The organism is Lysinibacillus sphaericus (genome assembly GCF_006864135.1).
Classification (GTDB): Bacteria; Bacillota; Bacilli; order Bacillales_A; family Planococcaceae; genus Lysinibacillus.
Map to the genome: position 1 here is coordinate 1 of NZ_SADV01000006.1, position 57,671 is coordinate 57,671.

Below are 57,671 nucleotides of genomic sequence, written 5' to 3' on the forward strand. Positions count from 1 at the left end.
TGGCGCGCCCGACAGGAGTCGAACCCATAACCTTCTGATCCGTAGTCAGACGCTCTATCCAATTGAGCTACGGGCGCATAATATATAAATTCATAAACTGACTTGGTGCGGCCGAGAGGACTTGAACCTCCACGGGGTTGCCCCCACTAGGCCCTCAACCTAGCGCGTCTGCCGTTCCGCCACGACCGCATTCAATTAGGAACTTTTTTATTATACTATGACAATTCAAAAAGTCAACCTTTTTTCTTAAAAATGATGAGCCATGAAGGACTCGAACCTTCGACCCTCTGATTAAAAGTCAGATGCTCTACCAACTGAGCTAATGGCTCATATTAATATTAAGAAATGAATGGCTGGGGTACTAGGATTCGAACCTAGGCATGACGGAATCAAAATCCGTTGCCTTACCGCTTGGCTATACCCCAATAAGTGGCGGTCCCGACCGGGATCGAACCGGCGATCTCCTGCGTGACAGGCAGGCATGTTAACCGCTACACCACGGGACCAATATTACTATATTTTTATGAATTAAAATAACAAAATGACCCCTACGGGATTCGAACCCGTGTTACCGCCGTGAAAGGGCGGTGTCTTAACCACTTGACCAAGGGGCCATGGCTCCGAAGGCAGGACTCGAACCTGCGACAACCTGATTAACAGTCAGGTGCTACTACCAACTGAGCTACTTCGGAATAATTCATATTTTATCGTCGTTATCTTGTCGACTTTTACTATTATAGAGACATCTATAATGAACGTCAACCCTTTTTTTATTATTTTTTTCATTCCACTAGTTTTAAACGTCCTAAACACTTGCTACAACAGTATTTCCCCACATTCATTCTAATTTTTCTTACATATAATTGTTGGCATTTTACACATGTATATGTATAAAGGCGACGTTGTTTTTTTTGAGATATTTTAGAGATTTGCAATACTGAGCAAAAACGGGGAGCGTTCACTTTTATTAATAGCTCTCGAAAATCTTTGTCTCGATGCTGATACCCTTTGCCTTCCAAGTGTAAATGATAATGACATAATTCGTGTCGAACTATACCTTCTATTTCACTAATACCATACATTTCATAAGCTTTTGGATTAACTTCAATATTATGCGATTGCAAAAGATAACGTCCACCTGTTGAACGTAGCCTTGAATTAAAATATGCTCGATGCATGAATGGCTTCTGGAAACTTTCTAATGATATTCGACTAACAAGACTTTGTAGTTCCTCATTGTTCATAGCTATATCACCTCTAACAATAAGATACCACACTGCGTAGTATAGACAGTGTGGTATTTATTTATCCCGCATTAACGGATAGTAATTTATCTGTACCGAAAGCGAAGCGTCTGCTACAATTACGCCAATGCGAAATTAATTACGCTTCAATAGTTTGATCTTTAGGTGGTAGCATCGTTAGTGAAATGCGCCCTTTTTTGACATCTATTTGTTCTACCCAAACCGTCACAATGTCACCGAGAGCAACAACCTCTAATGGATGTTTAATACGTCTTTTTTGTAACTTTGAAATATGCACAAGCCCATCCTGCTTCACGCCAATATCTACAAACGCTCCAAAATCAACTACGTTTCTCACTGTACCTTGCAATTCCATCCCAACTTGTAAATCTTCCATTTTTAATACATCTGTTTTCAGCAGAGGCTGAGGGAATGCATCGCGTGGATCGCGACTTGGTTTCATTAATGTATCCACGATATCCTGAATTGTGACAACTCCAATATCTAAAACTCCACTTAATTTTTCTACATCTAGTTTTGCAATAGCCTCCTCTGCCTTCTGCATCCCAAGCTCTTTTTTATCAATTTGTGCTACCTTTAAAATCTGCTCGGCTACACTATAGCTTTCAGGGTGAATGCCCGTAGCGTCAAATGCATTTTTTGCTTCTGGAACACGTAAGAAACCAATTGCTTGTTCATATGTTTTAGCACCAAGTCGTGGAATTTTCTTTAGTTGAGCACGTGTAGTAAATTGTCCAGTTTCCTCTCGTACCTTCACAATATTCTCCGCAACCGTTTTAGATAATCCAGAAACGTATTGCAGTAGGGAAGCTGAAGCTGTATTAACATCAACACCGACTTGGTTTACAGCTGTCTCTACTATAAATGTTAAGGACTCCGTCAATTTCTTTTGAGAGACATCATGCTGATACTGACCTACTCCAACTGCTTTAGGCTCAATTTTAACTAACTCCGACAACGGGTCTTGCAAACGACGCGCAATAGAAACCGCACTACGCTGTTCTACCTGTAAATCAGGAAACTCTGCACGGGCAATTTCAGACGCTGAATAAACAGATGCCCCTGCTTCATTGACAATAACGTAGGCCGTATCAGTTTCAAGCTCATTCAATACATCTGCTATAAACTGTTCTGTTTCGCGTGAGGCAGTACCATTACCAATAGCAATTATCGTTATTGGGTATTTTGCTAAAATCTCTTTCACAACCGCTTTCGATTTTGCTACATCTGGCTTTGGCGGATGTGGATAAATGGCTGTAACCTCTAACATTTTCCCAGTTTCATCTACAACAGCTAACTTACAACCTGTACGGTACGCCGGATCAACACCCAATACATACTTCCCTTTCATTGGAGGCTGTAATAAAAGATTACGCAAATTTTCAGAAAAAATGTGGATAGCCTGAGTCTCTGCCTTTTCAGTAAGTTCATTTCGTAACTCTCGTTCTATAGAAGGCTGAATTAAACGCTTGTACGAATCCTCAATCGCTAACTTCACCTCGGCAATTGCGGGTGAAGAACCTGTTGCAGGAATCCATTCCTTCCACATAATCATCAATACTCGATCTATTGGTACATGAATCGCTACTTTTATTATTTCTTCTTTCTCACCACGATTTACAGCTAAAATACGGTGTGGAACAATACGATTTACTGGCTCTTCATATTCGTAATACATTTCGAAAACGTTTTTATCGTCTGCCTCTGCATTCTTGACACTTGTTACGAGTACTCCATCTTTCCAGGAATACGTACGAATTTTTTCACGGATTGCCGCTTCATCAGCAAAGCGCTCAGCTAAAATATCTCGAGCCCCAGCTAGCGCATCCTCTACATTAGCAACTTTCTCCTCATCTACGAAAGCCATTGCTAATTGTTCTAAAGCATCACTACGATACGCTAATAGAAGATCTGCAAGAGGTTCTAACCCTTTTTCTTTCGCTATCGTTGCCTTTGTTCGGCGTTTTTGTTTATAAGGTCGATATAAATCCTCTACACGCTGTAAAACAGTTGCTGCTTGAATAGCTTGTTCTAATTCAAGTGTTAGTTTATCTTGCTCCTGAATTAATCGTATAACCTCTTCTTTGCGTTGTTCAAGCTGCTGTATGTAGTGATAACGATCCTCTACAGCTTTAATCTGTACCTCATCGAGGGACCCAGTAGCTTCTTTTCGATAACGTGCAATAAATGGCACGGTATTTCCTTCTTCTAATAATTTAATAACAGCATCAGCTTGACCTGGCTTAATAGCTACATACTTTGCAATGAGTTGTAATATTTGCTTTTGTTCCACATCATCACTACCTTTTTCTTTTCATTTTACCATTACACTTTACTAAAATTGCAAAAAAATAGTCTACTCTAAAAGAAGAGTAAACTATTCAATCAATTATACTTTGGCAAAATTGTGTCTGGAACAGCCACCTCGGCCCCAAAATTTCAGAGCGAAACACCATCACTTACTAAGATAAATTCCTGTAACTTTTTTATTGCCTTCCTTTGTATTCTTGATACATGCATTTGAGAAATCCCTAATCGTTCCCCAACTTCATTTTGAGTGAGTTGTTCTAAATATGTAAGCTGAATTATCTCTCTTTCTCTCTCATCTAAAATACTCATAGCGTCAGAAACAATCATTCTTTTATTAGTCAATTCAAAGCCATCATCTTCTTTACCCATCATATCTAATAACGTTACTGTGTTACCGTCAGAATCTGACTCTACTGAGTGATCCATAGAAAGAGCATGATAACTACGGCTCATCTCCATAGCCTCTAAAACCTCTTCTTCTTCCACTTCTAATTGATCCGCGATCTCCTTAATAGATGGAGAACGCTGCAACTCAATTATCAACGCTTCCACTGTTGCTTTAATGCGCGGTCCTAGTTCTTTTATTCGCCTTGGTACATGCACATCCCAAGTTTTATCACGTAAAAAGCGCTTAATTTCCCCAACAATCGTTGGTACAGCAAATGCTTCAAAGCTCTGACCAACATTAGGATTAAAACGTCTAATTGCACCTAGCAACCCCAGCATACCTACTTGAGCAATATCATCATAATGAGATTTACCATTCGAATATTTGCGAGCAATGGACTCAACTAAATATTGATAATGCATCACTAAATTTGTTAGTGCTTCATCATCCTCTGTTAATTGATACAACGCAATCCACCTTAATATATCTTCCTTGGACGAAGTTTTATGTGGTGATTCTTTCGACATTTTTTCCCACCTGCTCTCTAGAAACATACTTTGTCATGAAAACAGTTACGCCTCCATCGTTATTTATCATCACCTCATCCATCAAAGTTTCCATTAAATAAAGCCCTAAACCACCTTCTCGTAGACCCGCAATCCCCTCTTCAGGATGATACGGACCAACTTTCGACTTTATTTCCTCAAAATTGAAACTACTGCCGTAATCTGCAATCATCATTTCTATTTTATTTTCATACAAAGCGCAACCAATGACGATTTCTCCTTCTTCTTCGTCCTTATATGCATGATGTACAACATTCGTTACCGCTTCACTTGCTGCAATTTTTAAATCCTCAATATCATCATAATTAAACCCAACACGACTAGCTAAGCCAGAAACCGTCAGTCGAATCACACTGACAAATTGCGGTTTTGCAGGAACCCTTATCTCAATATAATCAAATTCCTTCATCTTCGTAATTCCACCTTTTTATCAGTTTCAATATCCATTAAATCGCTTAAACCAGTAATTTCAAACAACCTTTGTAATCTATTCGACAAACCTACAAGTTTAACTTTTCCATTTTCACGTAACGTTCTTTTATAAAAGGCAACAAAAATACCTAACCCTGTACTATCCATATAATTGACTTTTGATAAATTAAGTACTATTTCTAATCCTTCAGTAATTTTCACTGCCTCTAATTCCTCCCTAAGACGTGAAGCAGTATAAGTATCTATTTCGCCCTCAATAAATCCGTATAATTTATTATCTAGTTCTTTAAAGTGTATCGACATATCCATACAGCACACCTCCACCATATTTGTTAACTCTATCCCCGTAATTACAAAGGTTAAAACCCTATTTTTTTATAATCACAACTGTAAAATCATCAGATAGTTTAAAATCCTGCATTTCTTCAATTTGTTTATAAAGGAGATTACATAATTGTTGAGCTGATAAGTATTTATTTTCCAATAATAGCGATGTAATGACCTTTCGTGAATTCATTTCATCATGCGTTCTGAATTCCGTAACACCATCCGTCATCATTATTACGATATCATTTTCTTCTAAAACAATTTCTTTGTACGAATATTTCGTTTCTGGTAACACTCCAAGTAATAATCCTGTCGATTCCAAAGGAAAAAATTGATTATGTTTAGCGCAATAATGGAGAGCCGGTTCGTGACCTGCAGAAGCATAAGAAAAAATGCTCTTTCGCATATCCAAGCAACCGTAAAACATAGAAACGAACATACTGTCGTCTATACTCTTTTCAATTACTCGATTGATGACCTCTAATACATATGAAGGATCTTTATAGGCATGTTCTAACGTTTCAAGACCGTATTTCACCATTGACATACATAATGCAGCGGGAACACCTTTACCTACCACATCTGTCACAGCTACACTCAAATAATCCTCTCGATTGTATAAAAAATGTACATAATCTCCATTCATTTTCCGTTTGGGAATAGATATCATTCCTATATCAATACTTGCAAGTTGTGGTACGTCTGTTTTAAGTAATGTTTTCTGAATGTTTGTAGCGATTTTCATTTCCATTTCATACTCTGCTTGTTTTTGTAATAAACTTTGGTGCTCCCTATGAGCCATTCCATAATGCACCATAACCTCAATAAGAAAATCATATGCAAGCTGTTCTTCACTCATTCTACGTGGAAATAGTTTCTCAACTGCATTTTTATGAACACTGACAACATCCTCTGGAGGTATATTCTTTTGGATTACCTGGCGAGTGAAATTTTGAGCAATATACAAATTCTTTTCAGTTTGATCGGTCATATAATCTGCCAAAATCTTTTTATATTGAGATTCTAAATGTTCCAAAAATTCCACATCCTAACGCAGCCATTTTTCAGCTCTTATCGTTGTTCCTTCTCCCATAACCGATTGAATAACCATATTGTCCATCAATCGATTAACGCCTGGTAAACCTGCACCGAGCCCTCCAGAAGTGGAGTAACCATCCTCCATCACTTTCCGAACATCGTCTATTCCTGGACCCTGATCAGTTGCAATAACAATTATTTTCTTCTCAGTGTCTGTTTCAACTTTTTCAATTTCAATGACACCTATCCTTGCATATAAATATATATTTCGGGCTAGTTCACTTATAGCTGTGGTGATTCGTGCCTGATCAACAGTGTCAAATCCAAGCGCCTTCGCTTCGTCACGCCCCAGTTGTCTTGCTGCTACTATATCCCACTCAGTAATAATTTCAACCGAAGACTTAATTGTCACTGTTGCCCCCCCAATTCCTTTCGGAGTTATACTCTTACACTTTAATTATTTAGATCAGCTTATCAATTTTTACCATGGCGTAATTGCACTGTTGCTACAAAAACATTTATCGTTGTTGTTGCGTCGCTACGTTAACACTACGCTTTCGCACAAACAAACACCCGTTGCTGAACGAAGATAAAATTCTACTTATATTTTCTTAAATCTCTCGATATTTTTTCAAAAATCTATTCAAAATATAGATCTTGAGTATATCTTAAATCTATTAATACCATTTTTGAATAACGATTTCAATTTATGGTAATAAAGTATTTGAGAGTACAGTACCAATTTCGCCTTGGCGTAATTGTTGCTGTCGCTTCGCTTTCGCACAGAAAACATTTGTTGCTGTCGCTTCGCTTTCGCACAGAAAACATTTGTTGCTGTCGCTTCGCTTTCGCACAGAAAACATTACTGAATAAAAATAAATAAGCATCGAGATGAAAATCCATCTCGATGCCACTATACACATATGTATATCAAAATTTAACAAGCCCTAAACTAATCATCAATGCACCATCAACTTTTTCCATCAACGCATGGTCAAGTTGTGTAATACGATCTGTCAATCTTGACTTATCAATCGTCCGCACTTGCTCAAGCAGAATAACCGAATCACGTTCAAAACCATACTTTTCAGCATTAATTTCAACGTGTGTCGGTAATTTTGCTTTTTGAATCTGTGCAGTGATAGCTGCGATGATGACAGTCGGACTAAATCGATTGCCAATATCATTTTGAATAATCAGCACCGGCCTTGTGCCCCCTTGCTCGGACCCAACTACCGGCGATAAATCTGCAAAAAAAACGTCACCACGTTTTACATTCAAAGTGTCATCCCCCGCTAACGAGACGCTCCACCGTATGTTGTGCTTCATATTCTGCATGCAAGCATTCACTTGCAATACTCAGATTTATATGAGACATTTCAACATATCCTTTCATCATAGCTTCCCGTATTTGATTTGGTTGCTCCTGCATTAAAACTTTACGCGACAAAATACGCGCAAAAGATTCACTCTCAATTACTTCCTTTGTTTGTAGAAACAGTCTATCCTGAACAGCAATTGTAGCTTCTCTTAACTTTTTCTCGTACACAGCAAGCACCTCCAACGGAACCATCCACTTTTCATTACTACCCATTCTACCATTGAAAGATATTGTTGAAAAGACACGAAATGACAAAATATCTGACAATTTAAAGTCCAAGTTGTAAAAATATGTAGGTTGTCGAAGGTATATGCCGATTAATTCACCTTGCAATTCATCACAAAATATGAATGACTCAGCTTCTTAGTAAATCTTCTATATTGTTATTTACCAAGTTGTTTAGTGTTTAAATATAATATTCATTTATCCAAATTTAAACCTTAAGTACTTTTTTAGATTGAATCTACAGATTAAATGTATACTCTAGGAACTCTCGCTGTAATAATGCATGGTACTTCATAATTAATGGTTTCAAGCTTTGCTGCCCATTCATTCATTGAAATAGCATCATGTCCTTGACGACCAATGAGTGTTACTTTCTCACCTATAGCATATGCTTTAGGCAAGGCAACCATACATTGATCCATACAAATTCGTCCAACAATCGGCATTCTTTGTCCATCAATTAGTATTTCTTGTCCACCTAATTTACGAATTACTCCATCAGCATAGCCTACTGGTATTGTTCCTATCCACATATCCGAAGGAGCCTCAAAAGTAGCTCCATAGCCTACCGAATCACCTGCTTGTAACTGTTTCACATGAACAAGCTCACTCTCAAGCGAAAACGCTGGCTGTAACGGAAATGGTAAAATACCTTCTACATAAGAAGATGGTGATAATCCATACATCGATATTCCATATCTAACAGCATCAAATTGTAAATGCGCATCTTTTACTAAAGATGTAGCCGTGTTTGATGCATGCACAAGTCTAGGTTTTTCAGGCAATGCAGTTACACATTTCTCAAAAAATTGTACTTGGCTATCAAAGTATGAAGTATCCTCCTCATCCGCAGTCGCAAAATGTGTAAATATCCCATCAAGCTCCACATTCACTGTATTCTGTATTGTTTGATATATATCCAATAAATCTTGCTCTGAACGAACGCCAATTCTGCCCATCCCGCTATCTACTTTAATATGTAGTCGTAAAGGTTTTGCTTCATTAGCTATGAAAGGAGCTGCTTGCTGTACCCATTCACTTGCAAATGCCGTAAGAATAATGCGCTGCTGGGCCGCATATGGTGCAAATGAAACTGGAGAGGCACCTAATATTAGTATGTCTGGCTCTTCAAAATGTGCTCGAATATGTAATGCTTCGTCGGGCGTTGCCACTGCAAGCATTGTTGCACCTGCCTCAAGTGCTGCTTTTGCAACGGCTACATCTCCGTGACCGTATGCATTTGCCTTTACGACAGCTATAATTTGAACATTTGGTCGAAGTAGCTTTTTCAAATTTTTTACGTTTTGTTGAATTGCTTGTAAGTCTACTACTGCTTTAGTTGGTCTAAAATATTGCTGTGTCTCCATTAGAATACCCTCTTTATTTTTTATTAAAACAATATGTATTGAATAAATTTCCTTTTATACACTATTTTTACATATATTATTCTATTTTAAACTAATTTTCTTTAACTTTTATCATATATGACTTAACAACTTCTAAACAGTGTTAATTTTCTTCAAAACTGTACTATTTTACTTAACCAGCTACAGCTTTCCATCTAGAAAGCTGTAGCTAGAAAAATTATTTCATACTACCTATTGTCATAGAAGTGGCTACTTGCACCATTTCTTCACGAGTCAATTTACTAGAGGCTACAAAGAATTCAACACCATCCTTTTCCCAGCTAATAGAGGTATCGGTAATTGCACCAATCGTAAAGCCTAAATCTACCGGATCACCAGGAGACGATACTGGCAACATAGCAGCCTCTTTCGTAACTGGCTGTTGCATGACCGTAAATGGCTTATCACCGTCGAATGTTAAGATGACACGATCCATTCCACCCTCTCGCATAACTTTCTCATCCACCATCTTCGTATTTTCTAAATTTACAACAGGGTAGTGTGTTTGGAACTCTTTATTTTCGGCTTCTGCACTTACTGCCTTTTTCTCTTCATTTCCATTCGGGTTATTGTTGCTCTCCTTACCGTCTTTGTTGTCTTTTTTATCTTTTTCTGGTGGTGTAGCTTGTTCACCTTTTGTTTCATCCGATTCTGTAAATTGCTCAACTGCATACTCTTTAGCCGAGTGTTGAACACCTAATTTAATATTTTTAAATGTGATACGGATTTGTTCTTCTTTTACATCATTCATAATTACTACGGAAGTTGGAAGCATTGTTTTCTTATCAACTGTTATAACTTGATGAGGCATACTATTTTTATAGCTATTTCTAGTAGCCGCTTCAAATATATATGCTTTGTCCTCTTCTTTCATGACTAAATTTTTATCTTGAGCTAAATCTTCTGCTAGTGCACCTATTAAATAAGCTTGACTATTTTTCTTTGGCCAATCACTTTGGAATTTATACATTTTGTTTAATGTAGGCGTAACAACAAAAACTCCATCTGCATTTCGCACTATCATTTGCGAAACATCTTTCCCACTTTCTACTACTTCTACCCGATAGAAATCAGGTTTCGTATGCCAAACTTTTACATCATATTTTTTTGGATCTCCACCAGATTTAATCTCCATCGTAGCATTCAACTCATAACCATTTGATTCTGCCCATTTCCCATTAACTTTCTTCAACACTTTTTCCTGTGAGTCTGTACCACATGCCGATAAAAGTAATATCGTACAAAATAAGACGAGCCATTTAACTATTCGGTTGCCCACGCTTTCACCCTTTCCTTCTTTCAAATCCACTACGACAATATATGAACCGTATTTGTCAGTTATGTCATTTGAACAAGGGCAATATATTTATCTTCACTCAGAAATTTATTTTTCTTTTTAATAGCCTATTACCATAACGTAGGGTTGATTTCCGCTCCGAATGAGAGCGTTCAGTCTTCACGCAAATTAACTTATCTAAATGGCAGACGTTTTAATAATGTCATCCACAACTTTTAGTGATGAGCTTTGTTAATATTTTATATGGCGCCAGCTTTGTTTATCATTATTTATTGTAATAATATTACTTGTGCCGCAGCGTATTGCTTAGAATGTGTTATACTTACAAACCCATTCACAAGCTGTCCTTTGAAATATAAAACCGGGTTTCCAGCTTCCCCTCTTAAAACTTCCATATCATGAAGCTTACATTCTTCACCAATACCAGTTCCTAATGCCTTTGAAAATGCTTCTTTTGCAGCGAATCTTCCAGCTAAAAATTCAATCTTACGAGTTTCTGAATGTGTATCAAACAAAACGCTTTCCTTTTCAGTTAAAATGCGATCTTTAAATTTATTTGTTCTTTTCATTGCTTTTGCAATACGGTCAATTTCTACAATGTCGAGACCAATTCCTTTAATCATTTGAACTTCTCCTTTTCCTATTTCTAAAAAGCCATGTATAATAATTGTAAATTGAGGTGGAGTTATGTTTAGTAGAACAGAAAATTTTAAGCAATATACAAAGTATTATCCGATTGTTTCAACATTAATAGCGGTTAATTTATTTGTTTATGTACTAACTATTTTACCTGGAGTAGGCGAAAATGTATTGAAATACGGAGTTCCAGCGAACTTCCTTATACGCTCTGGTGAATGGTGGCGTGTTTTTACTGCAATGTTTTTACATGCTGGCTTTTTGCACGTTTTCTTTAATATGTTTTCACTGTATTTATTCGGACCAGAGCTTGAAAGAATTGCTGGCAAGGTTCGTTTTATTACAATTTATTTAATGTCTGGTATTGTCGGCAACATGGCAACGTATTTACTTTATGATAGTAGCTATGGAAGTCTTGGTGCAAGCGGAGCTGTTTTCGGAATATTCGGTGCTTTCGGAGCGCTTGTCTACTATACACGTCGTACAATGCCGATGCTGCGTAAACTTATTTTGCCCATCATTGTGATCAGTGTTATCATGACTTTCCTACAGTCAAATGTGAATGTCTATGCTCACTTAGGTGGCTTAGTAGCAGGATTCCTTCTTGGACTCGTTTATTTACATCCAAAAAGAATTATAAGCTGGCGTAAACAAAAGATGGCGGGTAAGTAATACGTACAAGGGGAGCTCTTCTCCGTGATAAGCTATCATCACGGATTGCTCCTCTTATTTTATACTAGAATGATAGGCAATTCGTCAATTTTATTTCAAAGTGCGACCGTATCCTCTTTCGCTGCCTTTATTTTTTTCCATTCAACTGCTGATAAGCCATAGACAACTTGGTCTACATGATGATCATATAGCCACTCAGCATCTCTTAAACGTCCCTCTTCATGAAAACCTAACACTTTTGGAATCGTACGACTCCGAATATTCCCTACTGCTACTCGCACTTCAATGCGATTTAATGTTAAATAGCTAAAGGCATAATCAATAAATGCTTTCATAGAATTTGTCACTAAGCCCTTACCAACAAATTCGTTCCCTAACCAATATCCAATACTTGTCCATTTATGCTGCCAATTCACTTGATGATAACCAATCACTCCCGCAAGCTTCCCCTCATAATATATCCCCGCTTGTAAGCCATTATTATCAGCATATTGTTGCATCGCACCTCTTACAAATCGCTCTGTATCCTCTACTGTTTTCACATCATCTACAAAAGGTAACCATTCACGCAACGTATCTCTCGAACGATCCGTCAACGCGAATAATTCATCTACGTCACTTAAATCCAACAATTTTAAATACGTGTTCTTATTAATATCATACTTAAACAAAATTACCACCCCTTTTGTTCTCTATTATAAACAGAATTTTTACATAATTATAGTTAAAAAAAGGGATCATTACCAAAAAGTGTGGTTGATTTCCATTCCGACTGGGCGCTTTGTAGCTGACGCTTCGCTTTCGCACAGAAAACATCCGCTGCGCTGCAGGGTCTCGGGCCAACACGATGTTGGTCACGAAGGCGCTATCACAGGACGTGATGGTTTTAGCCTTCGTTCCTCTATCGCTGATCCCCGAGGAGTCGCCCAGTCTTCACTCCAATCAACTATTTACATAGTAGAAGTTTTAACAAAAGTCATCCATAACTTTTGATGATGAACCAAAAAAAGCTAATCCTCCTATTAATTGTAAGGATTAGCCAAATCATTACTTTCAATGTTCATACCAAGATAATATTGTTTCAGCATCTTGCTGCTCTAAGTTTCCTACATTCCCTGCCATACCAGTCATGCCCGACATGACCGTTGCTTTTACAGACATAACACCCTTTCTTTTTTGGAAATAGCTTTGAGTAGTCTCAATAGATTGTATGCGTTTTTTCTCCATAAAGAATGTAGTACGACTGAACACACGATATTGCATAGTTAGTTGCTTTCCATCGATCATATAACCAGCTGATTTATGTTGCCAAACACCAATTAATATTGTTAATGGCATTAATAATAACGAAAGCAACCCATACGGATATAAAAAATAACTACACGCACCAATTATAGGTATGAGCCAAACAAAATCAATTCGGTAAAAAAATGGACGAGCTCGTTCTGGTGAATAAATAAATTCTGGACGCCAATTTATCTGTGGGAAAAGTTGCTCTAGCGTTCCCAAACAATCTTGCTTCTGAATAAGTGGGAACAGCGTAATTTTTTTATCATTTCCCTCTCCACCATTTCCCCCAGCACTCTCAACAACAACTGTTGCATAGCCAAATAATTGACGTACTGGATTCTCTACAATACGAATCGCCTGAATTCTATTTAACGGTAAAGTAATTCGTTTTTTCTCAATTAGCCCTTTTGTAATAATAAGCTTTTCATCTTCAATTCGAACTGTATATTCGTAATAATTGATCAGTGTAATCACAAATGACACAAACCATGCCAGAATTAGGCTGACTATCACTGTTAGTGCAACTAAAAATGCACCGATTTTCGCAAAATCAGCTAACTCGCTAAAGATTTCCTCATACGGAATTATATCCGAAAACTGAGAGATGATTGCTGCTACTCCGGATAGAACGACTCCAATTCCACCTGAAGTTATGGCCAATATAAGCAAATCACGTATCGACATATGATAAATAGTTGGAACTGACACTTCCTCTATTAGCGACTGTTCATCATTCATCTGTTCATTTACTTTATTCTTAGCACGACGCATTTCTAGCTCTATAATATCTGCCGCTGCCTTACGTATAGCCGTTAACTCTACCTCAGGTTTTCTGTCCTTACTCCCCGCAGTTTCAACCTGAACTTTTACTAAGCCAAATATTCTATGAAAAATACCCTCATTATAATTTAAGCTCTGAATACGTTCAAATGGGATATAACGTTTCTTTTTAACGAACAAACCGTACTTTACACGCAATTCTCCATCTTCAAACCAATATACAAAGGTACGCCACTTAACAATGCCACTAACAAGCGCAAGTATAGCCCCTACTCCCCATATACCGAATAAGAAAATCGTCCGCCAAAAATGATCACTATGAAAATTCAAAGAGAAGTGAAATCCATTAGTTGCAATAATAATAATTAACGGGAAAATCATACTCTTTAATGCTTTTGCACTTGTAATAATTGCCGATATCGGATGTAAACGATTAATTTCCTTAGACATCATCTTCCGCCACCCTTGCTAATTCCGAAATACGTGCACGAAGCCTATCAGCTTCGTCCATTACAAGCGCAGGAATTGTATGTACAGTTGCGGCTGTAGATATTGAAATATTACCTAAACCATATTTTTTTAATATCGGTCCTTGTGTTGTATCAACATGCTGTACGCGCACCATTGGAATAAGTGTTCGTTTAACAACAAATAAACCATGTTGCACTTCAATCTCATTGTCACGCACCTCATAGCGCCAGCGTTCCCATCTTATCTTTGGAAATAAATAAGTGGATAGGACAGCACTAAGAATGACTACAGCAACTGCAATGAAATAAATATATGATGGCCATTCATAATAATAAGTGCCGTAGCATGCAAACGCCGCTACAATCAAAAGTAATATCGTTTGCAATACACCATATAAACGCCACACTGTTAACCCTTTCCTAGAAATCATAAGCATTGGTTCTGTTCTCAAAGTCGTTCCCTCTCTTTCTTTAATTACGTATACGTAATCAGTTATCATTTTGTTTCAAAATTATAGCAATTTTCACCTTAGCGTAATTACCGCTGCGGCGCAGATAAATTTCCACAAGTCGTTAGACTGAGTTCCTCTATTTCAGCGGGTGCTTGGACACCCGCTGAAATAAGTAAAAAAAAACCTTACAGTCATCTGACTGTAAGGTTTAAACATTTTGATGAAGATAAAATTAGTCTTCGTGACGACGTGGTGCACGTGAACGACCTTGTCCACCTTCACGGCGACCTCCATCACGGCGTCCGCCATCTCGACGTTCTCCGCCACGTCCTCCACGACGATCTCCGCCACGTCCGCCATCACGACGTCCGTTAGAGCTACGGTTGCCGCCGCGTCCACGATCTCCGCCGCGATTGCTAGAACGCTCACGACGCATTGGTAATGGACGTTCTTCAGTAATTGTTACTGGCGAGTCATCCGGCTCTTTTGTTAATGAACGAAGTGCAGCAGCTACAACATCGATTGCATCATGGTTTTCAAGTAATTCTGTCGCAAGTGTACGATAATCACCTAAGTCGTTGTTCGCAATTAGACCTTCTAATGTCTCCACAGATAGGCGTTGTTGACCAACTAGAGCTTCGTCAGTTGTTGGTGGACGAAGTGGTGTCATACGTTTTTTCGTTGTTTCTTCTACAATACGTAAGTAACCCATTTCGCGTGGCGTTACAAACGTTACCGCAAGACCTGATTTACCTGCACGGCCTGTACGACCAATACGGTGAACATAAGACTCAGGATCTTGAGGAATATCGAAGTTATAAACATGTGTTACACCAGAAATATCAAGCCCACGAGCAGCTACATCTGTTGCCACAAGAATATCAATTTTATTTTCTTTAAATTGACGTAATACTGAAATACGTTTTGCTTGGCTTAAATCACCATGAATCCCTTCAGCAAGATAACCACGAATTGATAATGCTTGTGCAAGCTCATCCACGCGACGTTTTGTACGTCCAAAGATGATAGCAAGTTCTGGTTGGTGAACATTTAATAAACGAGATAAAATGTCGAATTTTTCACGCTCAGCAGACTTCACAAAATATTGATCGATGTTATCAACTGTTAGTTCTTTCGCTTTAATTTTTACGATTTCTGGGTCACGCATAAATGTCTCAGCAATTTTACGGATTGCTGGTGGCATTGTTGCTGAGAACAATAATGTTTGACGTTCAGAAGGCACATTTTCTAAGATTGAATTAATATCATCGATAAAGCCCATGTTTAACATTTCATCAGCTTCATCAAGTACCAATGTTTGAACATCTTCTAATTTTAAAGTACGACGATTAATATGGTCAATTATACGACCAGGTGTACCTACGATAATTTGAGGTTTATTTTTTAGTGCACGGATTTGACGGCCGATTTCTTGACCACCGTAAACTGATAACAATTTTACACGTTTATCATAACCAATTTTATATAGCTCTTCTGAAACTTGAATCGCTAATTCACGAGTTGGAGCAATTACTAATGCTTGGATATTAGGGTTTTTTGGGTCAATTTTTTCGATAAGTGGAATCCCGAAAGCGGCAGTTTTACCTGTACCTGTTTGCGCTTGACCTAATACATCACGGCCTTCAATTGCAAAACGAATAGTACCTTCTTGGATTGGTGTTGCTTCTTCAAATCCCATACGCTTTACTGAGCGTAATGTAGATTCGCTAATATTTAATTCTGAAAAATTTGTCAAACTTCTCAATCTCCTTTTTTTGCTTTTAAGTTGACAAATGGTTACATTTTCAGATGAAGTTGTCGGCAAATTCGAGCCTGTGTTTTGGAACGTTTCCGTTACTTAAAATTTTTCTCTATATGATGGTCACATAGAGCTCTCTTATATGAAAAGGAAAGCCCGGTCTTTACCGAGCGGTTTGATTCTGTCGTAATTATTCACTTTAGAATAAAACCGTTGTGTTCAAAAAAAAGTACTCTTCAATCAATTATGAAGAGTCTTCGCACAAAATGTATCCATTGCTTACACTAGTCTAACATGGGATTAAAACGTATGCAACGATAACGCATGAGTCGTAATAATCTGACTACTTTACGTACTCTTTAAAAACGACAAAACGCAAGAAAACCATTCAGAGCAATCTTCACCATAACATATATGATGCTTCCCATTATCAGAAATATACAAAGTTTTATCGTTTGAGGTTACTTGATCATATAAAAATTGAGCCGTGTGATATGGTACTATTCCGTCTAATTTCCCTTGTACAATATACACTGGAATTTTAATATCTTTATAATACGGCTCCACCATTCGAACAAGCTTCATGAATTCTATCGTTGACGATAGTGGCACATGATTAAACTTATGCCGATATCGTAAATACAATTCATTACTAGACAGATTACGATGATACGCCTCAGTGGCAAGCATTTTAAAATCTTTGACTAGTTGCTTCGGACTGACATACTTGGCAGCTGCGCTTAGTAATACAAGCTTTTTCACTTTATAACGTTTAGCTAAATAGAGCGCTATAATGCCACCCATCGAAAACCCAACTACTATTACTTCATCTACTTTTTTAGCAAGAGCACGAAAAGCGAGCTCGGCATCCATTAGCCAATGCTTGGCAGTGAAACCACGCATTTGTAATTCCTCTCCATGCCCTGACAAAGTAGGTTCTTCAATCAGCCAATTTGTATGCGTACGTAAATAGGTAGTAAAAGGTTCTACTTCATAAGGTCCGCCTGAAAATCCATGTATACATAACACACCTACTGACATTATTTTCACCTCTAAATGTGTAACTCATTTAAATCAAAAATTTAAAGGAATCGGTGAGAGAGTATCCCACCGATTCCTTATTTCATTTTATGACGTGAATGCACGTAAGATTGTTTCTAATTTCATACCCCGAGAGCCTTTTAGTAAAACGATAGACTCCTCGTTAGCTTGCTGTAGTTTTTCGATAATTGGCGTATAATCATCCTCAACATATAGCAAATGTTCCTCATCAAAACGCTCTTTTAAGACTTCATTCAAATAAGCCATTCGTGGGCCAAATAAACATACATAAGCGATTTCTTCTGCATGAATATCCTTCGATAAATCTTCATGGAAATGCTTTTCATTTGGGCCAAGTTCAAGCATATCACCTAACACAAGCCATTTTTCTGGGCGAATCGTTGTCGATGCTACAAATTGAATAGCCGCCTTCATAGAGGTTGGTGCGGCATTGTATGCATCATTAATAAACAATGCCCCATTTGATCCATTCACTTGTTGCATGCGCATATCCGTTAGAGCTACTTGTTTTAAGGATGCACGAATTTGGTCATCGTTTAAACCTAACTTTTGAGAAATTAACATAGCGACTAATGTATTTTTCACCTGGTGCTTCCCGAGAACGGAAATAAAGAAATCTCCTTCTATTACACCATGTGTAGAGAAGCCACTACCATCAGAAGTTGCTTCAATATTGTCTGCATACAGTAGATTGCCGTGCTCTAAGCCAAATGCCACTGCATTTAACTGCTGCTCTTTCGCAACTAGTTCTTGAAGTAGCGGTTCATCTCCATCATAAAATAGCACTCCATCCGATTGCATTCCTTGAATTATTTCAAACTTGGCTTTAGCGATTCCGGCACGTGAGCCTAAATCTTGCATATGAGCCTCGCCAATGTTTGTAATAACCGTCATATGTGGACGAGCAAGCTTCGTTAAAAATTCTATTTCACCAAAACCACTCATACCCATTTCAAGCACAGCAACATCAGTATCTTCATCTAGCTGTAAAACTGTAATAGGTAAACCTAGTTCATTATTAAAATTCCCAATGGTCTTTTGTACTTTAAAAAATGGTGTTAGCGTTCCCGCTAAAATATCTTTCGTGGATGTTTTACCGTTTGAACCAGTAATGCCAATAAACTTCGCTTTATGCTCACTACGATAGGCACGAGCCATTTGCTGAAGCGCTATTTCTGGATCATCTACAAAGAGTAATGGTACACCTTGTGGTGGATTTGGTTCATCTTTCTGCCAAAGAGAAGCACCCGCTCCTTTTTCAAAAGCCTGCAGGACAAATTTATGCCCATTGGCCGTCTCACCACGAAATGGTACAAACAGATCCCCTTGTTGAATTGTACGTGTATCAATGGAAATTCCTGATACTACCGTATCACCAAAAGCTGGCACATCTTCATTTAACCATGTAGCTAACTGCTTTAATGTTTTTTTCACAATAATCCCACTCAGTCTTTTTTATAGTGAAGCTGTTGTTTTTCTTCAAAACGCTCAATTGCTAATGTAATCAGACGATTAATCAGCTCTGGGTAGCTTACATTTGTATGCTGCCATAGAAGAGGATACATGCTAACAGGTGTAAAACCTGGCATTGTATTTACTTCGTTAATATAAATGCTGTTATCGGCCGTCACAAAAAAGTCCGCACGAACTAAACCGCTTCCATCAATAGCTTTAAACGCACGCTTTGCTAGCTCCTGTAAGCTTGATACAGTATCTTTAGGAACCTCTGCTGGAATAATAAGGGCTGTTGAGCCATCTTTATATTTAGAGTCATAATCATAAAATTCAGTAACTGGTTTAATTTCACCCGGTACAGAAACTTCCGGGAAGTCATTTCCTAGCACAGCTAGTTCAATTTCACGAGCGACAATACCTTGCTCAATTACAATTTTACGATCATATTGTAAAGCGATTTCGATTGCCTTCACTAATTCATCGCGGTTTGTTGCCTTGTTAATTCCGACACTTGATCCCAAGTTTGCAGGTTTCACAAACATCGGCCAATCCAACTTTTCTTCACAACGATCAAGGATAGCCTCCTGTTCATTAGCCCATTCGCTACGAATGAAGTACGTATACGGCACTTGTGGTAAGCCGGCAATTTCAAATAATTGCTTCATGATTACTTTATCCATGCCAGTTGCAGATGCTAATACACCATTTCCTACATACGGCAAATTTAAAACCTCAAGTAAACCTTGAGCAGTTCCATCTTCACCATTAGTACCATGAAGTAATGGGAAAATTACATCGAATTGTACAGTTTTACCATCTTTATCCATTAAAAAATTTGTAATATTATTTTCTAAAATAGTGGCATCATCACCAAATTGTAATTCTTCAATTGTACTTGCAGGTTTATTTAGACGCTCGCCGCGGCGCCACTCTCCTTCAAGTGTAATGAAAATCGGATATACTTCATACTCCTCGAAATTCAAAGCTCCAGTGACTGCACGTGCTGTCGATAATGACACCTCATGCTCCGCTGACTTTCCACCGTATAATAAACCGATTCTTTTTTTCATTTTTGTGCCCTCCGCATACTTCTTGAGTACTATTAGTTTATCATGAAACGTCTTGACAAATGACATCAATTTCACCTTGGCGTAATTACGTCCAAATTTTGTGAGGATGTAAAGTTTTTAGCCTAAGATCCTCTATTTCAATAGGTGTTTGGATACCCTCTGAAAAGGTACCACATCCTCATTCATCTCACCACCAGTAAAAGTGAGTATCTTGTGTAGCTGACTGAAGATAAAAATCTCACCGTATTTTTGACGGTGAGATTTAGTGTATATTCATTCTACATACAAATGAATAGATCAATTATGCCTAGGCATAATTGCGTCAGGAATCAGCTTTGTGCATAGGCCAACAGATGCTTTATAGCGAAGCGTCAGCGGTATGATGTTGGTCACTCAGTCGTTGACACAGGATGTGGTGTCCTTAGACTGAGTTCCTCTATTTCAAGGATACCCGCTGAAAGAAGTTAAATAATATAAATCAATTCATCGTGCTCATTTTTCAAAATTGTATTTAAATCATCCCATACCTCATCAGGAAAGGAGTATTCTGACAGATTGCGAATTTCGATACCGTAAGCTACTTTAGGTTTTTCAATTCGATACAATGATAACAGTGCTCCGTCTTTAGTAAAAGAACGATAGGCACGCAAAAATTCAGGTGAAATAGAAGGAATACTCGATTTCACTTTCCGTCGCCAAAAACCAGTGCTACGCTCCTTTTCACGAATCAAACTGTTCAAAACATTCGCAATGAGTAAATCGAAATCACTTAAATGGCGAAAATAAATTTTAGTCATTTTCTCTAAATCTGAAGAATAGTAAACAAATTGATTTTGCAATTTATTAAAAAATGGTGAAGTTATCGGTTCCTTTTTATGACTTATGTAAAGCAATTCTCCTTGTTCCATCGGTGTTAGTTGGTCTAGCCTCTTCTCATCCATAAAGTCTATCCAACATAATTCTTTAGATTCAGTAGCTTTCTTTACAAACTGAGGTACTTCCTCCTCTGGTACATAATCAAACTGTGTATGCATATTAAAGGAACCATCTTCATAGGAATGTTTCAATAACAGTAAGTGATGCAGTGGTTCAAGTGCAGCCACAAATTGCGAGAATTTAAGCCCGCTAAAAATAACAAATTTATCGACATCATTCATATGAACATAAACATGATACATAAAATCGTCAGCTGACTTTAATTTTTTAGCCACAACCATCACCCCATTCTTCACTACATTATAAAACTAAACATGAATTTTTTGAAACATTTTATGTTAATAATCGTCATAACAATATTCACAGGCGTAAAAATGTTTTTTAAGGTATAATATGAATGTTAAAGATGCTGTTGTATATCTGTTTTTAACCACTCTGAATGAACAAATTTTCAAGAATATAATTCTATTCATTTTTACAAATAACTGCGAGGATTCTAAGCCAAAAGCAAGCATCGAACCTCATCGTTAACACACTTACTTCGGCATGAATATTTACCTCTTTACCTAAGGTGAATCAGCTTTGTGCTTGGACAAAGAGCTCATTTCCGATTCAACTTCTTTCGCGGGTATTTGAAAAGTAGCTTAAATCCGCATGCATTTCACCACCGAAAGAAGTGGGAGACTTTTGTTGAAAGAAGTTAAATATATTTGGTAGCATATTGAATTGGAATTAATTTGAATCAAATTTACTCATGAAGAGATACTATATTAATTTAGGTGGCTTGTATGGAAAATAAACGAAATTTCGCGAATCGTTTTGACTGGACGCTCGCTTTTATACTTTTAACCTTCCTAGTCATAAGTTTGTTAGCCATTGCGTCGGCGCAAACATCAGGTCAGTATGGCGTTAACTATGTTCCTTTACAATTGCGATGGTACGTCATTTGCTCAGTAATTATTGGAATAGTTATGTTTTTTGAACCTGACCAATATAAAAAAATGTCTTGGTATATGTACGGTGCTGGCATCGCCTTATTAGTACTACTTATCTTCATGCCAGAAGGAACAGGACAAATCGGTGAAAAAATTAATGGTGCAAAAAGCTGGTATCACACACCTCTAGGGAATATTCAACCCTCTGAGTTTATGAAAACCTTTTACATTCTAGCACTTGCCCGCCTTATTAGTAAGCATAACGAGGTTTATTCTTTTAGATCGGTAAAAACAGACTTCATATTGCTAGCTAAAATCGCTGCTACACTGTTACTACCTTTAGCTCTTATCATGAAGCAGCCTGACCTTGGTTCAGCATTAGTATTCTTTGCCATTACAGCTGCTGTTGTTATTGTAGCAGGTATATCGTGGAAAATTATTTTACCGACTTTTATAGGTGGCTCTTTAGTGGGTGGTTCTCTTTTATGGATGGCGCTCTATATGCAGAGTTTTTTAGAGAAAACATTCGGCTTTAAACCATATCAGTTTGCTCGAATCTATTCTTGGCTAGACCCATATTCATATTCTTCTAGTGATGGATACCATTTAATTACTTCCTTAAACGCTATTGGTTCAGGTGAAATTTTCGGAAAAGGTTTCCGTGGTCGCGAGGTTTACGTTGCCGAAAATCATACCGATTTTATTTTTACGGTTATCGGAGAAGAATGGGGTTTTATTGGTGCTAGTATCGTTATTTGTATGTTCTTTTTATTAATCTATCATTTAACAAAAACTACACTATTATTGAAAGATCCATTCTCAACATATGTATGTGCCGGTATTATTGCAATGATTACATTCCACGTACTTGAAAATATCGGTATGACTATTCAACTTTTACCTATTACCGGTATTCCCCTACCGTTTATCAGTTATGGGGGAAGTTCATTAATGGGGAACTCGCTAGCCATCGGTCTTGTTTTCAGTATGCGTTTCCACTATCGTACTTACATGTTTACTACTCACGATGATGATGATTAATAATGAATATAAAAAATGGGTAGTCTCAATTACGAGACTACCCATTTTCATTTGAACGAGTTAAGCTTGAACTTGCGGAGTTTGCGTTGGTGGTGTGAGCACTTTTAAAAGTTCAAGTCGAGACTTTGTTACAGTGGCTGTCACACCCAACTTAGATAAATTCGAAACGATCTTTTTCAAATCTACTTCTTTTTTCATACATTCCACCTCAATCTTTCCTCGAATTTATATAACGTTTTATTTCCAAAAAAGTTTCATTTTTGCAAGTGTATGATGTCTGACGAGTTAATCTCTTTCTATCATACCATTTAACTCTGCTTTAAAATTTTTCATTTCTGTTACAATGTAAATTTTTCCTTAACATACTATTCACCATCTTATCATCAACTATAACGTGTTAATAAATGTAATTCCCTATAAACTTATTTACCACTAAATAGCAAAAATTATCACTATGCGACAATCGATACAAAAAATTTAAAATGGAATGAGTCCATTTAGTTACTTTATAACTCGTTATTAATTTTTAGTATCAATATAATTTCATTGTTAACAGTCTGCCGTTTTTTATACATTGTTTTAGCCTCTTTTCTCTACTGCAATCCAACTCTAATCACTTAACATGGTATGCACCTTAGCAAATGTCATCCCCTACTTTTAGTAATGAGCCATTAAGCACTTAAATTGTTTTGTCTTCCGTTTTCTTGTAATAACAATAACAAGAGAGGTAGAATATACATACTAAAATATCGTATGAAAGCAGGGTACTGTATGAAAAAGGCAATTTTATTATTAATGTCTGTTCAATTCCTCGTCTACCTAGGATTCGGGATTATTATACCGGTCTTACCCGAGGTAGTAGTTCAGCAAAATTGGGATGATTTACACGTAGGTGGCCTACTTACAGTGTACTCGCTTGCAAGTTTTTTCACTGCACCATTTTGGGGTATGCTGTCCGATAAGGTAGGTCGTAAACAACTTATATTAATAGGCCTAGCTGGTTTTAGCTTAAGCTTTGTTATTTTCTCTTTATTTATTGATAATTTAGCAATGTTGTACTTCTCACGTGTTGTGGGCGGTTTATTCTCTGGTGCACTATACACATCTGTGACAGGCTTTGTAGGAGATATGTCGAGTGAGGAGGATCGCAATAAATATATGGGTTTCATGGGCATGTCCATCGGGCTCGGTTTTATTTTTGGTCCTGCAATTGGCGGTATGCTCGGACACTATAGCCTGCAACTACCATTTGTCGCTTCTGCAACACTAATTGCACTATTATTTATTTATGCAAGTTTTGTTTTAAAAGAACCTACAAAACGAAAAGATACAAATAAACGTACCATCGTGCCGAAGGGTGCGGCCAAAATGCTGCAGTACCGTGTGCGATATTTATTTATGTTCTCATTTTTAGTAACTTTTATGCTTGCCGGAGTAGAAGCAACGTTCCAGTTATTCCAAATTGATCGAATTCAAATCACACCGTTACAAATTGGTTATTTGTTTATGTTTAGTGGCTTTGTAGATGCAGCTATTCAAGGCGGTGTTGTTAGACGTATTAAAAATGGCAGCGAGACAACTTGGTTAATAGGTGCACAAATTGTCACAGCTATGGGTATGCTTTTATTCACTTTAACAGCTAATTTAATTATGGCGGGTTTTGCCCTTTGTGTTTTCACAGCGGGAAATGCGCTTGCAAGAACATGTGTCGTATCTCTTTCGACCAAAGAATCTGGTGGTCAATACGGGACTGCTGCCGGTCTTTCTTATTCAATGGATAACCTAGGACGCATACTAGGTCCACTATTCTTCACTTGGCTATTTACGATGCAATCTAGTCTAGGCTATTATACTGCAGCAGCAGTAGCATTCGTTTCAATAACTTTAATATTTATTTTTAAGGCATCAAATAAATCTTTACGACTTGAATAATTTATTGATAAAAAGCCGTAACTTAATAGTAATTCGAAGTTTATAGAACAACACAAGAAATATTGGACCCATTAATTATGCCTCGGCATAATTGCGTCCGGAATCGGCTTTGTGCGAAAGCGAAGCGGCAGCGGCAAAAGGGTTTTATCTGCGCGAAAGCGAAGCGGCAGCGGCAACAACATGACGCAGGTTAGTTAGTCGTTTTATCGCATGGATGCGATAACGGCTATCTTCCTATGTGAACTCCTTTCCGATTTCATTGACATCTGCCGGAGGTTTTGGGCCAACAGATGTTTTTTGCACGAAAGCGTAGTGCTAACGCAGCGTCAGCAATGTTTTTTTGACTGTGCGAAAGCAAGCGGCAGTAACAGCAAGATGTTGGCCACTCAGTCGTTGCCACAGGACGTGGCGTTCTTAGACTGAGTTCCTCTATTTCAGCGGATGATTTCCTACTGAAAAATGACTTAAAACCGCATTCATTTATCACCTATAGAGGTGGAAGACATCTGTACCTGTCGCTACGCTTTCGGTTAAAAGACATCCTGCTAAAAGAAGTTATAGCAGAATATCGGAGGGCTCTGCATGAACAAAATAACAAATCTTTTACTTCCAAAAGAGCTAGAATCGTTTCGTTTTGAAATTGAAGACACACTACTTTCCGCGATGGTTATCACGCCATATAAACGTTCAACTACGTTAACAGAAAGTAAATTTGCTGGGGAACCTTATATACCCTATTATCAAACATATCCAAAAGATATTACAGGTGAGCCTATGCGGCTATTAGCTCAAATTAACTTTGCAGAAATGCCACCACTAAAGGATTTCCCATCTCAGGGTATTTTGCAATTTTTTATTTCATCTAATATTTTCGTGAATGCTGATCATTATCATGAGGATATTTTCCAGCAATTTTATAAAATACGTTATTATCCTACTGTAAATTTTGAAGCGACGGTCCCTAGACAGGATTTTTTAGCACAAACAGCAGATGACAGTTTCCCTATCCGCCAGGAGTTAGCATTACAATTTCAAGCGAGCCTAGAACCTGTATCTGCTTTAGATTATCGCGCGGTACATTATTTACCAAACTTAATTCCTTTATCACAAGATGTTGATTTACGAGAGATTTATCTTCAATATTTCTTAGGGGCTGGAGCTAAAATCGGTGGTTATGCCTATTTTTTAGAGGAAGATATTCGTCACGGATCGCAGCTCCTTAAACGGTATGATGTATTGTTACTCCAAATCGACTCTAATGATGAAATCGGTATTATGTGGGCGGATAGCGGCGTTGGGAAGTTTTTTATTAATCGAGAGAAGCTTCTTCAAAGGGATTTTTCTGATATTTTATTTCAATGGGAGCATTATTGATCCTCATTCGAAAAATGTAGCGGCAGCTTATAACAATTACGGAAAGGCGAAATTGATTTTGGATTACCTCGCTAGTTTCGGAGGTAATCCTTTTCCATGCTTACTAACAAAATTCGTATCTTCTTTCCACATATAAAGTAAGCTATACTAGATATATTGCGAAAATATAGTAAAGGCAGGTGTAGAAATGAGTATTTTTACTGACTTTGGATTTCTAGTATCTTTGATTATGTTTATCAATATTTTAGCAGCATTGGTCATAATTTTTTTAGAGCGTAAAGATGCCACTTCTACATGGGCATGGATTCTCGTACTATTTTTCATTCCTTTAGGTGGGTTTATTTTATACTTGCTATTCGGACGACAATTACGGAGAAAGCATTTATTCCGTTGGGAAGGACGCAAGGATATTGGTATCGATAACCTCATTAGCTATCAGACAGAAGCGATCCGAGATGATACGTTCGAGTATCGCATAGAAAATGCGGAAAATTATAAAGAAATGATTTATATGCATCTTAAAACAAATAATGCAGTATTAACACAGGACAACCACATTGATATTTTTGATGATGGTGCAAATAAATTTGAGCAACTTCTGAAAGATATTGAGGTAGCAAAAGATCATATTCACGTTCAATATTATATTTTCCGTCTAGATAACTTAGGTACAAGCATTATTGATAAACTTATAAAAAAAGCAAAACAAGGGGTTAAGGTAAGAATCTTATATGATGAAATGGGCTCACGCAACGTTAAAAAACGCCATTTCAAAGAATTGCTTAATGCAGGCGGTGAAATCGAAGTATTTTTCCCATCTATTTTTCCGCTTATAAACCCTCGTTTAAATTTTAGGAATCACCGGAAAATTGTTGTGATTGATGGCCGTATTGGTTACATCGGGGGCTTTAATGTCGGGGATGAGTATCTTGGTCTACAAAAGAAATTTGGCTATTGGCGAGATACACATTTACGTATTGAGGGTAGTGCCGTACATCCATTACAAACACGCTTTTTACTTGATTGGAATCAAGCTTGTGCACAACATAAAATGGGTTATTCAGACCGTTACTTCCCCGCTATTCCGAAAAAAGGTGATGTGGGCTTACAAATCGTGTCTAGTGGCCCTGACTCTGAATGGGAACAAATTAAAATTGGTTATTTAAAGCTTATTAATATGGCGAAAAAATATATATATATCCAAACGCCATATTTCATACCCGATGTTAGTTTTTTAGAAGCTATTAAAATTGCGACGCTTTCAGGTATAGATGTAAGGATCATGATTCCGAATAAGCCTGATCATATGTTTGTTTATTGGGCTACATACTCATACGTAGGACAATTATTGCGTGCAGGTGCAAAAGTTTATATTTACGAGAAGGGCTTTATTCATGCTAAAGCAATTATTATTGATGATGAAGCATCTACAGTCGGAACTGCAAACCTTGACGTACGAAGTTTCAGTTTGAATTTTGAAGTTAATGCATTTATCTATGACTCAACGATTTCACATCAGCTTGCTGAGCTGTTCGAAAAAGATATTTTTGATTGTACTGAATTAACTTGGGAAATGTACAAAAATCGTTCTGCACTGATTAAATTTAAAGAATCAATTTCACGTTTATTAACACCTATCTTGTAGAATGTAGAAAAGGAAGAGAGCTAGTTCATTAATTATGAACAACTCTCTTCCCTTTTTTATTTCACACCTAAATATTCTTCTAGGGTAATATTTTGTTTTTTAATGTCTTTTGCTATGTCTACACCAACATAACGATAGTGCCAAGACTCATACATATAACCTGTGATATCTTCTTTATTTTTGGGGAATCGTAAAATAAAGCCGTAGTCTTGAGCATGCGTAAATAACCATTGTCCAGCTGGCGTCTCACCGAATTCTTCAGTTAGCCATAAACTATTTTTGCCGTTTTCCCCTATATCAAAGGCCAAACCTGTTTGATGTTCTGAATAACCTGGTCGAGCACTATAGCGATCAGCAGCAGCTTGCCCATCACGTTTAGCATAGTTATTATATAATGTTGTTTGATATTCAAAAGATCGATAGCCGCTAAATGCAACTAAATCAAAACCTTGTTGTTTTGCTGCCGCAAACATTTTGTTTAGAGCTTGACGTGCCTCAGGATTTTCTTCAGGCGCAAAGGTAGATGGTAGCGGATATATTTTATTCGCTAATAAAATACCTTTAATATATGTCGGCTCAGTTGGTAATGTTTGATTTGGTACATAGCCATTTTTATCTGTCTTCTGCTCTGGCTTCACAGGATTATCTGCTGTTTTTTTCGGCTCTTCTTTTGCAGCTGGATCTTTTTTAGTTGGTTCTGCTGTTTGTTGTTTTTCTTCATCTGATGCATTACTTACCGGTTTATTTTTATAGTTATACACTACGAAAATAGAGACAATAAGCGCCACTGAGATTACAGCACCAAGGATGAGTGGTAAACGTTTCTTTTTCACTATTTTTTACCCCTTTTAAAGTTATCCAGTACTACATAGTAAGGATTTTCTTTTAAAGAATCAAATCCATTGTAGAAAGAACAGTCCTTCAGTAAGTACCGATACTAGTTTTTACTATATTGGTATAGTCTCATTTTACCATTGTTCACAATTTAGAGTGAGGTTTTCACCAATTATTTTTAAACTTCTTTTCGCAATCAAACACCTTTACCTGTCGCTACAGAAAATAATTGCAGAAAGAAGTTTAAACCTCCGACGGATGTCACGGAACTATGCCAAGGCAAATTGATTTTACTCTGTTAGTCTGTGAAGATAATAATAAACACTACTATAGAAGCAATTGAGAAAAAGATTGCCATGTACTTCATCCATTTTGCCTCTTTTACATAACCTTGCTCTTTAAAACTTTTTGCCCTAAAGCCATTCGATACGGCAAACATAATAGTCATTGCCAATACTGCAAAATTAAAATTACCTATGATAATAAATACGATAGCCGCAATACTAAAAATCGCGACTAGAATAGATGATAGCAACTTTATGTTCATCTTGCTGTCCTCCTAAAAAAATCGAGGCTACATAGGCGCCTCGACAAAGATTATTTTTTAGTTTACTTTTTCCGGATGCTCCGAATAAAATTTCCGACCGATATATGTTTGAATAATCAACAACGCACCGCTGACTGACCAGTAAAGTGGTAGGGCTGCCATAGATGTCATCGAGATAAAGACAATCATAATTGGTGAAATATAAATAAACATTTTCATTTGTGCTTTTTGTTGCTCTGGTACTGTCCATAATGATACACGTGCTTGAACTAAATATACAAGACCCGCGACAATTGTCATAGCGATATCAGGTGAACCTAAGCTAAACCATAAAAATTCGTGTGCTTTCACGTCTGTAGAATATAAAATGGAGAAATAAAGACCCATGATAATTGGCATTTGAATTAACATTGGTAAACAGCCCATGTTGAGTGGATTGATACCATGTTTTTGATATAATGCCATCATTTCTTGTTGATACTGCGTTTGCTCTTCTTTTGTCTTTGCTTCCTTCATCTTTTTCTGAACAGCTTCCATTTCAGGCTTAAACGCATCCATTTTCATTTTCATCTTTTGCTGGGAACGGTAATTTTTTAACATAATCGGCATTAAGATTAAACGAATAAGGACCGTAATAGCAATGATTGCTAAACCATAGCTACCTGAAAAAGTGTTACCGAAAAATTCTAATAAAAATTCCATTGGTTTTACAAAGACACTATAGAAAAAACCTTCTTTGTTTTGCACAGCTTGACAGCCACTAAGAACAAAAACGACGAGTCCAAGCATTGAAAATAGCTTCAAATTTTTCATTTTTCCACCTACTATTATTTATCAACTAAAATGAAGTATACATTATCTGACCTATCTTTATCAAATAGCAAGTGCTACTTATTCCATAGTATAAAAAAGATGCGAGCTTTAGCATCGCTAATGCGTCCGCATCTTTTTATTAATCTTATTTATTACCCATTGTGAACAATATTAGATATTCTTCTGACTTTAGACGTTTTGAAGTTCTGATTCCGCCATCTCAAAACGATAAAACTCGTGATGTAGTTCATCTCGGAAATGTTTGGGTGTTACCCCAGTATATTTTTTAAAGATGCGGGTAAAATAACTTTGGTTACAGAAATGGAATTGATCTGAAATAGAAGTAATACTTTTATTAGTGTGTCTTAGATAGTACTGTGACTCTTCTACTCGACGAACATTTAGATATTCAACTAGTGTAATACCAACATGTTCTCTAAAAATACGCGATAAGTGACTAGTACTAATATGGAAGTTATTTGCGATGCTTTCCACTGTTAAGTCATTTTCTAATTCATCATTTATATACATAATTACTTTATTAACTGTCTGGTGACGGAAAGTCGGTTGCTTGCGGTCTGCAATAAAATAGACAAAGAAATCGATTAAATCATCAGCAAATTGTAAAAATTCTGCGTCTTTCATTTGATTTTCGATCATATCATTACAAGCAATATTAAAAGCAAATGCTTTCTTCGAAGGAACTTGATTGTCTAGCAATTTACGAGCAACAATTGACGACAAAACAGAAAAATAACTTCGGACAATTTTAATGACTTGTTTGCCAAAACGTATTGAAAGAATATCAATTAATTCATGCAAAGATTTTTTAGCTTTTGCCGATTCTAAATGGTAAATTTCAAATATTAATTTCGACTCAATATTAAAAAATTCTTCTATACCGATGTATTGATTAATACTATCGATTTCTTGAAAGTATCTTTTGGATATCGTTTCTGACATAGAATGTTGATGTAGTTGCATAATCTTCCCCATCTTTCTTCAGATTGCACGAATTGCTTTTACATTTTTTGACACCTATCTATTTCATATAAGAAAATAGTATTTCCTTAATAATTGTATGAATTGAGTCATATTTCACAATTATATAATTGAATATAACTTAAAAATAACCCAACTAAACCACTAGTTTACAAAAAAAATAGACTATAAAGTGAATTTTACCATATTCTGCGATTTCCTTTCAACCACATTTTGTCTCTCGCACTAGTTCTAATTTATCATATATACATAGTAGAAACTTCGTAAACTTATTTACCTATATTTAGATTTTACCATATACATACTAAAAAGAATTAGTAATTATTTAAAATATGTTACAAATTATGTAATGGATTTTACAACTTTATATTTCATCAATCGACATTTCTCTTTTTTATTCCGAAATCTTCTCTATATAATTTATACGAATATGTAGTAAAATAGATGATAATACTATTTTTAAAAGTTTAGACGAGGTGTTAAAATTGGAACCAAAACAAATAGAAGAAATTATGGAAATTATTAAGGAGTTCTTCCCTGAGAATACTTCCATTGCAATTTCCGATACAAACGAATACTTGTACTACCAACCGAGTAAAAAAGTTGATTTAAAAATTAAACCTGGCGACCCGATTAAAGAAGGCTCTGCGGCTCATAAAGCGTTAAACTATGGACAAAAGATTAGCTCTTATATTGAACCTGATGTATTTGGGGTAGCCTATTACGGCATGAGTATTCCTTTAATGGAAGAAGGGGAAACAAAGGGTGCTATCACTGCGATCTTCCCACAAAAGCCGTCAGCATTTTTAACGAATTACATTACAATCAAAATTGATGATTGTTGGTACCCAATCAAGCATGATCAGGTCATTTATCTTGAAACACAGCTCCGAAAAACATTTGTTAAAACAATGAGTCGTGAAGGATATCACCGCTTAAACCTAAGTGATCTTGAGCTATTTTTAGCCCCTGACTCATTTATACGTTGTCACCGCTCTTATATCGTTAACATTGACTACATTGATGAAATTCAACCAGATTCACATTCAACGTTTTTATTAATCATGAAAGACGGTACCCGTATTCCTGTTAGCCAACGCTATGCAAGTTACTTCCGTCGTTCTTTAGGTTTCTAATTTTGTAAAGTACAGCGAGCAATTTTGATTGTTCGCTGTACTTTTTTCTTACTGTTCCTCACCACAATAGTTTGAAATGACATTAGGTAAAGCTCATCGGACGCCCTAGGAAGCTTTGCTCTGTGCGAAAGCGCAGTGTAACGAAGCGGCAGCAACAAATGTTTTCTGTAGCGAAAGCGAAGCGGCAGCTACAAATGTTTTTTCTGTGCGAAAGCGAGTGTAACGAAGCGCAGCAACAACAAAGTCCTAGCCGGAACGGAAATCACTTCTTTATTATTATTGTTATAAACTCTCTAAAAATAAAGCAACTCTACTTTAAACCGTTTTCTCTGTCAAAAATTCGATTTTATGCTCATTTTTCCTCTTTTTACTCAATTTAATGCTATTTCTAAAGTTTTTGTGACAATTTGGTGATAGTATTATTCAAATGGTTGGAGTCATACTACAACTGAATAAACAGAAAATTCTTACACGTTTTTTCTAGTTTTGTAATCGGTTTCCATCAAACATTTTAGGGGAGGATTTTTTTATGGATGCAAATGTTCAAAAACGCCTAGGCTTAAAAGAACTTGAAAGTAAAATTGTTACTGCTGAAGAAGCTGCAGCACTGATTTCAGATGGTGATGTAGTTGGTATGAGTGGATTCACTCGTGCGGGGGACGCAAAAGTTGTTCCTATGGCTTTAGTAGAGCGCGCTAAAAACGAAAAATTCAAAATTGATGTATATACAGGAGCTTCTTTAGGACCTGAAGTAGATAAATACTTAGCTGATGCTGGTGTTATCCGCAAACGTGGACCATTCCAAGGAGATGCAACGATCCGTAATTTAATTAACTCTGGTGATGTCCTATATGTAGACGCTCATCTTTCACATAACGCTGAATTAGTTCGTCAAGGAATTATTGGACCAATTAAATATTTAATTCTTGAAGCTGTTGCTATTACAGAAGATGGATTTATTATCCCAACAAACTCTGTAGGTAACTCACCAATCTTCGCTGATTACGCTGAAAATATTATTGTCGAATTAAATATCTCTCATCCAGAAGCTTTAATAGGTATCCACGATATCTATGTACCAGGTGAGCAAGGTCAACGTGAAGCAATCCCAATGACTGATGCTATGCAACGCATTGGTGACATCGGTATTAAAGTAGATCCAGCTAAAATTAAAGCGATTGTTATTTCTGAAGAGCCAGATGCTCCTTCATTAATCGTTCCGCCAGATGAAGAAACACAAACAATGGCGAACATTTTATTAGACTTCTTCAGCGATGAAATTAAAGCTGGTCGCTTAACAAAACAATTAATGCCATTACAATCTGGTGTAGGTTCTGTTGCAAACGCTGTACTTGACGGCTTCGCAAATTCAGAATTTGAAGATTTAGTTGTTGCTTCTGAAGTACTTCAAGATGCTGTATTCAACTTAATTGATGCTGGTAAAGTTAAATTTGCAGCAGCTACTTCAATTACACTGACAGAAGAATTACAGAAAAAAGTATATGGCAACCTAGAGAAATACGCTGATAAAATTTGCTTACGTCCACAAGAAATTTCTAACCACCCAGAGCTTATCCGTCGTTTGGGTCTAATCTCAATCAACACTGCTCTTGAATTAGATATCTATGGCAACGTAAACTCAACACACGTATCTGGTACTCGTATGATGAACGGTATCGGTGGTTCAGGTGACTTTGCACGTAACGCACGTCTAGGTATTTTCGTTACTAAATCATACGCAAAAGGCGGCGCTATCTCTTCAATCGTGCCAATGGTTTCTCACGTAGACCACACTGAGCATGATGTTGATGTAATCGTAACTGAGCAAGGTATTGCTGACTTACGTGGTCTTGCACCACAAGAGCGTGTACCTTTAATTATCGAAAACTGTGCACACCCCGATTACAAAGAACAACTTTGGGATTACTATAACCGTGCTCTAGAAGCAACTGGCGGCCATCAAACACCTCATATTTTAGAGGAAGCACTTTCTTGGCACGTAAATCTTGCTAAAAATAAAACAATGAAAAAAGAAGTTGCTAAAGCTTAATTTTCATCATTCAGAAACGCCTCATAAGTTAAAAAACTTATGAGGCGTTCTTTTTTGTCGAGAATGGTATAATCAGTGTTGGACTATCTTTAAATACATAACTTTTCATCGGAGGAGCTATGAAGAAACTTATCTATTTAATTATATTCTTGTCATTTTTCGACCTATTTACCCAGCTTCCTATCATGAGTACATATGCTGAATCCTTAGGGGCATCAGCCTTCTTTACTGGCCTGGCTGTAGGTATGTATTCTCTTTCCAATACATTTGGTAATATTATCTCTGGTTTTTTAACGGATCGTAAGGGACCATTCGTTATTTTAATCCTAGGTCTACTTACAACAGGTCTTTCACTTACCCTTTATAATTTAGTAGAAGATCCTATTGTTCTATTAGTAGTGCGCTTTGTACATGGATTAGTTGCGGGCTTAATTGTTCCTGCTGCATTCACCTTTTTAGCAAATGCAACTGAACAAGAGAAAAGAGGTAAGGGTAGTGCTATCTCTGGAGCTTTTGTTGGCATCGCCGCAATAATCGGCCCTGCCTTTAGTGGCATTTTAGCGAGTCGTACTAGCGTACCATTCGTTTTTAATATAACTGCAAGCTTTATGCTCTTGTTGAGTGTATTTGCCTTCTTTTTACTAAAATCAAAGCAAGTAAAAAAAGAAAAATCTGCACCGATTACAAACATTCCTAATCATGTACTTTTTACTAATACAGGTACATTAAAAGCCTTCTCTAGTGCATTCTTTTTAATGTTTTCTCAAGGGGTTATTGCCTATCTCCTTCCTCTAAAAGTACAATCTTTAGGCTTTGATTCACGTTTAAGCGGAACTTTGATGAGTACATTCGGAATTATTGCTGTACTCGTATTTATTTTACCGACTAACCGTATTTTCGATAGAGTGGCACCAATTAAAACATTATCACTTGGTATAAGTTTAATGGGGATCAGTCAATTATTAATTAGTCAGGCGGATTCAAGTACGTTACTTTATATTGCAATGGCCTGCTATGGTATCGGTTTTGGCTTCCTGTTCCCATCAGTAAATTCACTTTTAATCGACTCTACGACTGCTGAAATCCGTGGAAAAGCCTATGGTTATTTTTATGCCTTCTTTTCACTAGGAGTTGTCCTAGGTTCCTCATTACTTGGATGGCTCTCACTAGGTATTGTCAGCGGCTTTATATTTACCGGAATTGTATTATTAGCATTTGCAACAATCATTATATGTACACAAAAAAGACCTTCTCACGTTAAATGAGAAGGTTTTGTTATTATTTATCTTTCTGAATTTCTCCATTGTAGTAATGGATACCTGTATGTCCTCCACCTTCAGCAACCATTTCGTTTGAAGCTATTTTTGTTGGGGACGTTCCAGCTTCTGTCGCTACTTCAGTCGATATACGCTCTGATATGTCTTTGTGCATCTCCATATTCGTTGTATTCAAATAAGATGCTAATTTAGATTTTGTACTATTGAGCATACTTAATGCTTTATCACGATTTTCTTTTTTACTTAAATAAGATGCTGCTACAGCTAACCCTGCAATTAAAACACCTGTTCTTTTTCCTTTTGCCATTATAAATCCCTCCCAAAAATATAGAAACTGGCTCTATATTATATCTTTTCCTTATTATTTGAGGACTAAACATAATTTTTATATACGTTACAGCATATATAAAAAGAGAGATCATCTAAAATCCTTCGCCTCACCATATAAACAAAATTCATAGTAAGTCTGTATGTTCTCAGACATCGTTAATCAACCTCCTACTAAATTCTATTACAGGTATTTCTTGTTTATCACCAAAAATAAGGAATGCTATTTAAAGTACCCAATTGAAACTAAATTAAACCCCACGTTACGGTAAATATTTATGATTACAAAGGGCAGTTAAAGGGAAATAATGTATTAAAACTAATAATTGGAGAGTGATTATCATGAAAGATTTGGATTCAGTATATGATTGGGTAGACATGGCTTCATTAGTAGGTGGGGCAGGCATCTTAACAGTACTAATTTATAGTATTTTACTGTAAGGAATAGCATAGATGATTTGCAAAAATCAATTATGGCTCGGCATAATCTCCGCTGGCGCACAAAAAAAACATGTATAGCTGGCGCTTTGCGCTTTTGCTACAGATAAACACAATGCGTCCGGAATCGAAAAAGGGTTCTGTACATCCGCCGCAAGCTCTAACTGCTTTATTTAACAAGCAAATTGCCTTATTTTTTATCCCGCATTAACGGGCAGTAAGTTTCACCATACAATTTTGCAAATAGATGAGATTAAACTGCCCGTTAACGCTCGATTGGCAGCGGGGATAAAAAAATCTCCACTGATTAGAGTTTCACTTTATCGTTTTACATCATTATAATCATTAGATTTTTCAAATGCAGCAACTACATACGAGCAAACAGCTTCCATTTTATAACCTTTCTCACGCGCATAAGCTGCAGCATGATCCAACAATTTTTTTGCTACACCTTGGCCACGGAGTTTATCTGATACATATGTGTGATCCATTATCATTACTTGCCCCTTTTGTTGCCATGTAATTTCCGCTAATCTTTCCCCTTCTTGCTCATAAACAAAAGCAAGCTTATTTTCTGCCAGTTGTTGTAATTGAAATTCCATTTCTCACCACTCCTTTTTATCATAGTAACATAGCTCTTTACACGTAACACTAAAAAAGCCCCCTATGAAAATAAAAGAATCTGTTACCTTTCTCTAGTAATCAAGAGAAAGTGTTACAGATTCTTTTCTGAATTAATTAAACCATGATGCAATTGTATCCTTTAAATTAGCAAAGAAATTTTTCACACTTTCCCAGAATCCTTTATCTTCCATCAGTGATCCAAATTTATCTTTAATCGTATTGCTAATATCATCTAATTGTTTAGACCATTTACCAAAATCAATGTCTAGTTTACTAATTTTATTCATCAAATCAACTAGCAATTGACGGTCCTTGTCACTTAAATTAATTTCAAGCTTGTTTAATTGCTCTTGCACAATCTTTTCAACTTCTTCTTTACTTGCTGGCTTCGATTCTGCAATTTCTTTTTTGATTTCCGTTAGTAATTCCGCAACCTTAGCATCGTCCACGCCTGCCGATTGCGTTAGAGTAGTTGCTACTGATAGTTCATCATTTGCAACATCTGTACGATCAGTATCTAGCTTTTCACCTGTTGTTACTTCGTAAGCTTTATATATTCCCACTAGCGCTGAATGGCCTGTTACTGCCTTAGGCGCAGCCACCTGTACTATTGCATCTTCAATACCTGCAGTTAGCATGGCATTGGCATACATTTCAGAAGTAACCTGTGTAATATTTGACGGTGTAACAATTTCAATAACTAAGCCTTCTCCTGCATTTTTGCGCGTAATTTTGGCAGAAGAATACATACGAGAGCTAGAATTACTATCTTTAATATATTTAGTTAAGTCTTGACCTGAAACTGTTATTTCTTCAACTTCAGGCTCTTCATTGACTTTTAATGACTTTTTAACAGACTCTTTTTCAGTCTCAGATAAGTTTGCACCGTATACGACGATTGGTGCTCCTAATTTTTCATCAATTGCTTTAGGTGGCGTATTATCAGCTGCAAAACTTGTTGCTGGTGCCATCACGCCAAATACTAACATAGTCGCCGTTAGTATTTTTATCCACGTGTTTTTCAAATTGTGTGACCCCTTTCGTTAGATAACTCATTTGGCCTGTATAATGTTTGCCAATCAATTCTGCCTCGGCATACTTACCGCTGTCGCTTCGCTTTCGCGCAGTAAACATTTGCTGCTGTCGCTACAGATAAACAATGCGTCCGGATTCAGCTTTATGCTTGCAAAAAGAATTTCTTTCCGATTCCGCGACATCCGCCCGAGGCTTGACCTTCTTTCAGCAGATGTTTGACCTCACACTAAAAGAAGGTAAGTAATAATTAGTACGAAAAAAAGACGAGAAGGTTTCAAAGCAGCTCTCGTCATTTTCTTTAATTTCATCTTGTAACAAAAAACAATTGTAACTGCCCGTCACATAAAACATCTATAGCTGACGCTTTGCTTTTGCTACATAATAATTGCTGAAAGAAATTAAATTTCCTCTGTCCAACCGTCCTGCTGTTTCACCTTACCAGCTTTCATAAGCGTACCTAACGCTCGTTTAAATGCACCTTTACTCATTTTAAACATTTCTTGCACTTCATCAGGTGAGGATTTATCGCCAAATGGCATTTTGCCCCCTACCTCTTGTAGATAATTTAAAATTCTTTGTGCATCATCTGACAGACGCTCATGTTTACGTGGTAAAAGTGAACCATTCATTGAACCATCATCTTTCACATCAATAATACGAACTTCTACGTCTTGTCCAAGACGAGGTTCTGCATTACGCTCTGACTCATGAACAAAAATACGGTACGGGGTCTCCACACCTAATAAAAATGAGCCCACTGGTAATAAACGATATGGACGTGCCTTAATGTTTTTATTGTGCAATTCTTCAAATGCACCTTCATATAATTCCGAAATTTTTTCTTCAGTTGCTAAACGTCCAAATAAATCACCATTGCGATCTGTGCGTAATGTCATAAATAAATGGTCGCCTGGTGCTGGCCAAAGCTCTTTTACTGCAGGTAAATCTTCAGCTTTTACTAGCACCTCGCGTGAAGTACCGATATCTACAAAAGCCCCTTCGTGCTCGACTACTTTTAGCACACGAGCCCAGCCATATTCCCCTTGTACGAAAGCCGGGATAGCTGTTGTAGCCGCTAAATCGCCACGACGATCCGCAAATAAAAATACTTCAAGGCGGTCACCTATTGCAAGTGGCTCTGTTACCTCTGAAGCATTTAAGGGTAGTTCGTCAACTCCATTTGTTAAGATCCATTTCGATGCTTGTTGTTCTAAAACAGTTAACGTAACAACTTCACCTGATTTTAATTCGTTCATATTGTCTTCCTTTCCCTCTTACCATCATTTTCACAAAAACTTTAGAAATTATGATGTGTTCTAGATGCCTCTAGTTTTTTAACGATGTCCGGATTTTCTTCCATTACTTGCACAAGATCCGCAATTCGATCGATTGAGTTCCAACTTAAATGATGTTCAATTCCTTCAACATCATCGTAAATTCGCTCTTCATCTACACCAATGATTCGCAAAAATTGCTCTAGAAGCTCATGGCGCAGTACAAGACGTTTTCCAAGCTTTTCTCCTTTAGGCGTCAATGTAAGGCCACGGTATTTTTCATAAACTAAATAACCATCTTTATCTAATTTTTGAACCATTTTTGTAACAGAAGAAGGAAGAACAGATAATGCTTCAGCAATGTCAGACACACGAGCATACCCTTTATTTGTAATTAATAAGTATATTTGTTCGATATGGTCCTCCATACTAGGTGTTGGCATATCCTTTTCCCTCTCTTTCCTTTTCTTACTCTCTAGTTTACTACAAGCTTGCCTTAAAAGTTAACTGAAAATACATATGCCAGAAAAACAATACATGCGCAACCTAAAAAGAACCAACTTCATATGTTGGCTCCCCTTTATTTGGAAAATTTACGCAGATGAAATTAAGGTATCGTTTTAAAATAAAGTATGCTTTATGCAAAGCAAGGGGGTGATTTCCGTTCCAGGCTACTCGCTTTCCTGTGGGCGAGCGTCGAGCCGCTTCCTCCGCTGCGCTCCGTGCAGGGTCTCGCCTGTCTCGCTTTCCCACGGGAGTCGAGTAGCCTTCCACTCCAATCAACAATAGCTTAGCGCTATTATAAATTTCTTGCATTTCAAAAGTGAACACTTTGGCTACTCATCATTTTCGAACTGAATAAACTTATTTGTATCTGATGTAGCTACCACTTCGCTTTCACACATAAAACATTTATTGCTGAATTTTCATTTTATCATTATAAATTAGAGTGTCATGCCAGGGGATACACGTAATTGAATGGGTTGATTGGAGTGGAGACTGGGCGACTCCTTGGGGATTAGCGTCACAGATGAGACCCTGGAGCGAGCATCGCGAGTGAAGCGGCTCATCGGACGCCCCCAGGAAGCTCTGCTCTGCGCGAAAGCGAAGCGTCAGCGGCAAATGTTTTTTTCTGCGCGAAAGCGAAGCGTCAGCGGCAAAGCGCCCAGTCGGAACGGAAATCAACCCTCGCTTTGCCGAAAAACATACTCTATTGACATCTCATTGACCCAATAGTTTTTCAAAAACATGAAGAACCAACTTCATTTAGAAGTTGGCTCTTCCTTATGTCGAGGATGCTTATTTACCACATGTAATGCATGAATAATCTCTTTATTGATTCGTTCAATATTTTCAGGAGTATTCATCATTCTAAATGCTTCATCTCGGGTTTCCATAGATGTAACATACTTGCTAGGCAATGCATTTAGTGTAAGTGCCACTGTGTCAAGTTCACAGATTTCACATTTACAAAATGTTTGATATTCCGGTCCTCGTAGTAGAAAACTTACTAAACCACGTACAATTTCCTCTGTAACATTTACTAAAATAGGATCTGACATATTCAAACCTTCGCCTCATTTATATTTAATTGTTACATTATTCCTGAAACCATAATAACGTTAACGAAGCTTTTTTTCAAGAAACGCTAGTAGCATCTAGTTCAAAACATATTACTAGCTCCTTTGAATGATTTCATATCCTGCACCATTCCTTCAGGTTATATCTTATTCACCATTTCTTAGTTTTGATTAATCGCAATGAGTTAAACACAACTAGTAACGTAGCACCCATATCTGCAAAGATAGCAATCCATAATGTTAGCCATCCCGGGATAACGAGTAACAAAGCAACTAATTTTAGGGCTAAGGCAAATATAATGTTCTCTTTTATGATGCGTAATGTTTTCCTACTTAAGCCAATCGTATAAGGAAGCTTCGTTAAATCATCGCCCATTAATGCGATATCCGCAGTTTCTAGTGCTGCATCAGTGCCAGCACCTCCCATTGCAATACCGACATCGGCTGAGGCAAGTGCAGGTGCATCATTAACACCATCTCCTACCATCGCTACTGCACCATACTGTGCACGTAAATCTTTAATGGCCATTAATTTTTCTGCTGGTAATAAACTTGCTCTCACATCTGTCATATTTAAGGAAGTTGCAATTGCCTGTGCTGTTGGCTTTGCATCACCTGTTAGCATAACTTTATGTTTCACTTTTAAACCATTTAATTTATTCAACACTTCTTTACTTTCTTGACGTAATTGATCAGCAATACCAATCATCCCTATAAACTGATTATTACTAACAGCTGCTACAACTGTTTTCCCCTGTTGTTGAAGTTTTTCAACCTGTTCTTTTATCATTTCATCAACAGTCGTTAATGTAGCAATCCATTTTAAACTTCCTACATAGATTATTTGACCGTCTACCGTTGCGTAGGCACCCTTTCCTGTTACGGATTGAAAGTCTGTTGGTATAAGCTCTGTTAAATTTTCGTCATGCAATGCCTGTAAAATTGCTTTAGCTAATGGATGCTGTGATTGCTTTTCAACGGCCGCTACTAGCTGTAAAACATAATCCTTAGACATATTTTGCGATGTAAAAATATCCGTTACAGCAGGTTGACCTTTTGTAAGTGTTCCTGTCTTGTCAAATGCTATTGCTTCTATATGACCAAGTTGCTCTAAATGAATTCCGCCTTTAATAAGAACACCTTGTCTAGCTGCATTCCCGATTGCCGTAACAATAGCAACTGGTGTAGAAACGACTAATGCACATGGACAGCCTACAACAAGGACAGCTAATCCTTGGTAAATCCAATGTTGCCAATCACCTATAAATAAAGGAGGGATAACCGCTACAAGTAAAGCTACAATCATAATTGCAGGCGTGTAGTATTTCGCAAAGCGATCAACGAATTGCTGCGAAGGTGCTTTTTCTGCCTGAGCTTCTTCAACAAGATGAATGATTTTTGAAATTGTTGTGTCCTCTACTCGCTTTGTCACACGAACCTCTAGGGCACCTTCTTCATTTAATGTTCCTGCAAATACTTCGTCATCGATTGTTTTACTGACCGGAATAGATTCACCTGTAATCGCTGCCTGATTTACTGCTGACAATCCACTAACTACAATTCCGTCCATAGCAATCTTCTGACCAGGTTTAACGATTAAAATGTCACCAATCTCAATCTCCTCCGTTGGTAACTCCATCTCATGGAAATGTTCGCCATGTGCTCGCTTTATCGTTGCTGTTGGTGGAGCTATATCCATTAGCTGACGAATTGAATGACGCGCCTTATCCATTGAATACGCTTCAAGTGCTTCACTTACAGCGAATAAAAAGACAACTACAGCCGCTTCTTCCCATTCTCCTATAATGGCTGCACCGATTACCGCAATGGTCATTAGCGTCTTCATATCAAATTCAAAGCGCGCTAGATTGCGGAAACCTGTTTTAAAAATGCCAATTCCCCCAACTAGAATCGCGATAATAAACATCCCAATAGTAAGTGGCTCAGTTTCACTTCGCATTGCTCCAAACACATACCCAAGCACTATGAATAGCAAGGAGATTCCAGCTAATATATTTTCTGTTTTTCGATAAAAAGGTGTTGATTTTTCAATTGTTCTTACTGTTGATTGGGATACTTTTATGCCGTCGAAGGCACCTGCTTCTTCAAGCTGGTCAACGTCAATATTACCAATAACCATTATTTTAGAAGCACCAAAATTCACTTGTGCATCCTGGACTTCGGGAATAGCCTTCACGTTTTTTTCGAATTTTGCTGCACAGCTTGCACAGGATAAGTTTTGTAGCCTGTATTCTTGTTTAGTTGGTGTCGCTGTCATTTACAATCCCCTCTTTCACATGTTCGTAGGCAATCGTTACAATTTGATACACATGCTCATCAGCTAAAGAGTAGTACACTTGCTTTCCTTTACGATATGATTTCGCTAAATTATTATCTTTCAAATATCGTAAATGATGCGATGCTGTTGCTACTGAAGAGCCGATAATGGAAGCAACATCGCAAACACATAATTCATTTTTGACCGTTAAGGCATACGCAATTTTAAGTCTTGTTTCATCGGATAATGCCTTTAAAAATTTTGCTACTCCTGATAGATCTGGCATTTGCTGTTGTACCTTAATGACAGCTTCTTCATCAACATGTGTTATTTCACATACTTCTTTTGCCATTTTTTATCACCTCATTCAAATGTTCGTTTGATTGTTTTCAATATAACATAATATTCCATCATATTCAAACGAATATTTGAATGTAAATGATTTATATCACAGCTTTAAAAAATATCTTTATATACAAGCAAAAAATCTATCACTTCAATGTGAAAAATAAATAGTTTCAAACCCATTTAAATCTAGAAAAAATTCCTTTCTACTCGAAAATAGAAAGGAATTTTTATTGTCATAATATAAAAACGCATTAGATTCTTATAGCCTTTCATCCTATTTGGCTTTTAATCGCAACGTTTTACCTTTAATATCTTCTTTTCTCACAAACGTTTGATGATAATCTCCATTAGCCCAATCCATTACTTGATCTTGATACCAAGCTGATTTTACATGTCCACTCTGTCCGGGACCAACAATATGATAGGCTGAACTTAAATCTCCAACATCAACAACAAAGCGCCATGATGCTCCATGATTAACATTTCCAGCTAAGTCATTATCAGCAGCCTGAACAGTAACCTTTGAACCACCAATAGGAATCTTTTTAGCATTAAAATATGCTGCAAAAATCGGTGAAGCTTTACCTAATGTATGGTCAAAGGTAAGTTGATGGAAGTTACCCCATTTCCATTTCGATACGTTTTTGCCGAATTGATTTTCTATTTGTGCGACAGTGAGCTTTAACGCCTTGTAAACTGTTGCATCCACTCCACCCTGCTCATCAATCCATATGCTATTCTTACCGGCATAAGCTGTACGTAAAAGCTGGTCTGTAATATTAAATTTCCCATACATTAAGTCATACATATCTTCTGGCATCTGATCCTTAAATAACACTTCCTGTAACTTTTCCATTAATGTATGGAACACTAATGGCGCCCCTGAATCCTTTGCATCTACCATGTCCCAATTCTCCAATAATTTAATAACATCTTTATATTTTTCATCCTGATCTTGTGTTTTTATTGATGTTAATAAATATGGTAAAAACTCACGAGCATATAGGTTATGCTGATCCATTTGTAATTTCATTATGTCTTCCACTGTTAAAGAGTCATTCGCCGCTAAAACTTCCTTAATCCGTTCATAACGATAAGGCTGTGCCCAGAAATCTGTTATATGATAAGGATATTCTTCCCCAATAACTTCATTATTCGCTGTTGCAATAAAGCCTTCATCTGGGTTTACTACAGTCGGAAGCTCATCCCACGGGATAAAGCCCTCCCACCCATAGTCACTAGAATCACCCGGTACCGGCAATTGCCCGTCCCCTTGTTTTCGAATCGGAATTTGACCATTCGCTTTATACGCAATTGTGCCATCCTTTGATGCAAAAACGAAATTTTGAGCTGGTGCCTTAAAATCCTCTAATGCTTTTTCAAATTCACTCCAGGATTTTGACTTATTAAAGCCTAACACTGCACGAAGTTCTGTCGTTGGTTGCAGTGCCGTCCACTGCATCGAAAACTGTGCTGTAGGCTCAGTATCTTTAAAAGCTAAAGCTGTCATGATTGGGCCGTGACGTGTGACAACGACATTAAAATCTACCGTTTCTCCGTTCTTTACCTTTATCGGTTCATTACGCACCTCTGCTTGCTCCCACTTGCCATCATAGCGGAACTGTGTCAGATTATTCGGATTTGGTATTTCAATATATAAATCCTGTACATCAGGTCCAACATTTGTTACACCCCATGCAATGTTATCGTTGTGACCTAAAATAATGCCCGGGATACCCGCAAAGATTACGCCACTCACATTTTGCTCAGGAGATTGCAAATGCATTTGATACCAAATAGATGGTGTACTCAACCCTAAATGTGGATCATCTGCTAAAATTGGCGTGCCGTTTTTTGTTTTAATCCCCGATACAACCCAGTTATTACTGCCGTTAAATTCATTTGGCAACAGCTCTGTCTTAAAATGCCCTACCACGGCTACGGGATTTTCTTTATTTGCCTTGATAATAGATGAAGCGTTTTCAGGATACTTTATAAATAATTCTTTAGCTTTTTCTTCACCAAAGTTTTGTAAAGCCCAATGACGGAACGCAAGCGTATTCCAATTACCGCCTAAGTCATAGGCCATATATTTACCAATAGTAAGAGAATCCACAATGGACCATTCCTCCGGTTCGTAGCCTAGTAATGCAAATTCATAGCTTAATGTATTATTTTTCTTAGCCTGTGTAATAAAAGCATTGACGCCATCAGCAAACCACTCAAGTACCTGTCTACTTTCTGTATCATAGATAGATAATGATTTTTCAGCTGCCTCACGCAAGCTAAACGTTCGGAAATGTTTGTCAGTATCAATAGTTGCCTCACCGATTATTTCCGACAAACGACCACTAGCTTGTCTTCGCGCTAAATCCATTTGAAACAGTCGATCTTGCGCTTGAACATAGCCTTGTGCACGATACAAATCTGCATCTGTCTTTGCAAAAATATGAGGGATACCCTTGTCATCCCTTGTGACAGTTACATCTTCATCTAGCACGTTCAACGAAAGCTCTCCATCAATTACTGGTTTTGATTTATTCATAAACCATGTAAATCCAATAAATGCGACAATAACTACTACAGCTAAAAATCCCGCTATAGCCAGTAGCCACTTTTTCCACGTAAACTTTCTCATATCCCGACCCCCTTTTTGCAATATATTCTTTTGCCCGCTTTCAAATCCTTTTAAAATAACTTCTTTCAGCGGGTGTCATTAATTGCGTTGCAGTATAAAAAAAATCGTATCTCCTTTTAGAAAATACGATTCTTAAAAACTAGTTATTTAGCTGTAATTCAATCGGACAATGATCACTACCCATAATATATGAATGAATGCTAGCCTCATTTATGTTGTTCTTTAGTCTCTCAGAAACAATAAAGTAGTCAATACGCCATCCGATATTACGCTCGCGTACTTTATTCATATAAGACCACCATGTATAGTGATCCGTTGTATCTGGATACATGTAGCGGAATGAATCTACAAAACCACTTGCCAATAGCTCCGTCATTTTTTCACGTTCTTCATATGTAAAACCTGAATTACCAACATTAGACTTCGCATTTTTTAAATCAATGTCCATATGTGCAACGTTTAAATCACCGCAGTAGACTATAGGCTTCTTAGAATCTAACTCTTTTAAATATAACGTTAATCGATCCTCCCATTCTAAACGAAGAGGTAGTCTAGCTAAATCACGCTGTGAATTCGGGGTATAAACATTCACTAAGTAAAAATCTTCATACTCTAGTGTAATAATTCTCCCCTCTCCCTGCGATTCATCGTCACCAACACCATAACGTACTGCAAGTGGGGTATGTTTTGTAAAGATGGCTGTACCTGAATAACCTTTCTTCTCTGCATAATTCCAATATTGCTCATATCCCTCAAGAGAAATCTCCACTTGTTCAGCCTGACACTTTGTTTCTTGAATACAGAAAAAATCTGCATCTACATGATTGAAGAAATCTAAAAACCCTTTACCTAAGCAGGCTCTAATTCCATTAACATTCCATGATATAAACTTCATTTTCTGTTTCACTCCTCATAAAAACGCCCTCCACCATTAGCGAAGGGCGTAGTATCCTATAAGTCGTCACCAACGATTTTTACTTCTGTTTCTAAGTCGATGCCAAACTTTTCTTTCACTACTCGTTGTACCAGTTGGATTGTTGCAATATAGTCAGTAGCCGTCGCATTACCTTTATTAACAATAAAGCCTGCATGCTTCGTTGATACTTCTGCATCACCTACGCCTTTTCCTTGTAAGCCACTATCTTGAATAAGCTTGCCAGCAAAGTGACCTGGTGGGCGCTTAAAAACACTTCCTGCAGATGGGTATTCTAACGGTTGCTTAGATTCTCGCTGAAACGTTAAATCAGCAATTTTTGCATCAATTTCTTCCTGTACACCTTTTGCTAATTGAAATTCGGATGATAATACATAATACCCCTTCTTGGCAATGATACTACGACGATAACTAAGTTCAAGTTCATCTTTCGATAATATTAAAATTTCGCCTTCTTTTGTTAATACTTTCGAAGAAATAATAATATCCTTAATTTCACCGCCATATGCACCTGCATTCATTGCCATAGCTCCACCAACTGAACCAGGAATACCACATGCAAATTCAAAACCTGTTAAAGATGCTGCCGCAGCCAGTTTCGATACATCCTTAATAAGCGCACCGCTTTGCGCGTAAACATGGTCACCATTAATACGAATCTCATCTAAAAATGAAAATGTTACAACGATCCCTCGTTGACCGCCATCACGAACGACCATATTAGATCCATTACCTAACATTAATAAAGGTATATTATTCTTATGGGCATAGCGAATAACTGTCGCTGCCTCTTCCTCTGTTTCAACGAGAACGAAAACATCCGCTTTACCGCCTAATTTTGTCATAGTATATTGTTGTAATGATTCATCTAACTTAATATTGGCCGGATTAACGCTCTGTGCTAAATCCGCTGCCCATTGTTCTTTTGTCATGAGAGCTAATTCCTTTCTAACGTCCTTCTTACTCTACACTAGTATGGATTTAGAACCCCAATTTGACAAGTAAAATGAAGGTTATTTTTTTCTCGCCTTAACGGGTAGCGAGAGTCCCAGCAGAGATGATGAATAGGATAAAGAAAATTCATAGTCATTAGTATTACATATGTCCAATGTTTATCTATCCATCAGAAATTTCGAGATTGACTTCACAATTTAAAGCCAACTAGATGCCCATGATTCGATATTACGAATTGCTCCTTCTAATGCCCAACCTTTATCCGTCAAAGAATACTCAACACGTACCGGTACCTCTGAATATACTTTTCGTTCTACAAGCCCTTCTTTTTCTAGCTCTTTTAAACGTTCGGATAATAAACGACCGCTTACAGGTAATGAAGACTCTATCTCATTGAAGCGCTGTGGTCCGTCTAATAATTGATATAAAATTAGCCCTGTCCAGCGCTTCCCAATTAAATCCATTGCTTTAGCTAAACGCGGACATAAATTTGACTCATTCATTTTTTTCACCTCTTATGTACTCTATTGTAACGATTATTTTTAAAAAAGTAAATTTAAAGTAACTTATTTACTAACGATAATTTGTTTACTTTTTTTAATTTAATTACTAATTGTAACTTATGAGCATTTTTGGATTTGATTTAGATTCAACGTTAAAGTAGGTAACTACTACCTTATCTAACTTTGTCCTTATAACTAATGATGCCATAGAAATTAGCCATGACCGTTCGATTAGAGGAGAGTAAGGGTCGTTTAATATTTGCATTGAAAATGGCAACTTACTTCTATATAGATGCGCATGATTTTATTATTATGACTCCTTCCATTGTTGTAACCCTTTGTAAAGAAAAGGTAACGCACGGTTCAGATGTTATATTAACAAAACTGTCATACGGTTTAAGGTTTCATTTTAAACATTCACAAAATGAACTTTTATCAATGTAATATTCTCTCATTTTTTCTAAAAACTCATTGAATATCCGAATTGTTTATTTTATTATTCTTGTAAGATATTGGTTTGACTGTCTTTTCTAACGATGATCTTAGTGGCTTTTCTGTACGACATATGAGGATATCTTGATGCAGAAATAGCTTCTTCAGACATTAAACAAAGGTGCAAATATTTCATTTACACCGCTGTTGCTAATGTTTCGCCAAAAAACTTTGATCGTGATGTGCATCTTGTATCTCCCTGATTTTTTTGACGCTGACATTTATCCAAAAACTTTATTTACGTCTACATATATTGAAAAACTAGAAGATAAGAAGTTTGCTATATATGGAGATTTAACTAATCAATTATGCCTCGGCATAATTGTAGCTGTCGCTTTGCTTTCGCTACAGATAAACAATTCGTCCGGAATCGGCTTTATGCTTAATTCCTTTCTGAATTCCGTGACATCCGCCTTTATAACGACTTCAGGCACAATATTTCATAGATTGGAGGCCATTTTATGGTTGGGTTTGATGAATTCACTTTTGTACCTAGTATTATTTCAATAATGTTTTTTATCGTGTTCGGTATTATAGCATTTACTATTATTAAAAATATCTTACAATGGACGAAAAACAACAATGAACCATTATTAACAGTACCCGCTAAAGTCGTAACAAAACGTTCGAATACTAGTGGAGGTTCTGGTAACTCTAGTGCCTATACATCGTACTATGTAACGTTCGAAGTACAAAGTGGCGATCGTCTAGAATTAAAAATGAATGGTCGTGATTATGGACATCTTGCAGAAGATGATTTTGGCTTATTATCATTTCAAGGAACACGTTATCATGCATTTGAGCGACAAAAAAAGGAGAGTAGCGTTTAACAACGCACTCTCCTTTTAACATTTCATTATTACTTAATTAAATATTTACCAAAGCCGCCTTCTGTATCTCCTAAATATTCGATATTACTACCTGCAGGAAGGGCTTTTTGTGCATCCTTAGCAGAGTTGTAAATTATTTTTGTATTGGCTGGGAACGGTACAAATGACCAGTTGTTATCCGCAGCAGGATTAATTGTTTTATTTTCCATAACGTAATCAATGACAGCTTGACGGTTTTCATAAGCATAGTTTGTTATGTTAGAGCCATCTGTATTTTTAAATGTGGTACCATAAGAACCACCCACGCGGTAATTGTTCGTAATGATGATAAATTCTTGATTTAAATCGATTGGTTTACCGTTGTATTGTACGTTTTTAATACGATTTGCTTTTTTATCTACCAGAATACCTCGACTATCATATTTCGCCGGAGATGTTACATCGATTTGATAGGTTAAACCATCTAATACGTCAAAATTGTAAGAACGTGCTTCTGGGTCAATAATATTTTGCTCTTCCGTTTTATTTGGATCAATTGTTGCAAAAATACCAGCAGCCATTTCTAACCATTCAATAGCTTGTGCACCTGTTACTTTAATCGTTGCAACAGTATTATCGTAATAATAGATGTCTGCCATATTTTTAATCGCAAGCGGACCTACAGGAATGTTTGTGTAATCTGTAGGGTTATTACGAGAGCCTGCCTTGAAAGGGGCACCGGCAGAAAGTATTGGTGTGTTTTCATCAACAGTACCTTTTAACTCTTTTTCAATAAACCACTTTTGAGCTTGTGTCACAATTTGAATAGAAGGATCATCTTGAACCATCGAGAAGTAGCTTTGGATTGGTGCAGTTGTCTCACCAACAGGCTGACGTATATACTTCAACGTACCTTCATGCGCTTCTTTAATTACATTTAAAACTGTTTTAGATGGTTGTAAGCCTTCTTGTTTAATAGAACGGATAGAGCCTTGCCCATTCACTACACCCCATTTAGAGCCTTGTTGTTCTAGTTTTAAATCAATGACTCCAAGATAACTACCATAGCTTCCTGCCATTACAGTAGGTACTCCGTTAATTGTCCCTTTTTCTTGATCAACATTTTTAAGATTTTTATAGTCACCTGGGAATGTTAAATGAGAGTGACCTGTAATTAAAGCGTCTACCCCTTCAATCTCAGAAATTTGGTATCCTACGTTCTCGTTACCTTTTACGTAAGTATCCTCACCAATACCTGAGTGTGAAAGTACCACAATTACGTCTGCACCTGCTTTTTGCATTGCTGGTACAACCTCTTTCACCGCTTCAACTGGTTCTTGCATTTCTACTTTGCCTGCTAAATGAATAGCATCCCATTCAACAATTTTCGTAGGTACGATACCTGTAACGCCAACTTTAAGTGTGTGCTTTTTACCTTTATTGTCGACAACCTCTTTATCAAGAATTACATAAGGTGTATACATACGCTCTTTTGTTTTAGCGTCGTAGGTGTTTGCATTTACGACTGGATATTTTGCATCATTTAATACTTCATCTAAAAACTCTAAACCATAGTTGAACTCATGGTTCCCTAAAGTTCCACCATCATATTTCAGTGCATTTAGTGCTGCAATCGCTGGATGAACTTCACCTGGCTTTAAAACGCTCTCCAACGCTTTATAAGATCCTAGTGGCGTTCCTTGAATTAAATCGCCATTATCAAATAATAATGTGTTTGGATTCTCAGCACGGGCTTGTTCAATTAATGTTGCTGTGTTTGCTAAACCTATATCAGCTGATTCAGTATCTAAGAAATAATTATAATTTGCAAGGTTTGTATGAATATCTGTTGTTCCTAAAATTTGAAGATCTACTTTAGTTGTAGTTGTAGGTAATTTGTATTCGGCTACAAAGCGTTCAATAATACTTTGCATTTGCTCAGTTGTTACATAATCATCAGGACGAATTGTGTTATCTTCAAAGCCTTGTAATATGTTTGCAGCAACGGCATTTGCTATATCTTGCTTATGTGTTGTTGCAACTTGATCTGCATCTTTAAACTGATCTAATACAGAAAGCGGAGCGTTTTCATTGACTAATCCACGAGCAGAAATAACAAATGCTTGTTGACGTGTCAATTTATCATTTGGACCAAACAATGTCGCAGTTTTACCTTTAATAAGCTTCAATTCTACTGCTTTTTCTACATACGGGGCTAAATCCTTAGAGACGTCAGTAAAGGCAATTTTGGAACCATCACCTAGCTCTACATTTAAGCTTTCTACTAATTCTTTCACATAATCCCCGCGTGTTACATCGTTTGATGCAGCATTTGCGGATAGTCCAAATGGTAAGAACGTGAATAGAACAAGTAACATAGCCAAGAATTTAGTAATTAATTTCTTATTCATGAAACACCCTCCTTAAAACTCTAATATTTTCCTACGATTCCTATTATATTATACTAATTGCTTTATTAACTGAACGAATAGTCCTAATTGTATGTATTTTTAACCAAATAACAAAACACTTTACTCAAAAACGATAGATTAATATCATTTCATTTTTATTTCACACAATGTGATGTTATTAAATGTAAATCTACAATAAGCGCATACTATCAATATTTTAGACCTCTTCATCATTACCATACCTCTAAGAAAGCAATAAAAAAAGTCCTCTCAAGTTAGAGAGAACTTTTATTAAAAATTACTTTATTATGCATTTACAGTTTGTAAAGATTGAGCTACTTTTTTAACCGCTTCTAGGCCATTTGCAATAATTTCTTGTGCTTTATCTTGTGACGCGTTATGACCTTCAATGATAACCTCTTCGATAATTTCCATACCGAACATGCCAACAACATTTTTAATGTAGTTAACTGACATTTCCATTGGTTGTGCTTCAGGTGCAGAATAGTAACCACCACGAGCATTTAAAATAACTACTTTTTTGTCAGTCATTAAGCCTTCTAATTGACCGTTTTCATTATATTTAAATGTATAACCAGCTTGGAATACATAGTCAATGAAAGTTTGTAATTTCGCTGGGATTGTTAAGTTCCAAAGTGGGAAAGCAAATACAACAACATCAGCTGCAGTTAAAGCATCCATAGCTTTTTGTTTTGCTGCTAAAAGACGTGATTCAATGTCAGTTAACGCTTCACCGCTTTGAACTTTACCAAAAGCATTGAAAAGATCTTGACCGAAATAAGGCATATCTTCTGCAAATACGTCAAAAGTCGTTACATCTACACCTTGTACATTTTCCATAAATGTGTCAAACATTTTTGTTGAAATACCATCTGGTCGGTTGTTAGCTTTTACTACTAATACATTCATTATATAAATTCTCCCTTAAAACCAAAGTTTAATATCTCGAATTCAAGATATATAAGTATATTAAAAAAATTTACGAAAAAAGTCAACGTTAGTAAACTCAGACTTTTGACCGAAATATAGTTGATTCAATATTTACACCATAACGTAAAGTTGATTTCTATTCCAACTGGTCGCTTTGTTGCTATCGCTTCACTTTCGCACAGAAAAAAACATTTGTAGTTACCTTTCTCCATCAGAATTAAAATTTACAACTATCATCGGTACATACTCCCCCATCTTCTGAGCCTGCCATCTTTAATCCTGGTAATAAGCCCTCTTCCTCAGCAACTTTACGTAAAGTTTCTTCAAATACTTCTTGAGGTTGTGCCCCAGAAATACCATACTTACGATTTAACACAAAGAACGGTACCCCCCTTACGCCAAGCTGTAGCCCTTCTTGTATATCAGTCTCTACGTCTATTTCAAAATCATCGTTAGATAGAACCTTTGCAACTTCTTCACGGTTCAGACCTACTTGCTCAGCAATATCGATTAATACATCATCCTGACCAATACGCTTTGCTTCAATAAAATAACTGTATAATAGTGCTTCGACAAGTGCTGTAATATCGCCTTGTTGTTGTGCCCATTTTACTAGACGATGCGCTTTTAATGTATTTTCCTCCATTGAATTATCAAAGTTAAAATCTAGACCAACTTCTTTAGCGCGAGCAGCAACACCTTGCGTCATTTCCTTCGCTTTTTCTAGCGACATTCCATACTTTTTCGCCAATGCTTCATACGTAGACACATTCGTATCCACGGGTGTTGTTGAGTCAAGTTGATAGCTTTTATAAACGAGCTCTACCTGCCCTGCAAAACCCGTATCCTGAATCGCCTGCTCTAGTTGCTTTTTACCAATATAACAAAATGGACATACATAATCTGACCAGATTTCAATTTTCATAAGTAGTCACGCTCCTTTTGCTACATTGTAGCGATAGTAGATACAGCAAGGCAATTTTTAAGCTTGATTGCATAAATTTTCAAATCAATCTACATACTGTACGTAAAAACAATGTGAGGGTTATGTATGACACAATCTCTTTGGCTCGGAACAATTAATCCCATTTCGCTACCATCGCTCCCTGCATCAACAACTTGTGATGTATGTATAATTGGTGGAGGATTGACTGGACTTTATACAGCATATGTCTTAGCAAAATCAGGAGTAGATGTGGTCTTACTTGAAGCAAATTCCCATATCGGTCATGGTACAACTGGTAATTCAACAGGAAAATTAACTGCACAGCATAGCTTAGTTTATGCCAACCTTATTGAAAAACTTTCTGTAGATGAGGCACGACTCTATTATCATCTCAACCAAATAGCTGTAGAGAAAGCATTACAGTTACTCCCTAAGGAAAGTATTCAACAAGTAGATTCCTTGCTTTATTGTCAAACAAAAGAAGGCTATGCCCAATTATTAAAAGAATGGAATGCCTATAAAGTATTAAATATTAAGGCGAAAATCACTTCTGATACAGAGCTTCCCTTCCCAGTTACAAAAGCACTTAGTATGTCCCAGCAGGCTCAAATACACCCTGTAGAAGCTTGTAATTTCCTTGTGAAAGAAGCATTATCAATGGGCGCAAAAATCTACACAAATACCCGTGTTCAGCAATTAAATATACCTCAGAATAGCTTACATACCGCAAACAATATGTCGGTTCAATACAACAAGCTTATTTTGTGCACACACTATCCAATCGAAGCCTTTAGAGGACTTCAGCTTTTTAAACTTTCTAATAGTCGCTCCTATATGGTTGCTAGTAAAATTACCGATACACTACAAGGTCAATATTTATGCGTAGATAATCCTACTCGCTCTATTCGGACAGCTACTATTAACGACGAGCACTATCTAGTGTTAGGCGGAGCTAATCATATTGCAGGTGAAACGACTAATACGGAGCCCTATTATGAGGCCATTCAAAATGAAATGAAGGCACATTTCGATCAGGAGGCAATCTATCGCTGGTCCGCGCAGGACATTGAAACACCTGATATGGTCCCTTATGTTGGCAGAATTACACCATCCTTGCCTAATGTTTTCATTGCAACTGGCTATCGAAAATGGGGAATTTCCAATTCTTTTGTAGCGGGGGATATCTTATCATCCCTAATAACAGGAGCAAGGAATGAGGATGGTGCAGTGCCTCTTTATTCTCCAGCACGTACAAAATTCGGGGCTCAGTTTATGCAAATGCTAAAGGTAGGAGGCTTTGTAGCCAAGGAGTTCGTGGCGGGTTATGTGAAACACGCAAATACACCAACTTGCACGCATTTAGGTTGTAAAACAAAATGGAATGAAGCCGACGAAACATGGGATTGCCCGTGTCACGGCTCTCGTTTTAATGCCAAAGGAGAAGTTCTTGAAGGTCCTGCTGTACACCCATTAAAACTAGATTAAAAAAGAGGTTGCCTTTTTCAGGGCAACCTCTTCCTCATTATTTCAATGCCTCAGTTAAAACTGGAACGATTTGTTTTTTACGAGATACAACACCTGGTAAAAGAACGCGATTATTCACAAGCTCCGCACCAAACCCTTTTGCTGCAACCTCTGCTACTTGTCCAACTGCAACTGCTGTTGAATCATTGTTTAAAATATCTGTTACAACAAAGAAGAATAAATCTAAACCATTTTCCGCAACATTTTTATTTAATAAAATTTCTAATTCCTCTTGGCGACCAAGTACATCGTTAATATCGACAGCGTTTACTTGAGCTACTACAGATTTATATTCACCGAATTGGAATTCTTTTGCATCTAATGATAAAAGATCTTCTAATGATTTATCTGAAAGATCAGCACCTGCTTTAAGCATTGCTAAACCGTATTCAGCGGCATCAACACCTGCAAGTTTCGCTAGCTCCTCAGCAGCTTTTACATCTTGCTCAGTGCAAGTTGGTGATTTGAATAATAATGTATCAGAAACGATAGCAGAAAGCATTAATCCAGCAATGTTTGCAGGAATTGCTACGCCATGCTCTTTGAAGATTTTGTTTAAAATCGTTGCAGTACAGCCTACAGGTTCTGCACGGTAGTATAGTGGATCAGCCGTTTGGAAGTTGGCAATACGGTGATGATCAATAACCTCCGTAATTTGTACCTCTTCAATGCCATCAGCAGATTGCTGGAATTCATTGTGGTCTACAAGGATTACTTTTTCTGCTTCTCCAACTACTGAAGAAATTAATCGAGGTGCCTCAAAGCCAAATTTATCTAAAGCAAATTGAGTTTCGTTATTTACTTCTCCAAGGCGTACCGCTTCAGCATCAACGCCAATTTGCTGTTTTAAATATGCATATACAATTGCAGATGTAATTGTGTCTGTATCTGGATTTTTATGACCAAAAACTAAAACTTTACTCATTGAAATTATTCCTCCTAAATGGCAATAACATTTATATTTTATTTTACCATACCTTATGAGCAAACATGATATAAAGTGAAAGTTTATCTATAAAGGATCTACTACCAATATTATGCCTCGGCATAGTTGTGTTCTGAATCGGAAAGTGGCAACCGTCAGAGCCTTTTAGGCCAACAAATGTTTATTGCGCGAAAGCGTAGCGGCAGCAGCGGATGTTTGGACAACCGCTGAGAGAAGTTAAAATTTACTATTATAAAATAGTTGATCTCTTACTTACTTTCCCTACGAGACTACTTGTTGAAATCTATGTCATGTGAATTAGTTGATTGAGGTGAAGAATGGACGCCTCGAGGAAAGCGCACAGTCTGAACGGAAATCAACCTCACTTCACGGTGGCAATCCACAAAAATCACCCATTAAACCAATTATGAGGTTCATCACCAAAAGTTGTGGATGACTTTTGTTAAAACGTCTACTATGTAAATAGTTGATTGGAGTGGAGACTGGGCGACTCCTAGGGGATCAGCGTCACAGATGAGACCCTGCAGCGCAGCGAAGCGGCTCATCGGACGCCCCCAGGAAAGCGCCCAGTCGGAACGGAAATCAACCACATGTTTTGGTGATGATCCAATTATGAGTTATTATTAGATTTAATATATTTATCTGTTAATAACATCCTATTTATAACACTTAATAATAATAATACGTAGTTTATAAAAAAATTTTACTATAAATAGATATATAGTTGTGTTTTTATATTTAAGAAACCGTAATTTTATGCTATTATCAGGTAGTCTATATATATATTAGGATATACAGGAAATGGGGATCACGATGACAAAGAAGATGGAAAAAAAGTATATTCCTTTAGCAAATT

Annotated in this window: 52 protein-coding genes and 7 tRNA genes (1 of these 59 running past the window's edge); 11 read left to right on the forward strand and 48 right to left on the reverse strand. The window is 37.0% G+C overall.

What is annotated here, in order from left to right:
- The 19 genes from C7Y47_RS09060 to acpS form a co-directional block, all read right to left on the reverse strand.
- Positions 1-77 (reverse strand) — tRNA-Arg (locus C7Y47_RS09060).
- A 26-nt stretch (positions 78-103) separates the two neighbouring features.
- Positions 104-189: transfer RNA gene (locus C7Y47_RS09065), tRNA-Leu, on the reverse strand.
- 67 nt (positions 190-256) lie between these two features.
- Positions 257-329, reverse strand: a tRNA-Lys gene (locus tag C7Y47_RS09070).
- A gap of 21 nt (positions 330-350) precedes the next feature.
- Positions 351-425: transfer RNA gene (locus C7Y47_RS09075), tRNA-Gln, on the reverse strand.
- A 5-nt stretch (positions 426-430) separates the two neighbouring features.
- Positions 431-506: transfer RNA gene (locus tag C7Y47_RS09080), tRNA-Asp, on the reverse strand.
- Positions 507-542: 36 nt separating this feature from the next.
- Positions 543-614, reverse strand: a tRNA-Glu gene (locus C7Y47_RS09085).
- 1 nt (position 615) lies between these two features.
- Positions 616-692, reverse strand: a tRNA-Asn gene (locus C7Y47_RS09090).
- 90 nt (positions 693-782) lie between these two features.
- Positions 783-1,244, reverse strand: coding sequence for a SprT family protein (locus C7Y47_RS09095; protein ID WP_142508489.1), 462 nt, complete (start codon positions 1,242-1,244; stop codon positions 783-785).
- A 139-nt stretch (positions 1,245-1,383) separates the two neighbouring features.
- Entirely contained in the window at positions 1,384-3,558 is a 2,175-nt protein-coding gene (locus tag C7Y47_RS09100; RefSeq protein ID WP_142508490.1) for a Tex family protein, read from the reverse strand.
- 146 nt (positions 3,559-3,704) lie between these two features.
- Positions 3,705-4,490, reverse strand: coding sequence for an RNA polymerase sigma factor SigB (gene sigB, locus C7Y47_RS09105; RefSeq protein ID WP_142508491.1), 786 nt, complete (start codon positions 4,488-4,490; stop codon positions 3,705-3,707).
- A complete protein-coding gene (gene rsbW / locus C7Y47_RS09110) occupies positions 4,468-4,938 on the reverse strand; it encodes an anti-sigma B factor RsbW (RefSeq protein ID WP_142508492.1) in 471 nt (156 codons plus the stop codon). The genes sigB and rsbW overlap by 23 nt, the downstream gene beginning before the upstream one ends.
- Entirely contained in the window at positions 4,935-5,270 is a 336-nt protein-coding gene (locus tag C7Y47_RS09115) for an STAS domain-containing protein (RefSeq protein ID WP_142508493.1), read from the reverse strand. Before C7Y47_RS09115 ends, rsbW begins: the two co-directional genes overlap by 4 nt.
- Positions 5,271-5,328: 58 nt before the next feature.
- Positions 5,329-6,324 (reverse strand): PP2C family protein-serine/threonine phosphatase, encoded by a 996-nt coding sequence (locus C7Y47_RS09120; protein ID WP_142508494.1) that lies wholly within the window; start codon positions 6,322-6,324, stop codon positions 5,329-5,331.
- A 12-nt stretch (positions 6,325-6,336) separates the two neighbouring features.
- Complete coding sequence (locus tag C7Y47_RS09125) at positions 6,337-6,738, reverse strand: anti-sigma regulatory factor (RefSeq protein ID WP_142508495.1); 402 nt, start codon at positions 6,736-6,738, stop codon at positions 6,337-6,339.
- Between the two features lie 518 nt (positions 6,739-7,256).
- The gene (locus tag C7Y47_RS09130) at positions 7,257-7,607 is read right to left on the reverse strand and encodes a type II toxin-antitoxin system PemK/MazF family toxin (RefSeq protein WP_049663446.1); all 351 of its coding nucleotides are present in this window, start codon (positions 7,605-7,607) and stop codon (positions 7,257-7,259) included.
- Positions 7,608-7,611: 4 nt separating this feature from the next.
- Positions 7,612-7,875, reverse strand: coding sequence for a hypothetical protein (locus tag C7Y47_RS09135; protein WP_049663444.1), 264 nt, complete (start codon positions 7,873-7,875; stop codon positions 7,612-7,614).
- Positions 7,876-8,177: 302 nt separating this feature from the next.
- Complete coding sequence (gene alr, locus C7Y47_RS09140) at positions 8,178-9,299, reverse strand: alanine racemase (protein ID WP_142508496.1); 1,122 nt, start codon at positions 9,297-9,299, stop codon at positions 8,178-8,180.
- 217 nt (positions 9,300-9,516) lie between these two features.
- A complete protein-coding gene (locus tag C7Y47_RS09145) occupies positions 9,517-10,617 on the reverse strand; it encodes a LolA family protein (protein WP_142508497.1) in 1,101 nt (366 codons plus the stop codon).
- Positions 10,618-10,904: 287 nt separating this feature from the next.
- Positions 10,905-11,258 carry a holo-ACP synthase gene (acpS, locus tag C7Y47_RS09150; RefSeq protein WP_142508498.1) on the reverse strand — a complete coding sequence of 118 codons (354 nt, stop codon included), beginning with the start codon at positions 11,256-11,258 and terminating at the stop codon, positions 10,905-10,907.
- Positions 11,259-11,322: 64 nt separating this feature from the next.
- Between acpS and C7Y47_RS09155 the strand changes: the two genes are divergently transcribed.
- Entirely contained in the window at positions 11,323-11,943 is a 621-nt protein-coding gene (locus tag C7Y47_RS09155) for a rhomboid family intramembrane serine protease (protein ID WP_142508499.1), read from the forward strand.
- 95 nt (positions 11,944-12,038) lie between these two features.
- Here the strand turns inward: C7Y47_RS09155 and C7Y47_RS09160 are convergent, their stop codons facing one another.
- The 8 genes from C7Y47_RS09160 to C7Y47_RS09195 form a co-directional block, all read right to left on the reverse strand.
- Positions 12,039-12,614: a GNAT family N-acetyltransferase gene (locus C7Y47_RS09160; protein ID WP_142508500.1), complete on the reverse strand. Its 576-nt coding sequence runs from the start codon at positions 12,612-12,614 to the stop codon at positions 12,039-12,041.
- Between the two features lie 382 nt (positions 12,615-12,996).
- Positions 12,997-14,463: a PH domain-containing protein gene (locus C7Y47_RS09165; RefSeq protein ID WP_142508723.1), complete on the reverse strand. Its 1,467-nt coding sequence runs from the start codon at positions 14,461-14,463 to the stop codon at positions 12,997-12,999.
- Positions 14,456-14,920: a PH domain-containing protein gene (locus tag C7Y47_RS09170; RefSeq protein WP_436970103.1), complete on the reverse strand. Its 465-nt coding sequence runs from the start codon at positions 14,918-14,920 to the stop codon at positions 14,456-14,458. The genes C7Y47_RS09165 and C7Y47_RS09170 overlap by 8 nt, the downstream gene beginning before the upstream one ends.
- 247 nt (positions 14,921-15,167) lie before the next feature.
- A complete protein-coding gene (locus tag C7Y47_RS09175; protein ID WP_142508502.1) occupies positions 15,168-16,691 on the reverse strand; it encodes a DEAD/DEAH box helicase in 1,524 nt (507 codons plus the stop codon).
- A 351-nt stretch (positions 16,692-17,042) separates the two neighbouring features.
- On the reverse strand, positions 17,043-17,735 hold the full coding sequence (locus C7Y47_RS09180; protein ID WP_142508503.1) for an alpha/beta hydrolase: 693 nt from the start codon (positions 17,733-17,735) through the stop codon (positions 17,043-17,045).
- An 87-nt stretch (positions 17,736-17,822) separates the two neighbouring features.
- Positions 17,823-19,190, reverse strand: coding sequence for a UDP-N-acetylmuramoyl-tripeptide--D-alanyl-D-alanine ligase (locus tag C7Y47_RS09185; RefSeq protein ID WP_142508504.1), 1,368 nt, complete (start codon positions 19,188-19,190; stop codon positions 17,823-17,825).
- An 11-nt stretch (positions 19,191-19,201) separates the two neighbouring features.
- Positions 19,202-20,281 (reverse strand): D-alanine--D-alanine ligase, encoded by a 1,080-nt coding sequence (locus C7Y47_RS09190; RefSeq protein ID WP_142508505.1) that lies wholly within the window; start codon positions 20,279-20,281, stop codon positions 19,202-19,204.
- A gap of 464 nt (positions 20,282-20,745) precedes the next feature.
- Positions 20,746-21,498, reverse strand: coding sequence for a hypothetical protein (locus tag C7Y47_RS09195; protein ID WP_132361612.1), 753 nt, complete (start codon positions 21,496-21,498; stop codon positions 20,746-20,748).
- 507 nt (positions 21,499-22,005) lie between these two features.
- Here C7Y47_RS09195 and C7Y47_RS09200 point away from each other — a divergent pair.
- Positions 22,006-23,193: an FtsW/RodA/SpoVE family cell cycle protein gene (locus C7Y47_RS09200; RefSeq protein WP_142508506.1), complete on the forward strand. Its 1,188-nt coding sequence runs from the start codon at positions 22,006-22,008 to the stop codon at positions 23,191-23,193.
- A gap of 60 nt (positions 23,194-23,253) precedes the next feature.
- On the opposite strand, the gene C7Y47_RS24905 is transcribed toward C7Y47_RS09200, so the two are convergent.
- A complete protein-coding gene (locus C7Y47_RS24905; RefSeq protein WP_166672133.1) occupies positions 23,254-23,391 on the reverse strand; it encodes an Lmo0850 family protein in 138 nt (45 codons plus the stop codon).
- 573 nt (positions 23,392-23,964) lie between these two features.
- On the opposite strand from C7Y47_RS24905, the gene C7Y47_RS09205 reads away from it, so the two are divergent.
- From C7Y47_RS09205 to cls, 3 genes are all read left to right on the forward strand, one after another.
- Positions 23,965-25,125, forward strand: coding sequence for an MFS transporter (locus C7Y47_RS09205; protein ID WP_142508507.1), 1,161 nt, complete (start codon positions 23,965-23,967; stop codon positions 25,123-25,125).
- 582 nt (positions 25,126-25,707) lie between these two features.
- On the forward strand, positions 25,708-26,499 hold the full coding sequence (locus C7Y47_RS09210) for a YwqG family protein (protein WP_142508508.1): 792 nt from the start codon (positions 25,708-25,710) through the stop codon (positions 26,497-26,499).
- 187 nt (positions 26,500-26,686) lie between these two features.
- The gene (cls, locus tag C7Y47_RS09215; protein ID WP_142508509.1) at positions 26,687-28,144 is read left to right on the forward strand and encodes a cardiolipin synthase; all 1,458 of its coding nucleotides are present in this window, start codon (positions 26,687-26,689) and stop codon (positions 28,142-28,144) included.
- A gap of 56 nt (positions 28,145-28,200) precedes the next feature.
- On the opposite strand, the gene C7Y47_RS09220 is transcribed toward cls, so the two are convergent.
- The 4 genes from C7Y47_RS09220 to C7Y47_RS09235 form a co-directional block, all read right to left on the reverse strand.
- Positions 28,201-28,977 carry a M15 family metallopeptidase gene (locus C7Y47_RS09220; protein WP_142508510.1) on the reverse strand — a complete coding sequence of 259 codons (777 nt, stop codon included), beginning with the start codon at positions 28,975-28,977 and terminating at the stop codon, positions 28,201-28,203.
- Between the two features lie 299 nt (positions 28,978-29,276).
- Positions 29,277-29,525, reverse strand: a complete 249-nt coding sequence (locus C7Y47_RS09225) for a hypothetical protein (protein ID WP_142508511.1) — start codon at positions 29,523-29,525, stop codon at positions 29,277-29,279.
- Positions 29,526-29,582: 57 nt separating this feature from the next.
- Positions 29,583-30,338 carry a membrane protein insertase YidC gene (gene yidC, locus C7Y47_RS09230; RefSeq protein ID WP_142508512.1) on the reverse strand — a complete coding sequence of 252 codons (756 nt, stop codon included), beginning with the start codon at positions 30,336-30,338 and terminating at the stop codon, positions 29,583-29,585.
- Positions 30,339-30,527: 189 nt separating this feature from the next.
- On the reverse strand, positions 30,528-31,322 hold the full coding sequence (locus tag C7Y47_RS09235; RefSeq protein ID WP_132361596.1) for a helix-turn-helix transcriptional regulator: 795 nt from the start codon (positions 31,320-31,322) through the stop codon (positions 30,528-30,530).
- Positions 31,323-31,825: 503 nt separating this feature from the next.
- On the opposite strand from C7Y47_RS09235, the gene C7Y47_RS09240 reads away from it, so the two are divergent.
- The 3 genes from C7Y47_RS09240 to C7Y47_RS09250 all read left to right on the forward strand — a co-directional run bounded on the left by C7Y47_RS09240 (position 31,826) and on the right by C7Y47_RS09250 (position 35,791).
- The gene (locus C7Y47_RS09240; RefSeq protein ID WP_132361594.1) at positions 31,826-32,476 is read left to right on the forward strand and encodes a LytTR family DNA-binding domain-containing protein; all 651 of its coding nucleotides are present in this window, start codon (positions 31,826-31,828) and stop codon (positions 32,474-32,476) included.
- A gap of 529 nt (positions 32,477-33,005) precedes the next feature.
- Entirely contained in the window at positions 33,006-34,526 is a 1,521-nt protein-coding gene (locus C7Y47_RS09245; RefSeq protein ID WP_142508513.1) for a succinate CoA transferase, read from the forward strand.
- A gap of 119 nt (positions 34,527-34,645) precedes the next feature.
- A complete protein-coding gene (locus C7Y47_RS09250) occupies positions 34,646-35,791 on the forward strand; it encodes an MFS transporter (protein ID WP_142508514.1) in 1,146 nt (381 codons plus the stop codon).
- Positions 35,792-35,804: 13 nt separating this feature from the next.
- Here C7Y47_RS09250 and C7Y47_RS09255 read toward each other — a convergent pair whose 3' ends face one another.
- From C7Y47_RS09255 to C7Y47_RS09310, 12 genes are all read right to left on the reverse strand, one after another.
- Positions 35,805-36,110, reverse strand: a complete 306-nt coding sequence (locus C7Y47_RS09255) for a hypothetical protein (protein WP_142508515.1) — start codon at positions 36,108-36,110, stop codon at positions 35,805-35,807.
- Positions 36,111-36,888: 778 nt separating this feature from the next.
- Positions 36,889-37,170 carry a GNAT family N-acetyltransferase gene (locus tag C7Y47_RS09260; RefSeq protein WP_142508516.1) on the reverse strand — a complete coding sequence of 94 codons (282 nt, stop codon included), beginning with the start codon at positions 37,168-37,170 and terminating at the stop codon, positions 36,889-36,891.
- A 132-nt stretch (positions 37,171-37,302) separates the two neighbouring features.
- Positions 37,303-38,217, reverse strand: coding sequence for a DUF1002 domain-containing protein (locus C7Y47_RS09265; protein WP_142508517.1), 915 nt, complete (start codon positions 38,215-38,217; stop codon positions 37,303-37,305).
- 408 nt (positions 38,218-38,625) lie between these two features.
- Complete coding sequence (locus C7Y47_RS09270; protein ID WP_142508518.1) at positions 38,626-39,483, reverse strand: CvfB family protein; 858 nt, start codon at positions 39,481-39,483, stop codon at positions 38,626-38,628.
- 41 nt (positions 39,484-39,524) lie between these two features.
- The gene (mntR, locus tag C7Y47_RS09275) at positions 39,525-39,944 is read right to left on the reverse strand and encodes a transcriptional regulator MntR (protein ID WP_132361580.1); all 420 of its coding nucleotides are present in this window, start codon (positions 39,942-39,944) and stop codon (positions 39,525-39,527) included.
- A gap of 819 nt (positions 39,945-40,763) precedes the next feature.
- Positions 40,764-41,063: a late competence development ComFB family protein gene (locus C7Y47_RS09280; RefSeq protein ID WP_366151264.1), complete on the reverse strand. Its 300-nt coding sequence runs from the start codon at positions 41,061-41,063 to the stop codon at positions 40,764-40,766.
- Positions 41,064-41,232: 169 nt separating this feature from the next.
- A complete protein-coding gene (locus C7Y47_RS09285) occupies positions 41,233-43,359 on the reverse strand; it encodes a heavy metal translocating P-type ATPase (protein WP_142508520.1) in 2,127 nt (708 codons plus the stop codon).
- Positions 43,340-43,711: an ArsR/SmtB family transcription factor gene (locus tag C7Y47_RS09290; RefSeq protein ID WP_142508521.1), complete on the reverse strand. Its 372-nt coding sequence runs from the start codon at positions 43,709-43,711 to the stop codon at positions 43,340-43,342. The genes C7Y47_RS09285 and C7Y47_RS09290 overlap by 20 nt, the downstream gene beginning before the upstream one ends.
- Positions 43,712-43,981: 270 nt before the next feature.
- Positions 43,982-46,345, reverse strand: coding sequence for a penicillin acylase family protein (locus C7Y47_RS09295; RefSeq protein ID WP_142508522.1), 2,364 nt, complete (start codon positions 46,343-46,345; stop codon positions 43,982-43,984).
- A 139-nt stretch (positions 46,346-46,484) separates the two neighbouring features.
- Positions 46,485-47,240 (reverse strand): exodeoxyribonuclease III, encoded by a 756-nt coding sequence (locus C7Y47_RS09300; protein ID WP_142508523.1) that lies wholly within the window; start codon positions 47,238-47,240, stop codon positions 46,485-46,487.
- Positions 47,241-47,296: 56 nt separating this feature from the next.
- The gene (murB, locus tag C7Y47_RS09305; RefSeq protein ID WP_142508524.1) at positions 47,297-48,211 is read right to left on the reverse strand and encodes a UDP-N-acetylmuramate dehydrogenase; all 915 of its coding nucleotides are present in this window, start codon (positions 48,209-48,211) and stop codon (positions 47,297-47,299) included.
- Positions 48,212-48,430: 219 nt separating this feature from the next.
- A complete protein-coding gene (locus C7Y47_RS09310) occupies positions 48,431-48,736 on the reverse strand; it encodes a winged helix-turn-helix transcriptional regulator (RefSeq protein ID WP_142508525.1) in 306 nt (101 codons plus the stop codon).
- Positions 48,737-49,689: 953 nt separating this feature from the next.
- Between C7Y47_RS09310 and C7Y47_RS09320 the strand changes: the two genes are divergently transcribed.
- A complete protein-coding gene (locus tag C7Y47_RS09320; RefSeq protein WP_142508526.1) occupies positions 49,690-50,058 on the forward strand; it encodes a DUF2500 domain-containing protein in 369 nt (122 codons plus the stop codon).
- A 29-nt stretch (positions 50,059-50,087) separates the two neighbouring features.
- Here C7Y47_RS09320 and C7Y47_RS09325 read toward each other — a convergent pair whose 3' ends face one another.
- The 3 genes from C7Y47_RS09325 to C7Y47_RS09335 form a co-directional block, all read right to left on the reverse strand.
- Entirely contained in the window at positions 50,088-52,448 is a 2,361-nt protein-coding gene (locus C7Y47_RS09325; RefSeq protein ID WP_142508527.1) for a bifunctional 2',3'-cyclic-nucleotide 2'-phosphodiesterase/3'-nucleotidase, read from the reverse strand.
- Positions 52,449-52,754: 306 nt separating this feature from the next.
- Positions 52,755-53,378, reverse strand: a complete 624-nt coding sequence (locus tag C7Y47_RS09330; RefSeq protein WP_142508528.1) for an FMN-dependent NADH-azoreductase — start codon at positions 53,376-53,378, stop codon at positions 52,755-52,757.
- A 238-nt stretch (positions 53,379-53,616) separates the two neighbouring features.
- Complete coding sequence (locus C7Y47_RS09335; RefSeq protein ID WP_142508529.1) at positions 53,617-54,324, reverse strand: DsbA family oxidoreductase; 708 nt, start codon at positions 54,322-54,324, stop codon at positions 53,617-53,619.
- Positions 54,325-54,450: 126 nt separating this feature from the next.
- Between C7Y47_RS09335 and C7Y47_RS09340 the strand changes: the two genes are divergently transcribed.
- Positions 54,451-55,830, forward strand: a complete 1,380-nt coding sequence (locus tag C7Y47_RS09340; RefSeq protein ID WP_142508530.1) for an FAD-dependent oxidoreductase — start codon at positions 54,451-54,453, stop codon at positions 55,828-55,830.
- Between the two features lie 37 nt (positions 55,831-55,867).
- Here C7Y47_RS09340 and C7Y47_RS09345 read toward each other — a convergent pair whose 3' ends face one another.
- Positions 55,868-56,794 carry a manganese-dependent inorganic pyrophosphatase gene (locus tag C7Y47_RS09345; RefSeq protein ID WP_142508531.1) on the reverse strand — a complete coding sequence of 309 codons (927 nt, stop codon included), beginning with the start codon at positions 56,792-56,794 and terminating at the stop codon, positions 55,868-55,870.
- Positions 56,795-57,628: 834 nt separating this feature from the next.
- Here C7Y47_RS09345 and C7Y47_RS09350 point away from each other — a divergent pair.
- Positions 57,629-57,671: the start of a GNAT family N-acetyltransferase gene (locus tag C7Y47_RS09350; RefSeq protein WP_255505107.1), read on the forward strand. The gene runs 758 nt beyond the window's last position; only the first 43 of its 801 coding nucleotides appear in the window; the start codon lies at positions 57,629-57,631; the stop codon falls past the right edge of the window.

Excerpts from the sequence above, each read along its gene's own strand:
- C7Y47_RS09095 (WP_142508489.1), bottom strand. The coding sequence starts at position 1,244 with ATGAACAATGAGGAACTACAAAGTCTTGTTAGTCGAATATCATTAGAA.
- sigB (WP_142508491.1), bottom strand. The coding sequence starts at position 4,490 with ATGTCGAAAGAATCACCACATAAAACTTCGTCCAAGGAAGATATATTA.
- rsbW (WP_142508492.1), bottom strand. The coding sequence starts at position 4,938 with ATGAAGGAATTTGATTATATTGAGATAAGGGTTCCTGCAAAACCGCAA.
- C7Y47_RS09115 (WP_142508493.1), bottom strand. The coding sequence starts at position 5,270 with ATGGATATGTCGATACACTTTAAAGAACTAGATAATAAATTATACGGA.
- alr (WP_142508496.1), bottom strand. The coding sequence starts at position 9,299 with ATGGAGACACAGCAATATTTTAGACCAACTAAAGCAGTAGTAGACTTA.
- acpS (WP_142508498.1), bottom strand. The coding sequence starts at position 11,258 with ATGATTAAAGGAATTGGTCTCGACATTGTAGAAATTGACCGTATTGCA.
- C7Y47_RS09155 (WP_142508499.1), top strand. The coding sequence starts at position 11,323 with ATGTTTAGTAGAACAGAAAATTTTAAGCAATATACAAAGTATTATCCG.
- C7Y47_RS09165 (WP_142508723.1), bottom strand. The coding sequence starts at position 14,463 with ATGTCTAAGGAAATTAATCGTTTACATCCGATATCGGCAATTATTACA.
- C7Y47_RS09170 (WP_436970103.1), bottom strand. The coding sequence starts at position 14,920 with ATGCTTATGATTTCTAGGAAAGGGTTAACAGTGTGGCGTTTATATGGT.
- C7Y47_RS09180 (WP_142508503.1), bottom strand. The coding sequence starts at position 17,735 with ATGTCAGTAGGTGTGTTATGTATACATGGATTTTCAGGCGGACCTTAT.
- C7Y47_RS09190 (WP_142508505.1), bottom strand. The coding sequence starts at position 20,281 with ATGAAAAAAAGAATCGGTTTATTATACGGTGGAAAGTCAGCGGAGCAT.
- C7Y47_RS09195 (WP_132361612.1), bottom strand. The coding sequence starts at position 21,498 with ATGGTTGTGGCTAAAAAATTAAAGTCAGCTGACGATTTTATGTATCAT.
- C7Y47_RS09200 (WP_142508506.1), top strand. The coding sequence starts at position 22,006 with ATGGAAAATAAACGAAATTTCGCGAATCGTTTTGACTGGACGCTCGCT.
- C7Y47_RS24905 (WP_166672133.1), bottom strand. The coding sequence starts at position 23,391 with ATGAAAAAAGAAGTAGATTTGAAAAAGATCGTTTCGAATTTATCTAAG.
- C7Y47_RS09205 (WP_142508507.1), top strand. The coding sequence starts at position 23,965 with ATGAAAAAGGCAATTTTATTATTAATGTCTGTTCAATTCCTCGTCTAC.
- C7Y47_RS09210 (WP_142508508.1), top strand. The coding sequence starts at position 25,708 with ATGAACAAAATAACAAATCTTTTACTTCCAAAAGAGCTAGAATCGTTT.
- cls (WP_142508509.1), top strand. The coding sequence starts at position 26,687 with ATGAGTATTTTTACTGACTTTGGATTTCTAGTATCTTTGATTATGTTT.
- C7Y47_RS09225 (WP_142508511.1), bottom strand. The coding sequence starts at position 29,525 with ATGAACATAAAGTTGCTATCATCTATTCTAGTCGCGATTTTTAGTATT.
- yidC (WP_142508512.1), bottom strand. The coding sequence starts at position 30,338 with ATGAAAAATTTGAAGCTATTTTCAATGCTTGGACTCGTCGTTTTTGTT.
- C7Y47_RS09235 (WP_132361596.1), bottom strand. The coding sequence starts at position 31,322 with ATGCAACTACATCAACATTCTATGTCAGAAACGATATCCAAAAGATAC.
- C7Y47_RS09245 (WP_142508513.1), top strand. The coding sequence starts at position 33,006 with ATGGATGCAAATGTTCAAAAACGCCTAGGCTTAAAAGAACTTGAAAGT.
- C7Y47_RS09250 (WP_142508514.1), top strand. The coding sequence starts at position 34,646 with ATGAAGAAACTTATCTATTTAATTATATTCTTGTCATTTTTCGACCTA.
- C7Y47_RS09255 (WP_142508515.1), bottom strand. The coding sequence starts at position 36,110 with ATGGCAAAAGGAAAAAGAACAGGTGTTTTAATTGCAGGGTTAGCTGTA.
- C7Y47_RS09260 (WP_142508516.1), bottom strand. The coding sequence starts at position 37,170 with ATGGAATTTCAATTACAACAACTGGCAGAAAATAAGCTTGCTTTTGTT.
- C7Y47_RS09270 (WP_142508518.1), bottom strand. The coding sequence starts at position 39,483 with ATGAACGAATTAAAATCAGGTGAAGTTGTTACGTTAACTGTTTTAGAA.
- mntR (WP_132361580.1), bottom strand. The coding sequence starts at position 39,944 with ATGCCAACACCTAGTATGGAGGACCATATCGAACAAATATACTTATTA.
- C7Y47_RS09280 (WP_366151264.1), bottom strand. The coding sequence starts at position 41,063 with ATGTCAGATCCTATTTTAGTAAATGTTACAGAGGAAATTGTACGTGGT.
- C7Y47_RS09285 (WP_142508520.1), bottom strand. The coding sequence starts at position 43,359 with ATGACAGCGACACCAACTAAACAAGAATACAGGCTACAAAACTTATCC.
- C7Y47_RS09290 (WP_142508521.1), bottom strand. The coding sequence starts at position 43,711 with ATGGCAAAAGAAGTATGTGAAATAACACATGTTGATGAAGAAGCTGTC.
- C7Y47_RS09295 (WP_142508522.1), bottom strand. The coding sequence starts at position 46,345 with ATGAGAAAGTTTACGTGGAAAAAGTGGCTACTGGCTATAGCGGGATTT.
- C7Y47_RS09300 (WP_142508523.1), bottom strand. The coding sequence starts at position 47,240 with ATGAAGTTTATATCATGGAATGTTAATGGAATTAGAGCCTGCTTAGGT.
- murB (WP_142508524.1), bottom strand. The coding sequence starts at position 48,211 with ATGACAAAAGAACAATGGGCAGCGGATTTAGCACAGAGCGTTAATCCG.
- C7Y47_RS09310 (WP_142508525.1), bottom strand. The coding sequence starts at position 48,736 with ATGAATGAGTCAAATTTATGTCCGCGTTTAGCTAAAGCAATGGATTTA.
- C7Y47_RS09320 (WP_142508526.1), top strand. The coding sequence starts at position 49,690 with ATGGTTGGGTTTGATGAATTCACTTTTGTACCTAGTATTATTTCAATA.
- C7Y47_RS09325 (WP_142508527.1), bottom strand. The coding sequence starts at position 52,448 with ATGAATAAGAAATTAATTACTAAATTCTTGGCTATGTTACTTGTTCTA.
- C7Y47_RS09330 (WP_142508528.1), bottom strand. The coding sequence starts at position 53,378 with ATGAATGTATTAGTAGTAAAAGCTAACAACCGACCAGATGGTATTTCA.
- C7Y47_RS09335 (WP_142508529.1), bottom strand. The coding sequence starts at position 54,324 with ATGAAAATTGAAATCTGGTCAGATTATGTATGTCCATTTTGTTATATT.
- C7Y47_RS09340 (WP_142508530.1), top strand. The coding sequence starts at position 54,451 with ATGACACAATCTCTTTGGCTCGGAACAATTAATCCCATTTCGCTACCA.
- C7Y47_RS09345 (WP_142508531.1), bottom strand. The coding sequence starts at position 56,794 with ATGAGTAAAGTTTTAGTTTTTGGTCATAAAAATCCAGATACAGACACA.